This window comes from Kitasatospora sp. DSM 101779 (assembly GCF_025655475.1).
Classification (GTDB): domain Bacteria; phylum Actinomycetota; class Actinomycetes; order Streptomycetales; family Streptomycetaceae; genus Kitasatospora.
Genome location: NZ_JAHTIK010000001.1, coordinates 203,389 through 250,533, shown reverse-complemented (window position 1 = coordinate 250,533; position 47,145 = coordinate 203,389). Strand labels below are relative to the sequence as shown.

Genomic DNA, 47,145 nt, shown 5'->3' with positions numbered 1-47,145 from the left:
GCCCGCCCCGCCCGCGCCACCCGCGCCGACCGCGGCGCCCGGCTCGGCACGCCGCCGACCTGCGGCGCCTGGCGCTCCATGCCGCTGCCGCACGGACCGTCGCCCGGCTCGGCGGCCTGCGCCGGCTCCACCGCCGCTACGAACGCAGAAGCGGACCACTTCGCGGCCTTCGCCACCATCACCGCGGCACTCATCTGCTACCGCAGGATGGCCAGACGAGATGACTTCCATCTCAGGAAGCCAGGACCTGGCGGGCGGCCCGGACCTGGGTCTCCAGGCCGGCCTTGGCCTCGGCCATCGCCTTCCCCTCGGCGGCGATCGCCTCCTGCTGGTAGGCGTAGTCCACCGCGTACCAGATGCCCACCACGTTGTGCTCGTGCCGGCAGGCCGCGTCCGCCTTGGCCACCTGGATCTCGTGCGGGGTGGGCATGGGCGTCCTGTTCCACTCCGGGTCGCCCATCGCCGCCACCGGGTCCGGGTAGTCGAAGCCGCTCCCCTTCATGCACTGCGACCACCGGGCGAATGCGGCCCGGGTGCGCGTGTCCTGCTGGGACTCGCTCAGTGTGCGGAACTTGAGGGTGACGGCCGTCTGCGGGTCGCCGATCTGCCCGTCCACAGCACCGGTGAGCCGCTGGTTGGCCTCGCCGAAGCAGCCGTGGTCGGGCACCTTCCGGCCGTTGACGAGCTGGCCTCCCGGGCCGAATCGCTGCTTCGGGTCCGAGGAGCCGGTCTCCGCGACCGTCTCCTCCCGTGACTTCGGCGCCGGGGCCGACCCGGGCTGCATCTTCTCCGCCGGGACGCCGCCCTCCGGGTGGTAGCCCCAGGTCGCCATCGTCGCGGCGTTCTGCGGGCCGTAGCGGCCGTCGATCCGCGTGGTGGGAGCGTCGCTGCCACGCAGTTCCCTGGGTGACGCGGGGAAGGTGAAGGTGAACCCGAGCCGGGTCATGCAGGCGGTGACCAGCTTGGCCTGCGCCTGTTCGACCTGGGTCTGCTGCTCGTCATTGAGCAGGTAGCCGTCGAGGGGCAGCGGCTTGTCGTTGGCCGAGTCGAGCGACGGCACGGCGGAGACCGAGGGAACGGGGTCCGTGCGCGACGGGGAGGCGGTGCCGGGCTTCGGCTCCGCAACCGCGCTCGCGCAACCGGCCAGCAGGAGCGGCAGGGTGATCAGCAGGGCGGTACGGCGCGGGCGTCGTGACACGGGTGGGATCTCTCTCGCGAGGAGGCCTCGGTGGATCGGCGGCCGCGGTGGTCCTCAGCCGGTGGGGACGGCCGTGGACCACCGCGGGAGCCACCGGGCCCGGACACGGACTCGGGCGGGCTCGGACGGGCTCAGTGGAAGGCGCCCGAGGCGTTGTTGTTCTTCAGCGCGCTGTTGAGGTCCACGGTCTTCCAGGCCGGGATGGTCTGGCAGGCGTACCTGCAGTCGTACCAGCTGTTGTAGTAGACGACGAAGTTGCCGCCGTACCAGCTGTCCACGGCCGCAGCGTGGTTCTTGACCGTGTTGCCGACCCCGTTGCTGCCGTTGAGGCCGGGCTGGAACCAGTAGGCCCCGTAGTCGTGGATGTCACCGCTCTGCTGGAAGTAGGCGCCGTAGCCGTAGGCGCTGGAGTTGTAGTAGAGGCAGACGGCGTGGGTCTCGCCACTGCAGTCGTAGTTGATCGCCGAGGCGGTGTCTGCCGTGGCCAGGCCGGTCGTGGCAACGGCGGCGGCCACGCCGGCAGCGGCGAGGAGCTTCCTGATGCGCATCTCGTTCCTCCTTACGACGCCGGCACCTCCGGCGTGCGGTCCGAGCGGTCCCGTCGGAGATCTCGGGGCGGCTGCGGCCACATCATTGGGACGGCCCGTATCGTCCCGGTAGCGTCGTCGTAGCGCGGGACGCATCGTGGGCGCCGGGACGGTACCGCCGGGGACCGGGGACTCAGCCGACCGGCGGCTTCACCGCGTGGTTGCGGGCGGCCCCGGACCGCGTGGGGCCGGCGGATCCAGGACGTTCGGCAGCCCCCGCCGCCACGCGTCGGCGTCCTGTCACCGGTACGGCCACCGTCCGCCCGCGTCGGACCGCGACCGGATCGCCGCCGGGCGGGGTCCGGGACGTCGGGGCCGGCTGCTGCCGGACCTGGTAGGGCGAGCGCATCTCGGGAGGCGACAAGGTCGTCCGGACGATCCGGCCGCGCCGAGGGGGAGTGGTGCAGGCGTGACCGCGGCGGTACGGGCCGCGCTCGGTCGGCCGGAGCCGTGGTGGTGGCGCAACGGTCCGCGTTCGCGGTGGTCCCCGTGCTGTCGTAGACCGGGGGTATGGAGGAGGAGGAGAAGAAGACGTCGTGGCCTCCCGGGCGAGAGCGTGCCGGCGAGCGGGATCTGCGACTGCGACTGCGACTGCGGGACCGGGCATCGCTGGAGCACCGATGTGAAGGGGCACCGGTTCCCGCCGCTGCCTGCGGGCTGTCCGGGCGGGTCGTGGTCGCATAGGGCGGAGGCGCACCCCGACGCCTGACGGGCGCGCGGTGTGCCGGATGAAGGCGGGCCGGATGCGGAACAGGACGGGTTCGTTGTTCTGGGGTGAGGGCTGTGGGTGAGGGCCCGGTGCTCTGGGCGCTGGTGGTGCGGGAGACGGGCGACGGCACCGCGGTGGCGGAGGTCGTTGTCGAGGTCGACGCCGGCCACTGGGGAGGGCTGGCGACGGATGCGTGGGAGAGCGGGTTCGTGGCCGCGGGCGGGTTGCCGGTCTCGACCGGGACGGTGCAGGTCCGCTCCGGCCGGTTCGAGAGGCTGGTGCTGGTCGGCGGCCGCGAGGTGTGGGAGCCGTCGCCCGTGATGGAGACGCCGCAGGCGTGGTTGTCGGCCGCGGCGGACAACGGCGGTGTGGTGGTGACCGTGGTGGCGCCCGGCACGTGGCCGCCCGATCTCGCCGACGTGCCGTCCGGCCGCCGGGCGCAGACCTTCGCGGATTGGCTGGACGAGGTGCGGGCGAGCGGGGCGGTGCTGCAGGGCGTGGCGGACCTCGATCTGGGATGAACCCCGTGGGAAGTCGGGGGAGGAGGAGGGACTGCCCGACTCGGATGAGGTCGGGGTTGTCGCCGATGCCGTCCTGGTCGACCTCGTCGAGAGCGGGCCAGCCGCCGGCCATCTGCTGCGTCTGGGCGATGCCGTCGAGGGTGTCGCCGTCCTGGACCACGACGGTGGCGGCCTCCGCAGGCGCGGGGTCGGGTGGCCGCGTTCGGCTCGGCGAGGGCCAGCTGCAGGGTGGCGGGCGGCCGCGCCGACCGCGGCGCGGGGACGGAATAGTGGCCGGCGCGGGCGCCGCAGGCGGGTCAGGGGGCGAGGCCGCGGGGGCCGTGAGGTGGTCGGCGACGGCGATCTGCTGGTCGCGGGCGGCGAGGTCTACCGGTCCACACCGTGCGACCCGGCCCCGGAGGGCCGGTCGGCTCGTCGGGCTGCCAGAGGTCTCGGGGCGGTCGCGCCCGGCGAGATCGCCGGTTCAGACGGCGTTGGAGTGCCAGGCATCGCGGGCAGCGCTGGAGGCGGACGCGGCCTGGTGGGCGGTGCGGGAGGCCATCTCCACAGGGTGGGTTTCCCAGGCCGTGACCACCCGGCGTCCGGCCATGGCGAGGGCCGTGGCGACCAGGGCCGCTCCCGCGACGCTCAGGAGGGCTCCGGCGCCGGCCATGGCGGCGCCCACGGTGAGGCGGTGGACGTTCGGCTTGAACTGCTTGGCATTCAACGGGTTGTTCGGCATGTCTCCACGATGCGCGGCGTCGCATTCCGTCGCACCCGCGGCCGTCCGGTGTGCACCGCGGGGCCGGCGCCGGCGAGCGTGGGCCCGCGCGCCCGCGACGGTGTCCGCAGAGGGCCTTTGACCGCGCCGTGCTGGGTCCGCTCGGGTACCTCCTCCGCGTGCTCGGCTCCGAAGGCACGGCGGCGAACGCCGCGATGTCGCCGCCGTGCTCCTCGCCCGGGCTCCCACCGTCTTCGCCGCCCAGGTGCCCCCACCCGGCCGGTCGCCGCCCCGGCCTTCGTCGAAGTCCGGCCCGCGCCCTCAACAGCAGTCCCGCCCGGCCCTCTGGGACGCCTCCGCCGTCCTGACCGTCCTCGCCGACCCGGCCGGCACCGAACTCACCGGCCGGGTACTCGCCCACCTGCCGCGCGCTGCTGTTCGGCCGGGCCGACCTCTGCCGCCGCCCGATCCCCGCCGCGGGCGGCCGTGCGCGCGGGCGGCGTGCGGCCCACCGAGGCGCCAGACGGTCGCGCGGCCCGTGCGCCGTGCCGGGTTCGCCGCCGGCCGGGCAGCGCAACCGCGGGGTGACCGCCGTCCGGCCGAAGTTGACGGTCAAGGGCGTGCCATGCTCGTTGTATGAAGGACGGGGAGGGACCCGCGATGCCGGGCCCGGATGGCGGTGGCTGCGGCCCGGTAGGGGACGACGCCGTCTTCTCCTCGCGCCGGTACCGGCTCCACGGACGGCCGGCGGCCGACGCAGGTCCGGGCGCGGCACTGCCGGCACCGGAGATCCAGGAGATGCTGGACGCACTGCCCGGCTCGGTGATCTTCCTCCTGCCGGTACTCGACACGACGGGCGAGGTCGCGGACTTCCGGATCACGGCCGCCTCGCCGGAGGCGGTCGACATCGGGACACGCCGAGGAAGGGACCTGGTCGGGCTGAGCGTCCTGGAGACCTATCCGACCGTGGCCGGCACTGCGCTGTGGCACGGCTACCTGCAAGCCCTGACCACCGGCGTCCGCTACGAGGGAGAACCGTTCGAGTACGAGGAGGTCCTCGCCGGCATCCCGCGCGTGTCCCGCTTCGCCGTCCGGGCGGCCCCCTGCCGGTCGGGGCTGATCGTCTCCTGGGTCCGCCTGGACAGCGGCGAACGCGAACAGCGCAGGCTGACCACCATGCAGCGCCTGGGGAACATGGGGTGGGCGGACTGGGACCTGGTCCGCGACGTGATCACATGGTCCGACGAGGCATACGCCATCTTCGGCCGGGACCGGTCGCTCGGCCCGATGACACTGGAGGAGCTGCCCGCCCACGTCGTCGCCGAGGACCTCCCCGCACTGGGCGAAACCGTGCAGCACCTCCTCGGGGACGGCAAGCCCGTCGATCACACCTTCCGGATCACCACCCCCGCCGGAGAGATCCGCCACGTGCGGATCGTCGCGGAGGCCGAGGCGGACGCACACGGCCACCCGGTGGAGGTACACGGCTTCTTCCAGGACCGGACCGCCGCCAAGAACGCCGAACAGCAACTGCTGGACCAAGAACGCACCGCCCTCGTCCAGCGAGGCCTGCTCGCCGCCGAACGCGACCTCGCGGACCAGCTCAAACACGCCCTGCTCCCGCCGCCACAGCGATCCATGCGTCTGGCGGGCCTCACCGTCGACGTCGCCTACCAGCCCCTGCAGGAAGGTCTCAACCTCGGCGGAGACTGGTACAGCGCCATCGAACTGCCCGACGGCAGCGCCCTGCTCGTCATCGGCGACGTCGCCGGCCATGGACTGGACGCAGTCGCCACCATGGCCCAACTGCGCTTCACCGCCAAAGGCATGGCCATCACCGGCATGCCCCTGGTCACGATCCTCGACCGGCTCAACACCCTCCTGCGACACACCCCCGAACGGGACTTCAGCACCGCCACCATGGTCATGGCCCGCTACGAGCCCACCGACCAACGACTCACCTGGGTGCAGGCCGGCCACCTCCCACCCCTCCTGATCCGCCAGGGCCGGGCCCACTACCTCCCCACCCCCCACGGCGTCCTGCTGGGCGCCACGACCACCCCGACCTACCAGTCGGCCACGCTGCGCCTGCGGCCCGGCGACCACCTGCTGCTGTACACGGACGGCCTGATCGAGGAGCCGGGCCAGATCATCGACGAGGGCCTGGACCGCCTCGCCCGCACCGCAGCCCGCTGCGTCGCGAACGCCCACGCCCTCGACAGCATTCTGGGCGCACTCGTCACGCCCGAAGGCCGCAGGGACGACATCTGCGTCCTGCACATCAGCCGGTGACCCGCTCTTGCCGCTCCGCCCGGCCCTGGTGGGGCGAGCGAGGCGCCCGCCGGAAGATCAGTGGGTCCCGTCATTCCTCCGCCCGGGCCTCGCGAGCGCGCCGAGAACGGCAACCCGCTCTCCGCCCGCGACCCGCCTGCCGCGGCACCGGCGTGGCAGCGGCGACCGGGCTCCCCGGCACCACTGCCCGGTCTCGCCCGTGGCGAGCGGACCGTGCTGCGCGCCGACCGGCAGCGTGGGGGCTGTGCAGCGTGCGCACGAGCGCGCCGCCCGTTGCCGTCCATGCTGCCGGGTTCACGGTGGACCATCGGGCGGCCGATCCCGACTCCCCGCGGCGCATGCGCACCGGGCCGGTGGCGGTGCGCCCCGGAGCGTCGACGAGGGCCGACGGGGAACGAGGAGAGCCGCTGCTGCGTCGGCGACACCGGCACGGTGCCGCTGCTTGCCGGCCGGTCACCGGTGGCCTCCGGCCTGCCCACCCGCTGGGCGTCAGGGCAGTGGGCTCGCCTCGGGGGTGAGCAGGGCCAGCAGCCGGGGCCGGTGCAGGGTGGCGACGGGTTCGAGCAGGTCGGGGTGGCGAAGCAGAGGCGCGGCCTCGGTGTCGCGCTGGGCGGGCAGGGTCAGGCGCCGCGGGTCGCCGGCGATCCCGGAGTGGTCGGTGGCCGCCACTGCCTGGTGGGCGCGTGCGGCGAGCGCCGGGTCGGCGAGGAGGCACGCGGCCCAGCTGACGACGGTGTCATCCACCCAGGTGCGCCAGTCGGCCTGTCCGGCGTCTGCACGGTCCGCGGAGTCGGAGGTGCCGGAGAGCTGGTCGAGGTGGTGGCTGCCGCCGGGGCCGAGGAGGTGCAGGAGTTCGACGTCCAGCGCGGCGGGGTAGCGGAGAGCGGCGGCGACGGTGGCGGCCTGCAGGGCCTGGGCCTCGGCGGTCGCGCGGCTGAAGGCGCCCGGGGGCGGCGGGTAGGCGGTGAGCAGCCAGCGGGCGGATGCGGCGGCGACGGGGGTCAGGTCGGTGGGCATGCGGTGGTCCTCGGGGGCGTGCCGGCGACGGGCCCCGGGGCGGCGCTGCCCCGGTGGTGGCAGGCCAGTGTAGGCAGCCGACTGCCACAGGCGGCATGGTGCAGGTCACGGCGGGACCGGACGGGGCCGAGTCCGCCCGTCCGATCCCGCGCCCGCGGCCTCCGTCCCGGAAACTCGCGGCGGGCGTCTGTCGGTCAGGACTTGCCGCGGCCGGTGACGAAGTCGCGCGCCCGGTCGACGAGGCCGGCGCCGGGAGCGAGCAGCTTGCTGGCGGTGGGGCTGCTGGGCGCGGCGGGGTGGGGCCGGGTCGGGGCCATGGCCTTGGCGCGGCGGATCTTGTCGCCGAGGTCGTTCAGCATCTCGGCCGTACAGGCCCGTTCCATCATCGGGAACAGGTTGTTCTCCTCGTCGCGGACGTGGGCGGTGACCTCGTCCATGAGTTCCTGCAGCAGCGGCCGGAACTGCGAGTCGTCGGTGCCCATCCGCTCGAGCTGCTTGAGGATTCGTTCGACCCGGCCGTGGTCGTCGATCTCCTTGTCCGCGAGCCGGTCTCCGCCGGCGAGGTGCTCGCGCACCGCAGGGTAGAGGTACTGCTCCTCGGCGACCGAGTGCCGCACCAGCTCGATCGTGACCTCGTCGACCATGTCCCGTAGCTCCTGGCCGCCGGTGCTCATGGCCTTGATCCGGCCGAACATCTCCTCGACCTCGCGATGGTCAGCCTTCAGCTCCGCGACGACGTTCCCGCCGTGTCCCATGTGTCGGTCCCTCCTGCTTGCGCCACGGGCGGGGCTGTCCCGCCCGGCCCACAGACGTTCCCGCCCCGCCGTCCGCCCCTGGCCGACGGCGGCTGTTCCACCCGGACGGCCCGCCCCGCGGGGCAGCCGGCACTGCCCCGGGGCGCGGCGGACGGTGCCACAGACCGGGCAGCCCCGGCGCCGCCGGCGTCCCAGGACCCGCGGCGGCGCTCGGCGCGACGGAGGACGACCTGCGGCGCGCGAGCCAGCACAGGGCGAACCACAGCAGGACCGCGCCGGTGAGCCGGGTGCGGTCGGGGGTTGGCCGTCGGCGATCACCGGCCGCGGGTGCGACCCCGCGGCGCACGTCGACCGCGTAGCGAAGACTGGAGGTATGGATCCGGCCGAAGCGCTCCGCCGCATCGCCTTCCTCCTGGAGTGGCGCGGTGCGTCCTCCTACCGGGTGCGGGCCTTCCACACGGCGGCCGACGCCGTCCGCGATCTGCCGCCGGGCCGGGTGGACGCGCAGGAGGCCGGACGCCTGCGCGGCGTCGGCCCGGTGACCGCCGAGGTGATCGCCCAGGCGTCGACCGGCGAGACGCCCACCTACCTCGCTCGCCTGGAAGCGGAGATCGGGCCGGCCGCGAACTCGGGCCGGGCACTGCTGGAGGCGAGCGAGGGCGACTGCCACGTGCACTCGGACTGGTCGGACGGCGGCAGCCCGATCGACGAGATGGCGCAGGCCGCCCGCGCACTCGGCCACCAGTGGGCCGTCCTCACCGACCACTCCCCGCGGCTCACGGTCGCCCACGGCCTCAGCCCGGACCGGCTGCGACACCAGATCGATGTCGTGGCCGACGTCAACACCCGGCTCGGCTCCGGCTTCCGGCTGCTCACCGGAATCGAGTGCGACATCCTGGACGACGGCTCACTCGACCAGGAGGACGAGCTCCTCACCCGTCTCGACATCGTGGTGGCCTCGGTGCACTCCAAGCTCCGATCGGACGCCGGCCCGATGACCACCCGCATGGTCGCGGCGGTGCGCAACCCCCTGGTCGACGTGCTCGGTCACTGCACCGGCCGGATCGTCACCGGCCGCGGCCGGCCGCAATCCCGCTTCGACGCGCAGGCCGTGTTCGCCGCGTGCGCCGAGAACGACACGGCGGTGGAGATCAACTGCAGGCCCGAGCGGCGCGACCCGCCGGACGACCTGCTCCTTCAAGCAGCGGAAGCGGGCTGCCTCTTCGCCGTGGACACCGACGCCCACGCCCCCGAGCAACTCCACTGGCAGTCCTCCGGCTACGCCCGAGCGGCACGTGCAGGCCTGGGCCCGGACCGGCTGGTGACGACCTGGACCACCGACCGTCTGCTCGACTGGGCCGCCCGTACCGGCCATTAGCGACCCGCTCCCGCTCACCTGTACGCACCGGCTCACCTTGTTCGCCGCCGGCCCCTCGCGGCCCGACGCCTCCTCCGCGCGAGCGAAGGCACACCACCACGCTGCGCGCCACTCCACGCCCAACACCGGCGCCCGCGCCTCCCGGTGGTCACAGGCATCCGCGTCGACCGCCACAAGGCGCGGCGGGGCACGAGTCCCAGCCGCGGCGGTCTGCTCGCCACCAGAGCGGGCAGCGGGTCTCGTCCCGCCTACCCGGCTCGGACGGTCGCACGCGCCGAGTCCGTGGCGCGGTGGTCCAGTTGGCGGCGGGCGTTGTGGTGATCTCGACCTTCAGGTGCCCGCTCTCGTCGGTGTAGACCGGGTGGCCGGCGAGCTCGGTCCGGCCGGTGGCGGTGACGGCGGTGCCCGTCTGCGGGGCTTGGCTGCCGGGCGGCCGGGGAGGACCGCCAGGTATCGGTGCGCGAGCGCCATCATGACGACTCCTGTCTCCCGCCTCGACATCGAGCGGGTCCGGGACCGCCTCTGACCGTCCCGCGAGGGGGCGGCGTGCGGCCGGGGCCGGCGCCTGCCGGGTGGCATGGGAATGGATCGCGCGGGCCGCTCGCGACCTTGCACGTCGGCCTCGCCCGTGCCCGGTCGCCGGTCGCGCGCGGGCGGCACTGACTCTCGTCCACTGAGCGGAGAGCTCTGGGCGGCCAGGGTTGAGGACGTGCGGGGTGGACAGGCGCCGGGGGAGCCCGACGACCGTGCCGGGCTCGGTGAAGCGAGGTGATGATCATGACTGGGCGTCAGACGAAGTCGCACCCGTCCATGGAGGAGGGGCAAGCCAGCCGGATGGAGGGCGCCCACCACGGGTGGTCGGGCGACATCGATGAGGAACACCAGGAGCCGAACGACAGCGCGCGCCGCTCCTTCGACCCGGACACGTACGCGCCCGGCGCCGGGCCGGGGCAGGAACACGCCGAAGAGGAGGACCAGCCGGTGCCCGGGGACACCGTGGAGAGCGAGGGCCGCCGCGGTGAGCACACCGCCAAGAGCCCGGCCTCGTCGAAGCACCGGCACGACGAGGGTGCGCGGGGTCCGGCCGGCCGGCCGAGCGGCGGCCGCGACGCGGGCGCCCACACCGGCGTCGACCCTCAGCAGCCCGACAGCCCCACCTCCGGGCACTGAGCACCGGACAACCGGTCGCAACACGGCGCTGGCGGGGCGGCGCTCCGTCGGCACGTGATCGCGCCTGTCCGCCATGGGCCGGCGGCCCGTCGGCGGCCGGCCCCGACCGAAAGGCATGAGGAGGAGGTAGGTCGTGAGTTTTTCCGGGATCGTCTACAAGCCCGTCGGCATGGTGGTGGGTGCCCTCGGCGGCGTGCTGGCGAGCGCCGTGTTCAAGCGCGTGTGGAAGGTCGCCGGCCACGAGGGCGACGCTCCGAACGCGACGGACGAGGACCGCACCTGGAGCGAGGTACTCCTCGCGGCGGCGCTGCAAGGTGCCGTGTTCGCGCTGGTGAAGGCGGCGCTCGACCGGACCGGTGCGGTGGCCGTCGGCAAGGCCACGGGGCACTGGCCCACCGGCAACGACGGCTGACCCCACCTGCGCGGCGGCCCGCTGCGGGTACGGGATCAAGTCCCGCAGGGGCCGTCGCCGTCGCCGTCGTCCTTGTCGGGCCAGGTGCGGGTGTCGCGGGGTTCGACGTACGGCTCCTCGGCGCAGGGCCGGCCGGTGCGGATGGCCTGTTCGCGGGCGAGTTCGGCGTCGAGTTCGAGGCCGAGGAGGATCGCGAGGTTGGTCAGCCAGAGCCAGATCAGGAAGACGACGACGCCGGCGAGTGTGCCGTAGGTCTTGTTGTAGGAGCCGAAGTCGGCGACGTAGGCGGCGAAGCCGGCGGACAGGGCGAGCCAGAGCAGGACGGCGAGCAGGCTGCCGGGAGAAGTCCAGGCGAGGCCGCGGCCGCGGACGTTCGGCGCGGCCCAGTACAGCAGCGCGATCATCAGAGCGACGAGCAGTACAAGGACCGGCCACTTCGCGACGGCCCAGACGGTGAGCGCGGTCTCGCCGAGGCCGAGCAGGCTCCCGGCACGCTCGGCGAGCCGGCCGGTGAAGACGACGATCACCGCGCAGGCGACGAGCAGAACCATCGTCAGCAGGGTCAGACCGATCCGCAGCGGGGTCGTCTTCCACATCGGACGGCCCTCGCGGATGTCGTACACGGCGTTTGCGGCGCGGATGAACGCGCCGATGTATCCGGACGCCGACCACAGGGCGCCGGCAAGACCGAGTACGGCGAGGAACCCGCCCGCAGCGCGGCCGGACTGCAGCTGGGTGATCGCACCGTGCAGGATGTCGCGGGCCGAGCCCGGCGCCAGGGCCTGCAGGTTGTCCAGGACGGTATCGGTGACGGACGTGCCGGCCAGGGCCAGCACGGACACCAGCACCAGCAGCGCCGGGAAGATCGCCAGGATGGCGTAGTAGGTGAGGGCCGCGGCCCGGTCCGGGAGTTCATCGGCGAGGAACTCCCGGCCGGTGCGTTTCAGCACCTGCCACCAGCCGCGGGCCGGCACGTCCAGCGGGCTGTCCGGACGTCGCCCGCCATGCGATGTCGAAGGCACGGACCGTCGGACGTGGCTGCCGTGCTGGTCTGTCATGCGTCCGCGCCTTCCCGCCGCACGAGTCCCCAACCGGCCACGGCCGGCTGGCGCTGTGTCAGCCGGCCGTGGCCCGGGCGCGGGCGGGCCCTGGCGGTGCCGCCCGCACGGTGTCGTCGCAGGGGGTCAGTAGTAGTGGTGGCGGGGGCCGACGGCGTGTCCGAGGGAGCCGGCAATCAGCACGACGACGCCGACGACGGCAAGGATGAGGCCGATTGTCCACAGGATCGAGATCCCTGTGGCGAAGCCGATGATGAGCAGGATGACGCCAAGCACGATCATGGAAACCTCCGGTGCAACGGGTGGTGACACGGACCTGAAGCGGTCGGGTGTCGACGGTGTGGCCGCTGCCAGGTGACTGCTTGCGAACCGGCGTATACCGCCCAGCTGCTCGATCAAACTCGCACGTGCCTGCCAGCCGAGGGGCGGCTGTGCGGGCTGCCCCGGAGCGTAGCGGTCGTTCGCGCGGGTAGACGCCCCTACCCTCGCCAGGCGAGTGTGGAGGCAGGCCATGGAACCGGCGGTGGATCGAGTCGCACAGCCCTGGGGCGACCCCACCCCGCACCGGCCCGGGGATCCGTGGCCGGTGCGCTTCGACCGCTTCCCGGCGCCCGGCACCGCCGCGGACGGGGTGGAACGCTGGTCGCAGGGCGCGTCGTTGCCGCACTCCGACGGCGACGCCATGGACATCGCCGTCGCCGACGGGCGGATCGTGGGCGTGCGCGGCCGTGCAGGGGACCGGGTGAACCGAGGCAGGCCCGGCCCCAAGGACCTCTTCGGCCGGCAGGCCAACCACGCCGCCGACCGGCTGACCACCCCGCCGGTACGCCGGGAGCACCGACTGGAGGCCTGCGACCGGGACACGGCATGACCGGCATCGTCGCCCGGGCGCAGAGCCTGCTGCGCGAGCGCGGGCCCGGCGTGGTCGGCTTCTCCACCAGCGGGCAGCGCGACAAGGACGACGGGCCGCTCGTCCACTGACAGGGCCCCGAGGACGCGTTCGAGGCGTGGCAGCGGCGCTCGGCCGGCCGGCCCTGCGACCACACCGGGCTCAGCTTCGCGAAGCTGCGCGGTGCGAGCGGCATCCAGTGGCCCTGCACCGAGGACGCACCCGAAGGCACCGAGCGGCTCTGCACCGACGGCACCGGCTGGGCCGCGGCGGAGGCCTGCGAGACGTACGGCAAGGACCTGGTCACCGGTGCCGCCGTCTCCGAGACCGAGTACCGGGCGTTCAGCGCCGAGCGCAAGCACCTGTGTCGGCCGAGTACAGCTAGCCCGGGGGCCGAAGCGCGTCGCGGAGAAGTTCCAGGGCCGCGAGGAGGGCCGCGTGCTGGATATCGCCCCGATCCCTGGTGCCGGGAGCGGCCTGCACGGCCGTGGTCCCACGAGGGCCGGAGACCGCGACGAACACCGTTCCGACGTCACACCCGTCCTGCGGCGCCGGCCCGGCGACGCCCGTGGTGGCCACCCCGTACGTGGCGCGGGCGAGATGCCGAACACCCTCCGCCATGCGGGCGGCGACCTCGGGATGAACCGCCCCGACCCGCGCCAGCAGGTCGCCTTCCACGCCGAGCAGCTCCTCCTTCAGATCCGTCACATAGGCAACGATCCCGCCACGGAACGCGGCCGACGCACCCGGCGCCTCGCACAGCTGCGCGCACAGCCGCCCGCCGGTCAGCGACTCCGCCGCCGCGACGGTGTGCCCGGCCGCGGTCAGCGCAGCGGTGATCTGGCGGACCAGCACTCCGGCCCGGTCCAGGCCGGAGGTGCATGCCGACGGTTTCAGGGCCATGCCACCAGCCTGAGTCAGCCGAACCCGGACGGCCACAGGTCGACAATCACGTCGAAAGCTGTTGGTCGCGGACTACCCGGGCGCGCGGCGCCGGTTCCTCGGTTCCGCCGGCCCGAATAGCGACGCGCGCAGCACCCTCGACAGGACCGCCGCATGTGCCTTCCGCACACGGGTACCTGCTCAACATGCTGACCCTCGGCATCGAAGAGGAATATCTCCTGCTGGCTGCGGCAACGGGCCTGCCGGTGGCCCGCGCCGCCCAGGTGCGCGAGGCGGCGCGCCTCCAGCCCTGGCTGGAGCGCGGCGAGGTCCAGCGGGAACTGCTCCAGGCACAGGTGGAGGTCGCCACCCCCATCTGCCGTGAGCTGGAGGAAGCCGGTGGACACCTGCTGCGGATGCGCCTGGCCCTCGGCGAGGCTGCCCGGCAGGCGGGGTGCCGACTGGCCGCGTGCGGTGCGGCGCCCTTCACCGACCGCCTCCCGGTACCCATCACGGACACCGCCCGCTACCGCGTCATGCATTCGGACACCCGGCTGCTCACCGACCAGCAGCTGATCACGGGCATGCACGTCCATCTCGGGATCCCCGACCGCGGCGCGGGTGTCGCCGTGATCAACGGGTTGCGTCCATGGCTTCCGCTGCTGATCGCACTCGCGGCGAATTCACCACTGTGGCAGAACACGGACACCGGCTTCGCCAGCTGGCGCACTATCGTCTTCGGCCGCTGGCCCGTCAGCGGGCCGCCGCCCGTCTTCGACGGCGCCGACGACTACGACCGGCGAACCCGGGAGCTGGTCGAGGGCGGGCTGATCCGCGACATCGGTCAGGTCTACTGGCACATCCGCCTGTCCGAGCACTTCCCCACCGTGGAGATCCGCGCCATGGACGTCCAGCTGCGTCCCGACGAAGCGGTGATGCTCGCCGGCATCGTGCGCGCCCTTGCCGTCCGAGCCCTCGGCGACGCGGAAGCCGGGCACGGCATCCCGCCCGTTGAGCAGGAGGTGCTCGCGGCCGCCGTGTGGCACGGTGCCCGGCACGGCTGCACGAGCACGGTGTTCGACCCGCTCTCCGGCCGGCTGTCCAACGCCTGCGACGCGGTGGCCGCCCTGCTGGACCACATCGACCCGGTGATCGAGGAGAGTGCGGACCGGCGCCACATCGTCCCCGTGCTGGAGCGCCTGCTGCGGGACGGCAACGGTGCCGCCCGTCAGCTGCGCCGGCTGCGCGCCGCGGGCCGCAGCGCTCTGGTCTCGATGATCATCGAACAGACCACCGGCGCGTAGCGGCGCTGCCCTCACGGCTCGACGGCGACGCGGACACTGCCCAGTCCGGTATCGGCTGCGTCCGGGACCACCATGCCCGCCCGGACGCCTTCGTGCAGGTACGCCAGCACGTCCCCGTTCAGGCGTTCGCCCGGCAGGGCGGCGGGAATCCCGGGCGGGTAGGGGGTGAGCATCTCCGCCGTGACCCGCCCCACCGCGTCCTTCCAAGGCACCTGTTCGGTCGGTCCGAAGAACGCGTCCCGGGGCATCATGACCTGCTCCAGACGCAGCTCTCGCGGGTCGGGGATGTGGATCGGTGCGGCCGGGCGCAGATCGGCTGCGTGGGCGGCGAGGTCGGTGAGGGCGTTCAGCAGCCGTGTGGTGCTCTGCTGGTCGTCGGCGTGGGTGAGTTGGGCGCTGATGCGCCGGTGGTCGCAGACGTGCAGGTTGATGTGGTGGTGGGCGCGTAGCCAGTCCCCGGCATCGTAGCCGCTGACGTGCAGCGCGCTGACGTCGACGATCACCTGCAGCGGGTCGAGGTCGGCTGCTCGACCGGGGCCGCAGAAGTCCTCGCGGCCGTGGACGTGCATGCCGTCGACGCCGTCAATGGCGCCGCGGGTGCGGTGGGCGAGGTCGAGCGCGTGGTCGTAGAGCTGCTTGCCGTGCTGGACCATCTGCCGGCGCCAGCCGTCGAGGGCGGCGTAGATCAGCACGGAGGGGCTGGTGGTGCCCAGCAGGTCCTCGCGCTGTTTGAGGACCTTCGGGTCGACAAGGTCGCCCTGCAGGTGGAACACCGAGCTCTGCTCGAGTCCGGAGCCCATCTTGTGGACGGAGGTGACACACACGTCCGCGCCGGCGTCCATCGCCCACGTCGGCAGTTTGTCGTGGAAGGGCAGATGAGCCCCCCACGCCTCGTCCACGATCAGCGGCTTGCCCCACCGGTGGCACACCTCCGCGATGGCCGGAAGGTCCGCACCCGTCCCGTACGGCGTCGGGCTGGTCACCAACGCTCCCTTGGCATCCGGATTGTCCTGGAACGCCTTCGCGAACGTCTCCGCGGTCGGCGGGTGGGCCAGATGCAGGTCCGCGTCCCAGGCCGGCTCGGCCCAGATCGGCCGGATACCGGAGAGGATCAGCCCGGACACGACGGCTTTGTGGGCGTCCCGGCCCACGACCAGCTGCTCGTGCGGGCCGGCGACAGCCAGCATCGCCGACTTCACCGACAGGGAACTCCCGCAGGTGGAGAAGAACGTGTGCTGTGCGCCGACCGCGTCCGCCATCAGCTCCTGTGCCTCCTGCAGGATTCCCCGGGAGGAGGTGCGGTCGTCCAGGCCCGAGGTGGCCAGGACGTCGGAGGCGAACACCGCCGCACCCAGCACCTCGAGGACCCGGGGGTCGGTGCCGCGGCCCTGCTTGTGCCCCGGCGGAGTGAACGGCAGCTGACCGTCCCGGTGGTAGGCGGCGAGTGCTTCCAGTACCGGCGCCTTCTCGTGGTCCATGGGTCGCGCGTTCCCTCCCACCGCGGAGAAACGCCCCGGTCGCCGCATCACCCCGTAGGGCACACCGAGGAACCGTCTGCCGCGGATGGTCAGCCGAGACAGTCAGCAGGCGGAGGCCCTGCAGGTGGTGCGGTTCGCCGGGGCGCTCCGAGCGGCGGCCGGATGCGGGCGGTCGCGGGCGGGGCTAGCCTGCGGGCGTGACGGACTGGGCGACCATCTCCTCGCTGGCCACCGCCGGCGGCACGCTCGTCCTGGCGGTGGCGACCTTCGCCTCCGTCCGCTCCGCCAACCGCTCCGCCCGCACGGCCGAGCGCACGCTGCTGGCCGGGCAGCAGCCGCTGCTGGTGACCTCGCGGGAGCAGGACCCGGAGCTGACCGCCCGCTTCGTGGAGGGCCGGATCGTCACCGTCCCCGGCGGCGGGGCGGTGGTCGAGGTCCACCAGGACATCGTGCAACTGGCCATCTCGCTGCGGAACGTCGGCACCGGCCTGGCCGTGCTTCAGAGCTGGCACGTGACCCCCGAGGTGCGGACCGAGCGGGCCCACCCGCCGCTGGCGGAGTTCACCGCCCACGTCCGGGACATCTTCCTGGCGCCCGGCGACCACGGCTGCTGGCAGGGCGCGTTCCGCGACCCGTCAGCCGCGGAGTTCCGGGCGATGACCGCCGCGATCGACGCCGGGAAGCTGCTCACGGTCGACGTGCTGTACAGCGACTACGAGGGAGGCCAGCGGGTGATCAGCCAGTTCGCGCTGCGGCACGACCCGGCCGAGCAGGCCTGGAAGCCGTCGGTGATCCGCCACTTCCCGCTGGACCGCCCGGAGCCCCGCTAGTGTCCTGCGCCGGGAATTCGATCAAGACATGCGGCGCGGCGTTGGAGGATCTCGTCGGCGTCCTTCGTCCAGACGAACGGCTTCGGGTCGTCGTTCCACCGGGCGATCCGGGCGCGGACGTCCCGTTCCAGGGCCTGGAGGTTCTTGTGGACTCCGCGGCGTTATCCGCTTGTCCGTCAGCAGGCCGAACCACACAGGAAGGTTCCCGGTCGATGGCCGAACGTTCCGACTGTGGCATTCCGCCCCGCCTACGCCGTATACGCGCCGGAGGCGGGCGGCTCCCCGCTGTGCCGGGCCGCCTCCCTCGACCGTGCCGTGGACAGGGGGCAACCCCGCGGCCTCCGTGACCTCCAGCAGTCGACGCGCTCCGGCGCTCGGTGCGACCAGGACCACCGGCACTGTCCGGTCGGCAGCCGCGGTCCGGGCCCGCAGCAGCGCGTTCAACCCACCCGAGGCGAGCAGCTCCACCCCGCTCAGATCCACCGGAAGGACCTCCGGGAGCCCACCGAGGGCCTCGTCCAGTACCTGCTGCGCCTCGGTGGCGGTGCCCTGGTGCCGGTCGCCGGCGAACACACAGAGCCCCGTCCCCCGATGCGCCTCGTGCTGGTCCTCAGCTCGTTCGTCACGGCGGCGCCCTTCCTCACGATCGGGCCGCCGCGCAGGGCCTCTGCGGTCCTCATCCACCGGCGCACTGCAGCGCGGGCCCTTCGGCCGCCATGCCGTCGGCCGGGGCCGGCTCCTCCACCCTGTGCGCGCGCTGACGATGCGAGCGGTCCCGGTCGGCCCTGGTCGCGGCGCGCCACCACCAGGCGGGTGCCGATGTGCTGTCCGTCCTGTGCCGCATGGATCCTGTTCTCCGCGAAGGCGCCATCCCGCCCGGCCTGCCGAGGGCCGCGAGGCGGGACCGGTTCTCGCCGACGGCATGCGGGGTGCGGCCGCACGGCCCGCCGCCCCCGTCCTGAGGTGCGCCTGCCCCTGGTCCGGCCTCCGGCCTGGGACGCTCCAGCCAGCCGGCCGTCTTCGGGGCCGCGCCGCAGCGCCCCCTGACGGCCCGCCGACAGCCCGGGCCCGGCCGGTGCTCACCGGTGTTTCCCCGCGGTGCGGCCTGCGCCGGCGGCGGGGATTCGCAGGGCGAGGAGGGCGATGTCGTCGGTGGCGTCGGGTGCGAGGCCGGCGAGGAGTTCGTCGCAGAGGGTGCCGGGGGTTTTGCGGGCGAGGGCGGCGGCGTGCTGGCGCAGCCTTGCAAGGCCCCGGTCCAGGTTCTCGCCGCGGCGTTCGATGAGGCCGTCGGTGTAGAGCAGGAGGGTGGACAGGGGTGGGAGGGGGTCGGTGGCGCTGGGGCGGGGCAGGGCGGTGTCGACGCCGAGGAGGACGCCGGCCCCGCCTTGGAGGAAGTGGGCGTCGCCGTCGCGGGTGACGAGCAGTGGCGGCGGGTGGCCGGCGCTCGCGTGGTCGAGCTGCCACGGCCCGCCCACCGGCCCTTGGACGACGGCGTAGACGCAGGAGGCGGTGGTGGCGGGGTAGAGGGCGTGCTGGGCGAGGTCGAGGCGGTGCAGGATCGCACCGGGTGGTTCCTGGCGGTCGCAGGCGATGCCGCGGAGCATGTTCCGCAGCTGACTCATGGTGACCGCGGCTTTGAGGTCGTGGCCGGTGACGTCGCCGATGATCAGCGCGGTCTGTCCGGTGGGCAGGACGAACGCGTCGTACCAGTCGCCGCCGACCTCGGCGGTGCCGTGCGCGGGCGCGTAGCGGGCGGCGAGGGTGAGGTGGTCCGGCTGGGGGAGGGCCGGGAGCAGGGAGCGCTGGAGGCGTTCGGCGATGTGCTCGGTCTCCCGGTGGAGGCGGGCATTGTCGATGGCGAGGGCGATCCGGTGGGCGATGTCCTCGACCAGCGGGAGGTCGGACTCCGCGAGCGGGGGCCGGTTGGCGGCGCGGGCGACGGTCACCGCACCCAGGACTTCCCGGCGCACCCGCAGGGGCGCGACGATCGCACACACGGCCTGCTGCTCCGTCAAGACATGGTCCTCGGCGGCGTCCCAGGGATCGCGTCGGAGCACGGGCCGCAGGTCTGCCTCGGTGAGGAGGAGCGGGCCCGCGCCGCGCAGCACCCGCGCGAGCGGCCCCGACGCACTCTCCGGCGGCTCGGACAGCTCGCCGCCGGCCGCCCGCGGGGTGCCGCGGCGGGAAGCGGCGGTCCGTTCCCGGCTCCCGTCGTCGGCGAGCAGGTCGACGGCGCACCAGTCGCCCAGGCGCTGCGCGAGGATCCGGCAGGCCCGCTCCAGTCCCGCCCGGGCATCGAGGGTCCCGGCCAGCGCCGAGCTGATGTGCGCCAGCGCGGTCAACCGGTCCAGCGCCTGCTGCAACGCCTCGTCCACGTCGTATTCGTCCATGAATGCACCCTGCCCCAGACCGGCGGCGAGGACCGGACCCTGCCGCGGCGACGCGGCGGCGCATTGTTCGGGGCCGACTGCCCACGGCGCCGCGGGCCGGGAGGATTCGCGCATGTGGAGCCCGGTGGCGGGGCCGGGTCGAGCAGCCCCGGCCGCCCGGGCGGTGCCGGGGCGCGTCCCTGCCGCGCCCCGCACATACCCGACTGCGCCCCGCCACGGCCCCGCCACGGCCTCGCCGCGCGCCCGTCGCGGGAACCCGTGTACGCGCTGCGCCTCGCGCCCGGGACAGGGTCCGCCGTCACAGGTGCGGGCCGTCGACTGTTCGGCCCGTCCCGCCGGTACCACTGATCCGGCAGGAAGCCACGCGCGAGCTCGTCGGCACCGCGACCACACCGTTGCCCCGTACGGGCTCATCGGACACGGGGTGGACACACGACGGCACCCTGTACGTGGGGGGCGTCGCTGTTGGGCGGTGCCGGATCGGGTACACGCACGCGGCACGGAAGGCCTACGCCTCGTGGCGGTACCCGCGCCCCGCGAAGACCCCCAACCGACAGCGAGGCGGGGACCGGCAGGCCACGAGAAGACGCCCCCACCGGCGCGACGGCGCCGAGGGGCCCAGCGAGAGGAGGCACCATGACTGTGGTGCCGCAGAGCAGTGCGGGCGTGCGCGCAGCAGGAGGCGCGAGCACCGGCACGCTGTACGACGTCGTGGAGCTGATCCTGGACCGGGGTCTGGTCATCGACGTGTTCGTGCGGGTCTCCCTGCTCGGGATCGAGATCCTCAAGATCGACGTGCGGATCGTCGTGGCCAGCGTCGACACGTACCTGCGGTTCGCGGAGGCCTGCAACCGCCTCGACCTGGAGTCCGGCCGCAACGCCCCGGCCAAGCTCACCGACATGATCAGCGACAGCACGGGCAAGGCCGTGGAAGGCGTGGCCCGGAAGAAGAGCAAGGGTGCCATCGCCAGTGCCGTGGAGTCGATCACGGATACCCTGCGTGAGCGCGACGACGACCGTGCAACCGAAGCCGCACCCCACCATCGGCGTCCGGCGCGGCCGCGCACCGGGCACCGGACCGAATGAATCCGCAGCGCACATTGCATGACCCACAACGGCGATGGCGAAGGTGCACCGGGGCAACTGCTGTTTGGCGGGGCCGGTTCGGGTATACGCGCGCGGCACGGGAGTCTGTGCCGCCCGGCGGCCGCGGTGGACACCGACTCCCACGGCTCGGAAGGCCCGCGGGGAACAACGACGTCCCGGCCCCAGACACGCATCCGGTCCGTGGGCCGGGCGGCGATCCGGCCTCCCGGGGATGCGGAACGAACGTGGGCGGGCGCGAGAAAGGAGAAGCGCCATGACTGTGGTACCGCAGAGCGGCGGAGGCCGGCCTGCGACGGGAGGCGCGAGTACCGGCACGCTGTACGACGTCGTGGAACTGATCCTGGACCGGGGTCTGGTCATCGACGTGTTCGTGCGGGTCTCCCTGGTCGGGATCGAGATCCTGAAGATCGACGCTCGGGTCGTGGTCGCCAGCGTGGACACCTACCTGCGGTTCGCGGAGGCCTGCAACCGCCTCGACTTGGAGTCGGGGCGCAAGGCGCCGACCCGGCTTCTGGATCTTCCCGGCGAGCTGACGGAGGACGGAAGCCACGGGAAGAGCAAGGGCGCGCTCACCGGGGCGGTCGAGGCGGTGACGGACACGATCCGCCAGTACACACAGGACCGCGACGAGGAACCCGCCGCCAAGCCGCGCGCGGCGCGCCGAACCAGGTCCCGGGAGGACTGAGACATGGCCCTCTACGTCTACGCAGTCACATCGCAGACCCATCCCGCGCGGCTGGACGGCATGACAGGGGTGGGCGATCCGCCCGAGGAACTGTCCACCGTCAGCACCGCGAACCTGACCGCCATCGTCAGCGCCGCGCCCGACGGCCTGCGGGCCCGGCGCCGCGACGTCCTCGCCCACCAGGAGGTCCTGCAGCACCTGATGGCGGACGGCACTGTCCTGCCGCTCCGTTTCGGCGCCACCGCCTCCGACGAACCACAGGTGCGCGGCGCTCTGGAGGACCGCGCCGACTTCTACCACCAGCGGCTCGAGGCCCTGGCGGGCTGCACGGAGTACCTCCTCAAGGGCCAGTACGAAGAAGAGGCGCTGCTCCGGCAGATCCTGCAGGAGAGCGCCGAGGCCCGGCAGCTGAACGAGGAGAGCCGACGCACCGGCGATACCAACGTCAAGATGCGCCTGGGCGAACTCGTCGCCCGGGAGGTCCAGGCCCGAGAGAAAGCGGCCGCCGCCGACGCCGTCGAGGCGCTGCGTCCGTTCGCGCGGGAAGTCCACGTGAACGAGGCCCGCGGCGAGGACTTCGTCAGCGCCTCCTTCTTGGTGGAGGACGATCGTAGCGACGAGTTCACCGCGGCCCAGCAGGAACTCGCCGAGGACTGGGGCGAGGACGTCCGGCTCCGACTGCACGGACCTCTGCCGCCCTACACCTTCGTTCAGGAAACCGCGCCAGGAGATGGCACGGGCTGACCGTCTCCAGGCCCTTCTCTCCGCGGACCGTCCTCCCGTGGCCGGCGCGACGACACGGCTGCGGTGACCGTGATTCCCCCATCAGTCTCGGGTCGCACACCAAGCGGGCTCCAGGCCTCCAGCGCCGACGGACTTTCGGACCCAGACGTCGTCGGTGCGGGCAGGTGTCGGCTGGTCGAGGGGAACTCACGTATAGGCGTCCTCGACGGCGACCTGTCGCACGGTGCGAAGAGCCGATCGGAGAAGGGCCGGATCGGTCGAGGCCAGAGCGAGGCGGATCGCCTGCGGCGTGTGGGTCGAGGTGGTGAACGGCTCCGCTGTGGTCACGGCGATGTGTCGGCGCGCGAGGGTGGCGGTCAGGCGATCGGCGCGTGCGTCGTCGGGCAGGGTGAGCCATGTGAAGTAGGACGCGGGGTGGCCGATGAGGGGCAGGCCTGCCAGCTCTTGTCTGGCGAGTGACTGACGGGCCTTGGCGTCTTCTCGTTTCTGCGCTTCCAACTGGTCCACCGTGCCGTCGTCGAGCCAGCGGCAGGCGATCGCGGTGGTGAGCGCCGGGGTGTTCCAGGTAGTCACCCGAATCGCGCGTTCGAGCGACGGCACCGCAGATGGCGGGGCGACGACGAAACCGACCCGGAGGCCGGTGGCGACGCTCTTGGACAGTCCCGAGACGTAAACGGTGAGGTCCGGCGCGGTCGCCGCCAGAGGCGGCGGAGGGTCCTCGGCCAAGAAGGCGTAGGCGGCATCCTCGATGAGGAGCGAACCGTGCTGTCGGGCGATCTTGATCAGGCGGGTTCGGTCCGTTGTCGGCATGACCCAGCCCAGAGGGTTGTGCAAGGTGGGCATGGTGTAGATCGCGCGCACGGGGCGGGTGGCGCACAGCTTCTCGAGAGCATCGAGATTCGGCCCGGTGGCGGTGGCGGGTACGGGCTCCAGGTGGAGGTGAAGGGCGTGCGCGAGCGCCTTGAAACCCGGGTAGGTGAGCGCGTCGACCGCGACGACGTCGCCGGCCTTGAGCGCGGCCATGGCAGTGACGGCCAGGCCCTGCTGCGCACCGTTGACGATCAGGACCCGATCGGCGTCGGTGGTGATTCCTCGACGCCTCAGATGCCGTGCGATCGAGGCTCTGTCCTGGGGCCGCCCGCGATGTGGTTGGTAGCGCAGCAGCGAGTCGAGATCGCCGGAGGTGGCCACCTCCCGTAGTGCCTGCCGCAGGAGATCGGCCTGGCCGGGCAGCGACGGATAGTTGAAGGTGAGGTCGACCGCGCCAGTGGCGACGACCTGCTGATCGATGCCGTGACCGGGGGGAACCGCGATGTCGCGCACGAACGTACCGCGGCCCTGCTCCCGGCTCACCAGACCCATGGCTGCCAGCTCGGCGTACACCCGAGTCGCGGTCACCACGGCGATGCCCTCGTGGGCGGCGAGTGCGCGGTGTGTCGGCAGCCGCGCGCCTGCGGGGAGCCGCCCCGACCGGATGTCGGATGCGAACGCGTCGACCAGCGTCTTGTACCGCGAGGCTGCCATGCACCGAATTGTATCCATGACAATTTTTTGGCTGTCATCCTCGCGGGACCTTACCGTCGAGACCCACCCCGCCTCCACGGAAGGGCAGTCGCCGTGCACATCGCCATCCTCACCTTCGAGGGCTACAACGAACTCGACTCCCTGATCGCGCTCGGAGTGCTCAACCGCATCAAGACCCACGACTGGCGCGTCACCATCGCCACCCCCGCCCCCAGGGTGACGTCGATGAACGGAGTGGTCATCGAACAGATGTCCACGCTCGAGGAGGCGTGCGCCGCCGACGCCGTGATCGTCGGGAGCGGCATCGCCACCCGTGAGGTCGTCGAAGACCCGGCGATCATGAACATCCTGCGCGGCCTGGACCCCTCGCGCCAACTCGTCGCGGCGCAGTGCTCCGGCGCGCTCGTGCTCGCCAAGCTCGGCCTGCTCGACGACATCCCCGCCTGCACCGACCTGACCACCAAGCCCTGGGTCGTCGCCGCCGGCGTCGAGGTGCTCAACCAGCCCTTCTACGCCAAGGACAACATCGCCACCGCCGGCGGCTGCCTGGCCTCGCACTACCTCGCCGCCTGGATCATCGCCCGCCTCGAGGGCAACGATGCCGCCGAAGGCGCGCTGCACTACGTCGCCCCGGTCGGCGAAAAGGAGGAATACATCGAGCGGGCCTGGAGCAACATCACGCCCTACCTGCCTGCTCCCGCACCGGTCCGACCCGTCGTCGCGGTGTGAGACCTGCCGTGCGCACGGGTACGTGGACCTGCGCCTCACGGCGTGGCCGACCGCCGGCGGCTTCCCACTGCGCCTGGCCACGCGGTGGGCCCTTATGGACGTGGACGACCGACGGTCTGCTGGACACACACCTGCGTGCCGCCCCGCCGGATGCGATCGAGCGCCTACCCGGTCGCTGCTGCGCGCCGGTGCCGGGACCGTCCGGCCCGCACCCGGCGACCATCGTCCGCACTTCGTCGCGTGGATGCGGCGCTGGGTGCGGCCCCCGGGCCGTGTCGGGAATGCCCGAGCTGGACCGGGGCAGGAGCGCTGTGGCGGGCATGGCCGCCGGCCGCGGATGAGCCTGCAGCCGTGTGGCACGGGACGCTGTGTACGGCCCCGTCCGACCTCGCGACGTGACGGAAGGCCGGCAATGCCGTCGGCATCGGCCGGCATGGGCCGGGGGAGGGAGACGGAGGATGACGGCGTCTGATCGTCGGGGCGGCAGGAGGGTGCGGCATCCGCGGCAGGAGCGGCGCGGGGAGGCAAGGCTTCCGGCCGTGATCGCCACCCTCGTGGCGATCCTGCTCTACCTCGTCCTGCCCGAGCGACTGCTGGTCGCGCCGCGTTTCGTCCTGCCGGCGCTGGAAGTACTGCTGCTCGTTCCGCTGATCGCCGTCAACCCCCGGCGACTGACCCGGCAGACCCGGGTTTCACGCTTCCTCTCGCTCACGCTCGTCGCCCTCATCGGCGCCAGCAACCTCACCGCCCTCGGGCTGCTGATCCATGCCCTCGTCTCCACCGAGGTGAAGGACGGCGGCCAACTCCTCGTTGCCGCCCTGCAGGTGTGGGCCACGGACATCATCGTCTTCGGCCTGGCGTTCTGGGAGTTGGACCGTGGCGGTCCCGTCGTGCGGACGCAGGCGCCGCGCGGTGAGCTGCCGCTCGCGGACTTCCGGTTCTCCCAGGACGAGAACGACGACGCCGTCGAGGAGGTCGCGGACGGTGCGAGCCGGTCCTGTGACTGGGTGCCGGTACTGGCGGACTACCTGTACGTGTCCGTCACCAACTCGACCGCGTTCAGCCCCACGGACACCATGCCGCTGTCCACGCGGGCCAAGGTGCTGATGAGCATCGAGAGCATCGCGGCCCTGCTCACCTCCCTCCTGGTCATCGCCCGTGCCGTGAGCGTCCTGCACTGAGGCCGTCGAGCCCCGGTCCCACGCACCGTGCACGACCGGCCCCACCACGAGCGCAGCAGCAGAGCTTCGCCCGGTCCAGCACGGTGCGGTGCGACCGCCCCTTCTCCTCCGGAGGCGGCGAAGGCGCACATGCGGTCGGCGCGGGTGGCGGGACGGGGCGGAGCGCTCGGGCGGTGGGAGGACCGGGGTGTCCAGGGTGAGGAGGGACCACCGTGCGGGTTCCGGAGTCCGCTGTGCGGCAGGGCGAGGACCACAGGGGCTGGGCGGTGCTGGTCCTGACCGGTGAGGTGGACCTTTCCCTGGCCCCGGCCTTCCGCGAGCGTGTGGACGCGCTGGTGGGCGAGGGCCGGGCGCGGATCGTGCTGGACCTGGAACCGGTCACGTTCATGGACTCGGCCGGGCTGGGGGTGCTGGTGTACGGGATGAGGCGGACCGGGGCGTCGGGCGGCCGGCTGCGGCTCGCGGGCCCCGGCGAGCAGGTGCGCCGGCTGCGGGAGCTGACCGGGCTGGACATGGTGGTCGAGGTGCCCGGACGGGGAGACGGGCGGCGTGGCCGCCCAGCGTCCGATCCTGACCGACGAGGTAACGGTGGACGTTGTCGAGCTGTTCGGCGATCAGCCGGACAGTCTGTTCGGCGCGGGCGAGGGGACCGTGGTCGATCGCGGGCAGCGGGACCCCGCGCAGCCGTTGCCCGAGGACGGCGGCCTGGCAGTTCCCTGCATCCGTCAGTCGGCTCTCGTCGGGGGAGGCCTCGCCGTAGCGGGTGAGGTGGAGGTAGCGGGCCGCCGTACCGGCCATGGGTGACAGCACCCTTCAGCGGAGTTGATCTTTCGGATGCACGGACGGACGCCGACCCGTATGGGCCGGTTCCACGAACGGCGGGAACGGGCTTCACGCCGTCGGCGAGCAGCTGGCCGGGCCCGATCGGCTGCAGACCTCACACTGGGACGCCCCGGCTGCGCAACGGGTGGCTTCAGACGGCGCCAGGTGGAGAGCCGTTCACCGGGTCGGGGGTGTCCTGGGCACCGAGGACGGTGTCGGTCTCGGTGACACGCAGCAGGCGGCGCAGCTGGTCGGGGATGTTCGTCAGCCGCAGGGCGGTGCCCTGGCGCAGTGCGAGGCGCCGGGCCCTGAGGATGGTGGTGAGGCCGGCCGAGGTGCAGAAGGTGAGGTCCTGGCAGTCGACGAGCAGCACCTGCGGTGTGGGCAGGTTGCTGAGGGCGTGCTCGAAAGCGCGCAGGAGGTCGCGGCCGGTGTCCTGGTCGGCCTCGCCGCGAAGCCGCAGCAGGTCGGTGCCGGGCGTCAGGCCTGCGATATGGGTGGTGTGCAGGCGCGGGATCATGGACAGTCCTTCGGCTGGGGCCGCCGGAGCCCTGGTGGTGTTGGCCGTGCCCCCGGCGTGTACCCGCTCAGGGCCGTTTCAACGAACGGCTGCACCATGAACGGGCCAGTGGCGAACCGCCGGAGACAGGGCGCTGCGGCCGGCCTCCGGCCGGTCTTGGCTGAGCTGAGCCGTCCGGCAGGGTGCCTGTCCGGGCATGGGGACCCGTCAGTCGCTCGGGTTCGCTTGCCTGTTGGCGCCTTGCTGCCATCGTCGGCCTGCGGACAAGCACCGGAACGGGCGGCGGGAGGCCACCCGGGGCGTGTGGCGCCCACGGGCCTCACGGTGGGCGCGAGAGGCGGGCCCTTGCCGTCGCCGCGCAGGTCGCGGGGCAGGGGGTGGCTGGTGTCGCGTGGGGCGGGGCAGGGTCGGGTGCCGCGGGCCGTCGACGTCCCCAGGGCGGTCGGTGGGCGGTGGTCGCGGCACTGGCCTGACACGGGCACCGCCGGCGGTTGGAGCCGGGCGTGCGGGCGACGGATTCGGGTAGCCGCTGGTACGGCTGGGGTCGAGTACGAGTAGAGGAGAGCTGAGATCATGACCGCCGTTTCCACGGCGACCGCACCGCTGCCGCCGGCGCCACCGCTTCCGGAGCGACCGCCTCGACGACCGACACCGCTCCTGCCCGACCTGCCCCCTCCGTCGGGATGCGAGGCCCCGCCGATCAGGATCGCCGTCAAGGGTGCGGGTGTGTCCTGATCACCCTCGCTGGTCCTCTAGTTCGAACACGGCGGTGAGCGGCCCCGACCCGGGCCTACGCCGACGGAGCCTTGACGAGCCGGCCAGGACGTGGGGTGTGCACACGGGATTCGGCGCCGGCTACGGTGGGCCGTCCGTGGGTGGTGTCGGTGGTCGGTCGGGCCGGTGCCTGTGGAGGAGCCGCGCGAGCCGGCCCGGTTCGGCCACCTGGATTTCCGAGGGGTCGGTGGTGCGTCGTCCGCCGCGGCGACTGGTGGTGCTGGCGGGGGCACGGGAGGCTGTGGCACTGCGCCAGCCGTCGGAGCCGGTGTCGGTGAGTCCCAGGACGCGGGCCAGGTCGCTGTCGGTGACGTCCTGCCAGCCGTTGCGGACGTGGGTGTTGTAGGGGCCGAGGGGTTTGCTGCGGCCGTCCGGCGTTGTGGTGCGTCGCCAGCCGAAGGCGACTGGGCCGTCGCGGCCAGGGGCGGCGAAGCCACCGGGTGGGCGGGCGACGTGGAGGACCAGGAACAGCTGCTGCCGCCCGGCGGGGCCTGAGCGGCGGTACAGCCGTCCGGCATCGAAGAATCCCTCGTCCATGCCCGTCCCGTCGCCTCCGGCGTGTCCTCGTTCCCAGTGTCCGGCCCCGGCCACGAGCAAAGGGCCTGCCGCGCCCGCATGCATGTCGGGGGAGCCCGGCGGCGGGCCTGGTCCCCGGGTGCAGTAGTGCCGCATGCCCGGGGCGGCGGAAAGGTGTCAGTATCCGGACGAGGGGACGGGGACATGAGCCGGTCGGTGCGGAAGCGAGCCGGTCGGTACGGGAACGGGAGATGATCGGTGACGGCCTTCGCAGGGGACTGGTACAACGAGTTCGGCTCCCACCTGCGGCTATTGGCCGACGGGGACGGCAACCTGACCGGGACGTTCGAACCCGGGGCAGGGCCGGGCGGCCGGCGCGAGCTGGTGGGTCGCTACGACGCGGGTCCGGCCGGTTCGGGTGCGGCGCTGGGCTGGACGGTCGCCTGGCGCGACGGCCGGGGCCGGGCGGCATCGGTGACCGGCTGGAGCGGACAGTACCTACCCGAGGAAGAGCGCATCCTGGCGAGCTGGCTGTTCACCACGGCGAGCGACGCCGACCAGGCGTGGAAGGCCACGGTCGTCGGCCAGGAGTCCTTCTCCCGCCAGCCACCCGGCTGAAGGCTCGGTCCCGTGGAGGTGGACGCCTTGACAGCGGGGTGGGATCTGCCGGGGGCGTCCCGGGGTCAGAGCAGGCCGGCGGTCCGCTGCGGATGCCGCCGCCGGGCCAGCGGCGCGGTGGTGACGGCGAGGAGCCGGCGGACGGGGGGAAGGGCCAGCAGACCGCCGAGATAGGACCAAGGACCACCGCAGCGCATGAGCAGGTGGGCGCAGGCGTCGATGCCGCTGTACTGCCTGCCCGTTGGGGTGAGCCAGAGGGGACCGCGTCGGATGGTCTCGGGGGAGACGGCTCCCGGGTGTCCCAGCCGGGCGTTCAAAGCGGGAAGGTCGACGAACTCGTAGGCCAGGGCTTCCCAGGGCCTGGCAGACCTGGACATGCCAGGGTACTGCTTGGCCCGAGCGACCCAGTCGGCGCACAGCGGGCAGTCGCCGTCGAACAGCAGCAGCGGCTCCCGAAGGGCAGGCTGGATCATCTGCACGCTCGGCACTGCTGGGCCTCCTTCGACGGCCCGGTGGGGCGGCCTGCCCAAGCCGGCAGGGGCACACGCGCGCCGCCGTCGCGCTCCGCGGACCGGCCAGGTCTGCACCATCCGGGTAACGCCATTGTCCTCCGCCGGGCGCTGGTTGACGGGCGTGTTCGTGTTGATCCGCGGTGCGGGTTGCGGGCACGGCCTGGGTCGAGGGGGCTGAACCAGTCGAGCGGTGCGATCGTCCTGGTCCGCGAGTACGTGGACATGGGCCCGGGGGTGAAGATGGACCGGCTGGACGTGCAGAAGGCCAGGCTCGCGCAGGCCGTCGGCGGCTGGTTCCGGAAAGTGGGCCCCGGCCGGTACGAGATCGTCACCGAGACGCCCAGGCGCACCGAATAGCCGTTGGCCCGCCCCGAACCGGCCCTTCCCAGCCTTCCGCACCCCGCCGGCAGACTGTCCCGTCCCCCTCCACCCCCCGCCAGGCGCGGTCCGGGAACAGGTGGATGCGGGGCCGGGTGTGGGGTGGGGATGGGCGGGCGCGCATCTGGTCCCGGCCGGCCCTGCGCCGGCCGGGACCGCGGCGGCGCCCAGCCGGCCATGCGGGCGGTCTTGACGCCGGCCAGGCCACGCGGTGCCATGGAGCGGGCCGAGGAGGGGGAGCAGAGTGCTCGATGAGGACAACGATGCCGAGGACCGCGCCGATGACAGAGACGGCGACCGAACTGATCGCCCGCCGCGCCCGTACCGCCCCGGCCCCGAGGACACCTTCTGGCTGGTCCTGCTCGCGCTGATCGTGGTGGTCTGCGGCCTGATCGGCTTCCTGTCCCACGGGGACCCCGGTCCTGGAGGCCAGAACATCACGGGATGGCACTGAGAAACGTTTCGCGGCGCCACCTCGGAGCACCACCTGCGCCGAATGTTCTCCGCGCTCGCGGGCGTGCCGCTGTCGCAGTGCGGGTGGTTCGGCCGGCCTTTCGCGCCGCTGAAGCGAAGGCCGGGAGAGGTCCTGGCCGCTCGAGCCGTCACGGGATCTGTCGGACAGCTCCTACGGGACGAGCACGACCTTGCCGAGGTTGCGGCGGGACTCGACGATCTCGTGGGCGCGGGCGGCCTCCGCGAGCGGTATCTCGGCGTGGACGCTGGTGCGGAGCACGCCCTCGCGGTGGAGCTCCCACAGCTCGCCGAGCCAACGGGCGTACAGCTCGGGCTGGTTCCGGGCGATGGCCGCCATCTGGAAGCCGATCACCGAGGCGCTGCGTACGAGCAGTTCAAAGGCGTCGACCGTGCCGCCGCCGGAGCTGAAGGCGACCAGCCGCCCGCCGGGGGCGAGGGCGCGTACGGCCGGCCCGAGGAGGTCGCCACCGACGCCGTCGAGGACCACGTCGACCGGCTCGCCCCAGGTGTCGTCCGCATAGAGAACGACCTCGTCGGCGCCCATCGCCCGAACGAAGTCCGCCTTGCCCGCGCTGCTGACGGCCGCGACCACGCGGGAGGCCCCGCCGGCCTTGGCGTACTGCAGCGCGAGGGTGCCGACCGCGCTGGCCGCCGCCGTCACCAGCACGGAGTCGCCCGGAGCGGGGCGGCCCGCCTCGTAGGCCCCGCGCGCCACCAGGCCGCTGCGGACCAGTGCGATCGCGTCGGCGGCGCCGGCCCGGTCGGGGACGTGCGAGGCGAATGCCTGGTGCACCAGGGCCAGTTCGGCGTACGAGTGGGAGAAGCAGATGCCGGTGACGCGGTCACCCGGCGCAAACCCGGTGACACCTTCGCCGACGGCGGCGACCGTGCCCGCCACCTCGCCGCCGAGGACGCCGGGCCCATTGCCCTCGCGAACCTTCCGGACAGTGGGGAGCGAGATTCCGATCGCCTCTGTCCGGACGAGCAGCTCCCCGGTGCCCGGTTCGGGAGCGGGGGTCTCCTCGACGAAGAGGACCTCGGGACCACCGTTGACCTCGTAGCGGACGCGACGCATGGACACACCTCCGGAGTGCGGAACAGAATTCATTGGGATCCCCAATGAATTGGCGGCAGCCTACGGGGAGATTCGTGGGGATGTCCAACGATTACCCGCTAGCCTTGCGCCATGACGCCCCCTGAGCCCTTCCGAGCCCTGGAGCACATCCAGTCCCTGCCGAGCTGGCTGGTCGGCCGGGTGGCGGCCCGCGGCCGCAGCCTGGTCGCCGAGGCGATCGCCGGGGAAGGACTGAAGCTGCCGCACCACGCCGTACTCGCGGCCGTGTTCGAGTACGGTCCGGTCGCCCAGGCCGATCTGGTGCGCCGACTGTCCATCGACGCCAAGGACCTGGTCGGCTTCCTCAACCACCTGGAGGGCGCCGGGTTGCTGGTCCGCGAACCCGATCCGCGTGACCGGCGCAAGAACGCCGTGACGGTGACGACGAAGGGGACCCGAACCCTGCGACGCTGCGCCGAGCTGGGCGAACGCGCCAACGAGGAGCTGCTGTCCCCTCTCGATGCGGCCGAACGCCAGGCGCTGATCGCCCTGCTGACGAAGCTTCACCAGGTGCCGAGCCCGGACGCGGACCACGCCCAGCCGGACGCGGCCCGGCAGGAAGACTGAGATCGGGACCTGCGTGCCCTGCGCGGCAGCGTCGACGCCGGCCTGCCGATCCCCGTACCCCGCCGCGACCCGACCGCCCGGCCCCATGCCCGCGGACCTCCGCTCCCGCCTACCCGCGGACAACCCCGCGGGCCGCGAAACCGCTCCACGGCATGGCAGAACAGTGCCTGATCCACGCAGTGCGATCCGGCCCGGTGGGCCGGCCGGCCGGACCGCGACCGCTCCCTGCCGCGGCCCCTCGCACCGCGCGACACCCGGTCCGAGCTCCCTCCGGCACCCGCTGCGCCGGACGAGGTGCGGGCGGAGCGGTGCTCCCCGCATGGCGGCCCCGCGACCTGGAGTCGGCCACAGGCGTCAGGGGAGATGGAGGGTCTGTCCGGCGAGGATGAGGTCGGGATTGTCGCCGATGGCGCCGTGGTCGGCCCGGGACAGGGCGGCCGGCCGCCCGCCACCTGCTGGCCTGGCCGCGACGTGTGAAGCCGCGGGCTCATGCCTGCCGGGGCGGGGGGCGCTGAATTCCTGATGTCGGCCTTGTGAGGCCGAGCAGTGTCGTTCGACTCTGGGGGTCGGATGCCGTTCGCGGGTCATGTCCCCTCATCCCGGGCTGCCGTGGCTGCTCGCCTCGAGTGTTGCGCGAAGGGCGGCCAGGGTCGAGGCGATGCGGGCCAGGTCGTCAGGGGGGACCGCCGCGGTCAGTGCGACGAGCTCGCTTTCGACAATGGGGCGGGAAGCGGACAACTGCTCCTCACCCGCGGAGGTGAGGCGGAGGACGGACGAGCGGCGGTCCTGGGGGTGTGGGACCCGCAGGCACCAGCCCGCGGCCACCAGCCGGTCGACCGCCTTGCTGACGGCCCCCACGGTGATCGCCAGTTCGCCGACGATGTCGAGCACACGGCACCCCGGCACGCGGTCGATGATCTCCAGGAGCTCGAACTGCCCCAGCCCCAGTCCTTGTTCGGCGCGCAACCGGACGCTCACGGCGTTGTAGAGCCGGGTCTCGACGCGGACCAGATCGGCGAAGATCGGAGTGATGTGGCTCACATTGGGCCTTCCAGTAGATTCCCAGGAATCATCTTCCTCGGAATCCGGTTGGGGTCTGGCAGATGGATTCCAAGGAATCCATCCTCGCACCCGACCCATGGAGGCCCCACATGTCCCGACAGCAGCGCGACGCCCTGGACGCCATACTCCGTTCCGCCCCACGCAGCGAGACGCGTCCCACTCCCGAGGAGCAGCGCAGCGGCTTCGCCGCGGCCCTCACCCGCCCCGCGCCGGCGGACGTGGCCACCCGCAGGTCCGTCCTGGGCGGGCGACCGACCCTGGAGCTGGAACCGGCCGGAGCCTCCGGCCGCGGCCGACTGCTCTACCTGCACGGCGGCGGCTACGTCATCGGCTCGCCGGACACCCACGCGGGGCTGGTCGGTGAACTGGCCCGCCGCGCCGGGCTGTGCGCGACGTCGGTGGACTACCGGCTGGCGCCCGAGCACCCTTTTCCCGCGGCCGTCGACGACGGGCTCGCGGCCTACCGCGAGCTGCTGGCGGCGGGCACCGACCCACGGGACCTCGTCCTGGCCGGTGACTCCGCCGGTGGCGGATTGAGCATCGCCACGCTGCTCGCCGCCAGGGAGGCCGGACTGCCGCAACCGGCCGCCGTGGTCGTCTTCTCTCCTTGGGCCGACCTCACCCTCGCTGGAGGAAGCATCCGTTCCAAGGAGAGCGCCGACCCCATTTTCACCGAGGCCGACCTGCGCGCCTACGCCGATCTCTACGTGGGCGCAGGCGACAGGGCGCATCCCCTGGCCAGCCCGGTGTTCGCCGACCTCACCGGACTGCCCCCACTCCTCGTGCAGGTCGGTGCGAACGAGGTGCTCCTCGACGACGCGGTCCGGCTGGCCGGCCGTGCGGGTGCCGACGGCGTCGAGGTCACGCTCGAAGTCGGCCCCGGCCTCCCGCACGTCTTCCAGCACCACTACGGCCGCCTCGACGAGGCGGACGCCGCACTCGACCGCGCTGCCCGCTTCCTCGCCGCCCAGCTGAACGCCGGCCGCCCGGGCGCCGACCATCTCGAACCGGTCCGCTGACACCGACCCGGCGGGCTCCACGTGATGTCGGCGACGGCCACGGGAACACCCTCGCCGACATCACGGGTTCAGAGGACTGGACGGCAGCCCGAACCTTTGCTCGCGGACCCGGACCCGGACCCGGACCCGGAGCCGGCAGTGCGGCGGGCAGCGGTTCCCCCTGGCGGGCGGCGTCGCCCGGCTGCTGGAGCGGTGGCGGGTGGAGACGGACCCGTCGGTACGGTTGTCCGTGCTGCCGGCCCTCGGTGAGGCCGCAGCCGACCCACGGACCGACCAGGATGCCGCCACAGCGGCACGAGCGGTCCTTGCGGACGTGCTGTGTGGGGACGATGCGGTGATGTGGGTCGCCGCTGTCTATGCTTCGGCCGGTCCCGAACCCGATTCCGCTGTGCGTCATCTGGATCGATTGGTCGAGGTGTTCTCCGATGCTGCGGTGCGGCCACGATTCGAGGACGTGTGGTTCGTTCCGGACGTCGAGGGACCCTGCAGTCGCGAGATCGTGCTCTGGCGGGTCGCCCGCCTGTTCGAGCATGCCCCGGCGTCGCAGCTCTCCCTTCTCACGCGGGTGATCGAGGCAGGGAGGCGGACCGGGGACGCCCTGCTGTGCAGGGAGGCGATGGATCCCGCGTGGCGACTCCTCGTTGACCGGCCTTCTGTGGGCGGCGTGTTGCTGTCGCTGGCGGGCGAACTGCTCGATGATCCGGACGGGGCGGTCCGCCTTCGGGCTGTGAACATGCTCGCAGCGCCCCAGGCTGGGACGGAGCTGCGACACCTGACCCGAGCAGGCCAGGAGCCGTGGGCCCTGCCGGTTGGCTGTTCGGCCTCGAGCCGGCGGACCATCACGCCGATCATCGCCCAGCGGATCACCGTCTCCGAGTGTGCGGGGAGTCTCCGCCGACCAAGGTGCGCTGCCCGACAGCACCTGAGTCCCATCACGACGCCTACGAGCGTCCTCGCGGGCCGACCGACCGTCGCCGCGGCCGGACTGTCGTGAACATGGCTAATTTGTGGGTGTTGGATGGATGCCCGGCGGGGGTTGGGTGGGTGCTGGCCGGGCGGGGGAGCGTGGCATCGGCACTCCCGGCCGGCACGCCCTGGCAGCCCATCCGACAGGAGTCGCCTTGAGGATCGACGTGCATGTACCCGGTCGTCTCGCACGGGCCGCGGTGGCGGTGCTCACCGTCGCGGCGTTCGCCTTCACCGCCGCTGGCACCGCCGCGGCGCACCCGGCCGCCCAAGTGGGTGGCACCGTCCAGGACGCCCTGCGGGGATCCACCTCACTCTCCCCGGAGCAGCTGCAAGCCCTGCTTTCGGCTGGTGGTGGCGACAAGGCCGTCCGGAGCCTCGGCTTCAACGGGGCCTACGACCACATCGTCAACAACAACAGCGGCCAGTGCCTGGCCGTCCCGGGCGGCAGCACCGCTGCCGGCACCGGGCTGATCCAGTGGCCGTGCGGCAGCTGGAACGACCACTACTGGTCCGCCTACTACCAGTTCAAGGACTCCATCGGCGTCTACTGGTACCACGTCCAGAACTACAACAGCCAGCAGTGCCTGGCCGTCCCCGGCGCCAGCACAGTGGCCGGCACCCAGGTCATCCAGTGGCCCTGCGGCACCTGGAGCGACCACTACTGGGCCTTCGTGCTGGACTCCACCAACCGGCTCCACATCGTGAACCACAACAGTGGCCAGTGCCTGGCCGTCCCCGGCGCAAGCACCACCGCCGGCGAGAAGATCATCCAGTGGCCGTGCGGCACCTGGAACGACCACTACTGGCACTGATCGCCCGATGGACGCGGTCAGCCCGTGGATCCCTGGCTGAGGAGCTGCGGTGGGCCTTCGGCATGGAGAGTCGTTCACTTCCGGCTACTGCCGTGACCGAGAGGTTCACCGCTGCGGCTTGTTGACGTTGGGAAGCCCAGGGACTGCGGCCGACGGCAGCCAGGCCGTTTCTTCAGTCGATCAGAAGGGACAACACGTCAGTGAAGGACATGGTCGTGTCGGGTTGCAGGCACGCGGTCTCGCCTCGGAAGGACCGCACCTCCAGCCAGCTCTGTGGCGATGCCGTCGGCAGTACGTCCAGGAGCTTCTGGACGTCGCTCGGCCGATAGATCTTGAACTTCGGTGACGGTCGATATAACGACGGCTGGATGTCGAAGCGCAGGTCAACGGCGGGATATGGCGATCGTCCCCAGTCGCTGTAGGGCAGCGAGGCGTGACCGTGGATGCGGGCGTCAACCAGCACCTCCGGATCCTCGTCCCCGATCTCGCAGTTGAAAATGGGGAAGGCTGTCGCGACCCGCGCTGCCGCTGCCGGATACGCGGCGCAGGCCCGGCCCAGCGCCGGCGAGCAGAACAGCGCGTGGTCGAAGGACCCGACCGGACTCGGCAATGCCACCTTGTGGTGGGACCGGCCGTCGAAGGCGAGGTCACGCCTGGAGCAGAGGAAGTCCAGGAACCCGGCAACCACCGCGTCCTGGTGGCTGCCGGCTCGCACTGCGAAGCGGACCGCGCTGCGACCCTGCTCGCGCAGCACGTAGTACTCGAAGAAGCCCATCGGGTGGTCGGGCGTGCGCGCGCAGCGAAAGACCTGGTCGAAACCGTCGACCGGCAGGAACTCCGGCACCGGCGCGTAGGTGCCGGCGGCCCTGGTGATGACGTCCAGCACCGGTGTCCCGGCCTCGGCTTCTGCGGGATCGCAAGGAGACTCCACCTCGGTGAAGCCCTTGCGAAGACGATCGTTGATCTTGCGTACTGCGTGGCGCCGCGCTTGTTCCTCGTCGTCGAGGATTGTTGTGCTCGCCTTGCCGGGGGTTCGGTCGGAGCCCCAGCGGAGGAAGCAGCGGATGCCTTCCTGACGGATCTCCCAGTATTCGAGCGTTGCCTCTTGCCGCTCGAACCGCCGCCATCTGGTCATCCGGCCTCCCGTGCCGCCTGCGGTGGGTCTGCGTCAGGACCGCACGCGGGTGACCCTATCGCTCGCCTGCGAGTTCGCCTTCACCGATGGTCGGGAGGATGCAGCTGCTGGTAGCGGGTGCACTTCAGGTGGAGCCTGTGCTCAGCGGCGCTGTACGGGAGACGGAGGCGCGAGGGCGAGGCCGGCAGCGCTGCGAGCGGTGGGGGGACCGGGCGCTTCGGGGTCGAAGCCCGGACGTCGCCCGGCTGGGCAGTGGTTGGGCTGTCCTGCGTAGGAGTTGCGCAGGGTGTCGGCTACGACAATCGAGCCGGGCCGGGGCTTGGTTGTCGATCAGCTTCGAGGTGTCGGGGGCCGGCACTGAGTGGGGTCGGCGACCCGGCTTGGTGGGGTGTGCCGGGCCGGGTCGCCGTGGTGTTCTGTCGGTGGGTCAGTTGGCGAGGCCCAAGTCGCCGGCGGCAGGGCGGCGATCTTGTCGACGCCGGTGAGGGCGGTGAGGCGGTGAGGGCGGTCACTGGTGTGCTGCCGGCGGTGGTGGTGCCGTTGCCGAGTCGGTCGGAGCCGTTGGCGCCCCAGGAGCGGACGGTGTTGTCGCTGAGGAGGGCGACAGTGCGCTCGCGGCCGCCGGCCGCCCATTGGATGCCGGTAGTGCCGGGACGGGTGTGGGCAACTCGGGGCCGCATCGCACCGGATGGCGCTGCGGCCGGCCGGACCGTGCCCGCCGAGGTATTCGCCGTCCCGTGTCCGGCGTGCCCCGTTGAGGCCGGGACCCATCGTGCATGTCCGTCCTGAGGTTCACGGAATTGTCCGTCACTTGGTCCAGTGCCTTACGTAGTCCACCTGGAGGTCGGCGGGTACACGGATGGATGACCAGGTCGCGACGGCATTGTCGAGGACGGGATACTGGCCGTTCACCCCCGTCCAGGGCATCGAGCCGACCTTCCGCCCGTCGTAGTACACATCGACGCGCTGTCCGGCAACCCACTCCGCGCCGAACGTGTGCCATCCGGTGGTCGGCGCCACGCATCCCGCCGGCGCCTGATCGTTCGGTTGAGGATGCACGGACCAGCAGCTGCCGGATGTGTTCAGGCCCTCCCATATGTCGATCTCACCCACCGCCGGCCAGGCGACCAGCCAAAAGGCGGGGAAGTTCGCGACGCGCCCATTAAGGGCCGCGGGAACGTTGATTCGCGCCTCGAAAGCTCCTGACGTGAACGTCGCCTTGGCGGAGACGCTGCCTGACACGTACGGACGCGTTTCAGCCCCGTCGGCGCAGGTGTCGGTGCGGTGTTCCAAGACCAGGTGCAGCGATCCGTTCGACACCCGGGCCTGATTGAAGTCGTAGCAATTGATCGCCCCGCCCGGCGCATGACCGGCGACGTTCCACTTGGTCAGGTCGACCTGTGTTCCAGAGAATTCGTCGGACCAGTCGAGTGACCAAACCCCCGGAATTCCCCTCGGGGTGGGGTCAACTTTCTGGCTTGCTTCCAGCGGTAGCGTCAGTGAAACCATCGCGATTGTCGCGATCGAATATGTCACAATCTTCATCGCGCTGCCATGCCAATCGATCGTCTCGGGCGGTCGCTGTGTTGCTGAAACCTTCCTGCGCAGTACCTCGGTGGCGCAAAGCGGTGGTGGAATTGGATCCGGGGTGATTGATGCCATGGACTGCGGAATTCAGGTCTCCGCACGGCCGTTCAATGCACCGAACCGGCAACGGTGTGAGCTCCCGCCGGGGACGGGCGGGGCTCGGGCGAGTGAGGTATCCGTGCGCGGGGGTACCGATCTCCGCCGTGAGCGGGCCGAAGAATCTTCCACGGCGGCGTCGTCGCGGACCTGGTCCGCCCTCATGGACAGTCGCATCCCCAACGTCGCCATCTCCTTTCGGAATTCGTTCGATGCGCACTCGCTGGCGTGGTCGGAGTGCATGGCGCGGCCTCGCGGGTGGGCCGACTCCAGCACGGTGGCGGGGTACAGCCATCCCTCCATGCGGGCAGGTACGGGATCGCTCGCATCAACGGGCGACGCCCTGATGCCGTGCCGGTGCTCGGCGTTCTCCACCGTCGCGGCAGCCGAACCGGATGCCGCGACGGCGTGGCACGGCACGGCTCTGCGGAGTCCGTGAGCGCCGCGGGAGACGGTGTGGATCTCGTTGATCTCGGCCAACAGATCCTCCTCCTGTCCCTCGCGGGCCCCAGCGGCAGGGCCGGCGGCCGGCCGGACGTAGTAGGTCGCGCGGGGCGAGCTGAGCACCCGGCACAGTGGGGCGACCGGCTATGCGCCGGGGTTGACGGCGAAAGCTGTCTCCATGCCCGACGGTTCGGGTCGACAGCAGGGGCGGCAGTGCTGGGAGCGCTACCGCGTGGCCGGAACCTGGAAACTGCCCGGCAGTTCCCACTTCAGACCCTCATCCGGTCGCCCGACGCTGTCAACTCGTCTGCGGCGGTGGGATGAAGACCGGTGCCGACAGTTGCGTGCCGCGCTCCCGATACCGGTCGAAACGCGCCGCATTCCTCTGCGTTGCGCCGCGCTTCTCGGGACAGCCGCTCTCGAAGCTCCTCGTATTGTGCAGACTTGCATCGTTCGGGGATCTTGCGCGAGCGCTCTCCACGTACGGACGCGGACGTGTGGCGTTGGCGGACCAGGGCGGGCGGAGGAGACACCAAGCCGGTCGTCACCCCAGGTCGAGACGACTCTTCAACGGTGGTTGGACTCCTGAGTCTGCGGCGAATCGTGCTCACGAACAGGTCGGGCGGTTCCCGCCCCGGTGACCCTCGGCCACCGACGGACCGCCGGAGAATGAAGGTGATGAACCAACAGGCCGCGCCGGTGCTCGGAGTTCTCCACCGTCGCGGCAACCGGACCGGATGCCGCGACGGTGTGGCACGGCCGAACTGCTCGTCGCCCTCGGCCGGGTGGGCCTCGCCGCTGCCCTCGTCGACGCCCGTGCGCTGGATGCCGCGGGTGACTCCTGGCCCCCGCGTTCCCCTTCGACCCGTCCCTGACCTCACGTCACTCGTCGGGGCCGTGGCGACTGCAGCTATCGGTGCACCCGGGTTCCGAGTGCAGGGCCTCGGTGATCTCATGGAGGAGCTGCGCCTGGTGACGAGAGGTGAAACGGTGTGGGCCGGGGGAGGCCCCACCCAAATAAAAGACCGCGAAGAGGCGGAGCGCAGCGCGGTCCGCCTCCTCGTCCGCCCGGGTGGGCGGGTGACGGGCGAGGTCCTTGCGTGTGGTCGACCTGGGCTAGAACGGCGCGACCGCGAGTGCCTCGGCCAGAGTCACGGGCGGGCGGCCGATCAGGCGGCGCAAGTCGCCGGAATCGGTGTACATCTCGCCGCGGCCCAGGCCGAGGTCGGCGTCGGCGAGTACCTCCGCCAACTCGGCGGGCAGGCCTGCGGCGGCCAGTACCTGGGCGAACTCGGTCACCGGGAGGTCGGCGTAGGCAACCTGCTTCCCGGCCGCAGCGGAGATCGCGGCGGCGAGCTCGGTCAGCGTGAAGGATTCGTCGCCTCCGAGCTCGTACACGGCGCCGGTGTGGCCCTCGCCGGTGAGGACGACCGCGGCGGCCTCGGCGTAGTCGGCGCGGGACGCGGCGCTGATCCGCCCCTCGCCCGCGGCGCCGACGACGGCGCCGTTGTGCAGGATCTGCGGCAACTGGCCGGTGTAGTTCTCCAGGTACCAGCCGTTGCGCAGCACCACGCTGGGGATTTCGCGGTCCCGCAGGTACTGCTCGGTCTCGCCGTGCGTGGCGCCGATGACGGTGGTGGCGGTGTCCGCGTGCGTCGTGCTCGTGTACGCCACCATCGACACGCCCGCGGCGGCCGCGGCGTCTAGTGCGCGGCGGTGGTTGGCGACCCGCTCGTGCACGGGGACCGAGGCCGAGATCAGCAGCAGCCTGTCCGCTCCCGCGAAGGCCCCGGTCAGGCTGCCGGTGTCCGCGAAGTCGGCGCGGCGTACCGTGACGCCCCGGTCGGCCAGGTCCTGGATTCCGGCGGTGTCCCGGCCGGTCGCGATGATGTCCGCGGCCGGGACACCGCGCCGCAGCAGCGCTTCGACGGTGAGCCTGCCCAGCTGGCCGGTGGCTCCGGTGACGACGATCGACATGATGGTCCTTCCCTTCCGCACGTGCCTCGTGCGCCTGCCGCGGTTCGTTCGCGGCGGGACGGAACTCAGCTTGAGCTGCTCACTCTCTCTTGGGAAGTAGCCACTTCTTGGTAGGGTACTTACCTGAGCGAAAGCATTGGGGTGAGCTGTATGGCCGCTGTCGAGAACGTGACCGGGCCCATACCGTCCTTCGATCCGTACGAGCGGGGCTGCCCGTCACGGGACCTGCTCGACCAGATCGGAAGCAAGTGGGCGGTCCTCGTGCTGGGCGAGCTCGGCCGGAACGGGGCCTCCCGGTTCAGCAAGCTCCGGCAGGCGCTGGCGGGTGTGAGCGAGAAGATGCTCACCCAGACGCTGCGCACCCTTGAGCGCGACGGGCTGGTCAGCCGGACGGTTTACCCGGAGGTGCCGCCGCACGTGGAGTACGAGTTGACCGCGCTCGGCAGGACGCTGCGGGAACCGCTGAAGGCGCTCACGGAGTGGTCGGTGCGGCACATCGAGGACGTCATCACCGCCCGCGAGGAGTACGACGGCCGCACCGGGCGCAGCCGGTAGGCAGCGGCGGCCGGCCATTGATCACCTTTGCGGGCCGGCGGCCACGAGCACCGGGTCGGCCACGGCCACCACCCGGCTGGGCGGTGCCGGCGAAGGACCGGCTGCGGGATGACCACGCGGATGTCGCGTTCCCGCAGGTGGAGCGGATCGTACGAGCTGAGCAGGCGCGGTCCGCGATCACCCTGTCGGGCCGGGTGCGTGGTCGTCCCGGGCCGGGGCGGGGAACGCGGATCGCGGACATGACGGTCGTGAACGCCGGTGCGTCGCAGGCCTGTCCGGCGGTCAGGACGAGAGCCCGCGGGCGTGCCCGGGCGCCGCTCGGCAGGTGGACCTCGGTGCTCAGGCCTCCGCGCGAGCGACCGGTGGTGTGGCCGTCCGGCTCGCCGCGGCTCCTATCACCTTCTGCGGGCGCCGGCGGTGTGCTGGTGGGCCCGGCACACGGTCGAGTCCACCGACGCGGTCCAGCCGATGTCGTCGGCTGCATCCGGTGCAGCCGGGACGGCGACGAAGATCCGCTGCCGGTGCCGTCGCCCACGCGCCGCAACAGCCGCTTGGGGGCGGTCTGGAACGGGTCCGGCCCCTCCGGCAGGTCCCGCAGGGGCGAGCGCGTGCGGTACTTCCACGCAATCTCTCCGAGCGTGCGCCGACGGTCGGCCCTCCGCCGCCCACGGACCGGATCGGCCGGCATCATCGGCTCGATCCGGTCCCCCGTCGCCTCACTGATCACCAACCGGACAGACGCATCCGATCAACAGCTCAGCGCATCAAAGAGACACGCCATGGACGCGGGACGGTGGGTGTTCGTCAGGGTGTTTCAGGAAGCGGGCGGTTGTCCGCCGGTCTGCCGTGCGCTGTGTCGGCGGGCTCGCTGTGTGCGAGTGCGGCGAGCAGGCGCAGTTTCTCGTCGCTGTCGCTGCCTCTGTCGGGGTAGTAGATGACGAGGATGACGTCGTCGATGGCGAGCTTGTCGCGGTGGAGACGGAGTTCGCCGACGACGGGGTGGTTCACCGTGGTCGTGCCTCCGTCCAGAGGACGGACGTCGTGGCGGGCCCAGAGGGTGCGGAACCGCTGACTGGACAGGGCGAGTTCGCCGACGAGCTCGACGAACCGGGGGTTGTCGGTGTCGTCCCCGACGGTGGTGCGCAGGGCGGCCACGAAGTCGGCTGTGGCGCTCGCCCAGTCCTGCTGGAAGGCCTGTTCCTCGGGGTCCAGGAGGAGGGAACGCAGCCGGTTCTCGCCGGGCCGCAGGCGGGGGGAGAGGGCGATCGCCATGGGGTTGGAGGCCAGGACGTCGAACGCGCGCCCTTCAACGAACGCGGGAAGCTGAAGGTGTCCGAGCAACTCGTGCACCCGTGCCGGTACGTGCTCGGGCCGCCGGCGGCGCGGCGCTCTCGGGCGTGCCGACGAGAGGCCGAGCAGATACGTCCGCTCGACCTCGTCGAGTCGCAGCACACGCGCGAGGGCGTCGAGGACCTGCGGCGAGGGGTTCTTGTCGCGGCCCCGTTCCAGACGCAAGTAGTAGTCGGGACTGATGCCGGCAAGCAGGGCCACTTCCTCGCGGCGCAGGCCCGGCACGCGCCGGTTCCCGCCGGGCGGGAGTCCCGCCTGCGCCGGAGAGACCAGCTCACGCCGGGCACGTAGGTAGCTGCCGAGCCGGTTGCCGGATTCCTCGTCCTTCATACCGACACCGTAGTGCGGTGCGCGTGTCTCAGAGGGGGCCCTGGCAGGACCAGGGAAGACGGGGGCCGTTCCACACCCGCCGGAAGCCGTCAAGACTGCGATGGCGCTGTTTCGAACGAGGCAGAGAGCATCACTGTCTGCGCCGCCGGCCAGAACGCCGGCGGCGCCCCGGACCGAAGGGAAGATCTCATGGATCTCTCCAACCGCACTGTTCTCATCGTCGGCGGTACCTCTGGAATCGGGCGGGAGCTGGCCCGACGGTTCGCTGCGGCGGGCAGCACCGTGGCCGTCGGCGGCCGCAGCCCGGAGGCACTCTCGGAACTCGCCGAGGAAGGCTTCGGCACGATCGGCATCGACGTCACCGACAGTGCCTCGGTCGCATCCTTCCGTGACGCCGCGCTTGCCCGATACCCGGAGCTGGACACCGTGGTCACGATGTCAGGCGTCATGCTCCTGGAGGACCTGCGCGACCCGGCGCACTTCCAGACGGCAGCAACGACGATCGACACCAACCTGCTCGGCACCATCCGGGTCATCGACGCCTTCACTCCGCACCTGGTCCAGCGGGGCGCCGGCACCTTCATCACCGTCACCTCCGGCATCGCCTTCCTGCCGTTCCCGCCCATGCCCAGCTACGCCGCCTCGAAGGCCGCGGTGCACGCCTACTCCGAGGCACTGCGCGCGCAGCTCGACGGCACCGGCGTCGACGTCGTCGAGCTCGTCCCCCCGGCCGTCGCCACGGCAGGGCAGGAAAAGGTGAATCCGCACGCCCTGCCGCTGGACGACTTCGCCACCGAAGTGATGAACCTGCTGGGGACCGAGCCCACTCCGCGCGAGATCCTCGTCAAGGGCGTCCTGATGCACCGGTGGGCCGAGCGCGACGGCACCTACGACGAACTGGTCGCTCAGCGCTCGCGGGCCCTCGCGATGCTCCCGAGCCGGCAGGGCCGGCGATGACCAACGGGATCGCACTGGCCAACGCCCGAGCACCGGGTGGCCGTTTCCGGCGACCGCTCGTCCGCTGAAGCCCCCGCGGGAGACCGCTCCGGCTGCACCTCACGCGGGGCCCGTCGGTGAACCGGCGCGAGTCCGATGCTCTGCACCAGCCCGTGGCCGACTGCCCGAACGAGGCCCTGGTCGTCACACCGCCGCGTCGGCCGTGCAGGCCCGTACGCCTGCTCGCGTCGCATCGGCTCGGTGCTGCGAGGGACTCCGATTCTGGTAGGCCAGCGGACACGATCGCGGCCGGGGTGACACCGCCACCGCGCTCTCGCCGCCGACAACGCCGCAGCGACGGCCCGGAGCTCCTGGAACCCGCTCCGGGCCCGGCCTGACCGGGTGGCCCGGCCGGTGCGCCGACGTCACGATGAGAGGGGGGACGGCACGAAATCCCTCCCGCGGCGCCGCCCGCTTCGGGCACCGGGGGGGCGCCGGCCCGGCGTGCAGGACGCGTGCGGAGAGGACACCCGATGGATCCGACGGACGTCGCGTGGGACCTGCTCGTCTCGGGGCCGGCCGATGCCCGGCAGACCGTACTGCTGCTCCCCGGTGGTCTGAACCCCGCCCGGTCGTACGCCGAGGTGATGGCGGAGCCGGTGCTCGCCGGGACCCGGCTGGTCGCCGCGACCCTGCCGGGACACTGCGGGACGGAACCACTGGAGGACTTCGCGATCGGTACCGCTGCCCGGCACGCTGCCCGGCTGGCCGACGAGCAGTCCAGCGACGTTGTGGTGGGGTTCAGCATGGGCGCCACGGTCGCGCTCGAGATGGTCGCGACCGGTGCGTTCACCGGTCCGACCGTGTTGCTGGGCATCAGCCTGTCGCCCGCGGACGAACCCGCGTTCTTCCGGGCCGTCTGCCGGCTGGGCGATGTCCTCGGCCCACTGCCCGCTGCCGCCCTGCTGAAGCTCATGGGTCCGGCCTCGAAAGGCATGCGGGTGTCGCCCGAGCGCCGGGCCGAGATGCTCGGCGACCTGCGAAGCAACGATCCGCGTGTGGTGCGCCGGATTCTCCGCGGCTACCTCGACCACCTCGGCGCCCACGCCCGTCCGGCCGCGCGCCTGTGTGCGGCCGGCGTTCCGGTCTGGGTCGTCCACGCGGAGAAGGGCGACGGCGGGCTCACCACCGAGGAGCGGCGCACGTTGGAAGCCTGCCCGCACGCGAAGCTGGTCACGATCCCCGGCACCAGCTACTTCCTCCCCGGCGAGGAGCCGCGGCGGATCGCGGATGTCGTGGTGGAGGCGCTGGCGGTCGCGGGACCGGGCCAACACTGACTCGGCGTCTGCTCCACCTCCCGCATCCGCGCCCCGCCGAGCGCTCGCCCGCGTCGGCTGTCGCCCGGCGGGTCTGCTTCGTCAGCGCCGCGGCCCGTCGCGGCACCGGCCCGTGCGGCGGCGCGGTGCCTCGGCCCTGGTTCCTGCGTACCGGACCGCCATGGGGCCGGGCGTGTGCGGTGCGGCCGCCTGACGGCGGCGTGGCCTCGGGCACCGGTGTCGGTGCCGGGGAGGGCGCCCGGTTCCGGCGCCGGATCGGGGTGGTCCTGCCCGCGGCCTTGTCGGGCAGCCCTTACCTGGTCACGACGGTGTGCACCGGGTAGATCTTCGGGTGCGCGTTCGCGACGCCGAGTTCCTGCAGGATCGGGACGATGATCTCCCCGAACCGGCGGAAGGCTTCCTCGGACTCCCAGACGTCGACGACGAGCCAGCCGTCGGGTGTGGGGGCGGCGGTGTGCGAGATGAGGCCGGGTACGGGCCAGTCGTCGGAGCTCGTGACGGGGCCGCGGCCGCCGGTCACCTTGTCCGCGCTCTGCTCGTACTGGTCCTGGGTCATGCCCGGGATCTCGAAGACTGCGGCGATCGCCATGGTGGGGTCCGTTTCAGCTGGATGCGGTCTGATCCAGTCGAGCACCGTGGCGGTCGGCGCACGCGTCAAGGTGAGCCGAACGGGCGTGGTGGTGTGGCCCTCGCCCTCCGGGCCGGGACGGATGGTACGGGCGGTGGCCTGTGCCACGTTCCGGCCGACGCCTGGCATACCGCCGTCCTGACCCGTGGTGGCGAGGCGCGGGCGGTGACGGCGGGCCAGGGCCGGGACGAGGCCGCGGGTGCGCGGCTGTCCCGTCGGCCTGCAGCGCCCGTGCGCGCCCGGGTGGGCGTCCGGCCCGGATTGCCCGGGGCACCGCCGAAGCCGTCCTTGGCGTCCCGCTGCCCCAGCGCAACACACGCGCCCAGGCCTGGCCCGGCTCGCCGCCGAGGGCCGGCCTGCCACCTACCGCGCCGCACGCCTGGACGCCAGCACCGCGACCGTCGCCCCCGCCCGCAACGGCTCCTGTCGCCGGCGTCTCTACCTCCGTCGATCTGCGCATCTACTGCTTGTGGCTGCTCTTTCGGGCACGAACCCCACCGTCTGGGGCGCCAAGGCGTCGGATGCGCCCGGTCCGGTTGCTGCGGTCTTGGGACCCCCGCCCGGCGGGCTGGCTGGTGCCTGGCTTCCGTCGGGATCGGACCGGGCGTTGGCCGCACCGCCGTGACTCAAGCCCGGCGACACCTTTGGACACTGTCGCCCCTCGCAGACACCCGCTGCCTGGGCTAACGGCCCACATGCCTCCGTGCCCCGGCATCTGGGTCTCCGCTCCTATCGCTGCCGACGCTGCCGCTCGTCCCACCACCCCAACGAGTCGCAGAGTGGGAAGCACCACGTTGTTCCTCGCCAAGCCCTTGTCGGACAGGATTATTGGCCCATCGGACAGGACTGGTGTCCGGGGCTGCCTCCTCCTCCTCCTCCTCCTGCCATCAGGTGAGGTCGTGTCGGGCTTCCTGGGTGTCGGGGTGGTCAGGGTCCAATACCTGAGGGCGTTCGACGAGTAATTCCTCGAATGCGGCCGCAGCGCTTGCCGGAGCCCCCGCGTGGCCTCGCCATCGGGCGAGCTCGTGTCGGGTGGCTAGCGTGTGTGGGTGGTCGCGGCCCAGCACCCGCAG

The 47,145-nt window shown here is 72.2% G+C and carries 46 protein-coding genes and 4 pseudogenes; 24 read left to right on the top strand and 26 right to left on the bottom strand.

What is annotated here, in order from left to right; genetic code table 11:
• From KSNIM_RS01115 to KSNIM_RS01105, 3 genes and pseudogenes are all read right to left on the bottom strand, one after another.
• A pseudogene (locus KSNIM_RS01115) lies at positions 1-194 on the bottom strand (hypothetical protein); the annotation flags it as partial.
• 38 nt (positions 195-232) lie between these two features.
• A complete protein-coding gene (locus KSNIM_RS01110) occupies positions 233-1,198 on the bottom strand; it encodes a hypothetical protein (RefSeq protein ID WP_263101296.1) in 966 nt (321 codons plus the stop codon).
• A gap of 131 nt (positions 1,199-1,329) precedes the next feature.
• Positions 1,330-1,746 (bottom strand): hypothetical protein, encoded by a 417-nt coding sequence (locus KSNIM_RS01105; protein WP_263101295.1) that lies wholly within the window; start codon positions 1,744-1,746, stop codon positions 1,330-1,332.
• A gap of 822 nt (positions 1,747-2,568) precedes the next feature.
• Between KSNIM_RS01105 and KSNIM_RS01100 the strand changes: the two genes are divergently transcribed.
• The gene (locus tag KSNIM_RS01100) at positions 2,569-3,015 is read left to right on the top strand and encodes a hypothetical protein (RefSeq protein ID WP_263101294.1); all 447 of its coding nucleotides are present in this window, start codon (positions 2,569-2,571) and stop codon (positions 3,013-3,015) included.
• Between the two features lie 463 nt (positions 3,016-3,478).
• Here KSNIM_RS01100 and KSNIM_RS01095 read toward each other — a convergent pair whose 3' ends face one another.
• The gene (locus KSNIM_RS01095) at positions 3,479-3,736 is read right to left on the bottom strand and encodes a hypothetical protein (RefSeq protein ID WP_263101293.1); all 258 of its coding nucleotides are present in this window, start codon (positions 3,734-3,736) and stop codon (positions 3,479-3,481) included.
• A 615-nt stretch (positions 3,737-4,351) separates the two neighbouring features.
• On the opposite strand from KSNIM_RS01095, the gene KSNIM_RS01090 reads away from it, so the two are divergent.
• Positions 4,352-6,007, top strand: coding sequence for a PP2C family protein-serine/threonine phosphatase (locus tag KSNIM_RS01090; RefSeq protein WP_263101292.1), 1,656 nt, complete (start codon positions 4,352-4,354; stop codon positions 6,005-6,007).
• A gap of 489 nt (positions 6,008-6,496) precedes the next feature.
• On the opposite strand, the gene KSNIM_RS01085 is transcribed toward KSNIM_RS01090, so the two are convergent.
• A complete protein-coding gene (locus KSNIM_RS01085) occupies positions 6,497-7,024 on the bottom strand; it encodes a hypothetical protein (protein ID WP_263101291.1) in 528 nt (175 codons plus the stop codon).
• A 194-nt stretch (positions 7,025-7,218) separates the two neighbouring features.
• The gene (locus KSNIM_RS01080) at positions 7,219-7,779 is read right to left on the bottom strand and encodes a hemerythrin domain-containing protein (protein WP_263101290.1); all 561 of its coding nucleotides are present in this window, start codon (positions 7,777-7,779) and stop codon (positions 7,219-7,221) included.
• Between the two features lie 373 nt (positions 7,780-8,152).
• On the opposite strand from KSNIM_RS01080, the gene KSNIM_RS01075 reads away from it, so the two are divergent.
• Positions 8,153-9,157 (top strand): PHP domain-containing protein, encoded by a 1,005-nt coding sequence (locus tag KSNIM_RS01075; protein ID WP_263101289.1) that lies wholly within the window; start codon positions 8,153-8,155, stop codon positions 9,155-9,157.
• A gap of 148 nt (positions 9,158-9,305) precedes the next feature.
• On the opposite strand, the gene KSNIM_RS39320 is transcribed toward KSNIM_RS01075, so the two are convergent.
• Positions 9,306-9,611 carry a DUF6296 family protein gene (locus tag KSNIM_RS39320; RefSeq protein WP_411543837.1) on the bottom strand — a complete coding sequence of 102 codons (306 nt, stop codon included), beginning with the start codon at positions 9,609-9,611 and terminating at the stop codon, positions 9,306-9,308.
• Between the two features lie 323 nt (positions 9,612-9,934).
• Here KSNIM_RS39320 and KSNIM_RS01070 point away from each other — a divergent pair, with 323 nt between their 5' ends.
• The gene (locus KSNIM_RS01070; protein WP_263101288.1) at positions 9,935-10,327 is read left to right on the top strand and encodes a hypothetical protein; all 393 of its coding nucleotides are present in this window, start codon (positions 9,935-9,937) and stop codon (positions 10,325-10,327) included.
• A gap of 133 nt (positions 10,328-10,460) precedes the next feature.
• A complete protein-coding gene (locus KSNIM_RS01065) occupies positions 10,461-10,739 on the top strand; it encodes a DUF4235 domain-containing protein (RefSeq protein WP_263101287.1) in 279 nt (92 codons plus the stop codon).
• 35 nt (positions 10,740-10,774) lie between these two features.
• Here KSNIM_RS01065 and KSNIM_RS01060 read toward each other — a convergent pair whose 3' ends face one another.
• Positions 10,775-11,797: a YihY/virulence factor BrkB family protein gene (locus KSNIM_RS01060; protein ID WP_263101286.1), complete on the bottom strand. Its 1,023-nt coding sequence runs from the start codon at positions 11,795-11,797 to the stop codon at positions 10,775-10,777.
• A 126-nt stretch (positions 11,798-11,923) separates the two neighbouring features.
• Positions 11,924-12,079: a DUF6131 family protein gene (locus tag KSNIM_RS01055; protein WP_263101285.1), complete on the bottom strand. Its 156-nt coding sequence runs from the start codon at positions 12,077-12,079 to the stop codon at positions 11,924-11,926.
• Positions 12,080-12,308: 229 nt separating this feature from the next.
• Here KSNIM_RS01055 and KSNIM_RS01050 point away from each other — a divergent pair.
• A pseudogene (locus tag KSNIM_RS01050) lies at positions 12,309-12,745 on the top strand (nitrate reductase); the annotation flags it as partial.
• A gap of 322 nt (positions 12,746-13,067) precedes the next feature.
• On the opposite strand, the gene KSNIM_RS01045 reads toward KSNIM_RS01050, so the two are convergent.
• On the bottom strand, positions 13,068-13,589 hold the full coding sequence (locus tag KSNIM_RS01045; RefSeq protein WP_263101284.1) for a CinA family protein: 522 nt from the start codon (positions 13,587-13,589) through the stop codon (positions 13,068-13,070).
• A gap of 155 nt (positions 13,590-13,744) precedes the next feature.
• Here KSNIM_RS01045 and KSNIM_RS01040 point away from each other — a divergent pair, with 155 nt between their 5' ends.
• On the top strand, positions 13,745-14,872 hold the full coding sequence (locus KSNIM_RS01040) for a glutamate--cysteine ligase (RefSeq protein WP_317633975.1): 1,128 nt from the start codon (positions 13,745-13,747) through the stop codon (positions 14,870-14,872).
• Between the two features lie 11 nt (positions 14,873-14,883).
• Here KSNIM_RS01040 and KSNIM_RS01035 read toward each other — a convergent pair whose 3' ends face one another.
• Positions 14,884-16,350 carry an aminotransferase class I/II-fold pyridoxal phosphate-dependent enzyme gene (locus KSNIM_RS01035; protein ID WP_263101283.1) on the bottom strand — a complete coding sequence of 489 codons (1,467 nt, stop codon included), beginning with the start codon at positions 16,348-16,350 and terminating at the stop codon, positions 14,884-14,886.
• 197 nt (positions 16,351-16,547) lie between these two features.
• On the opposite strand from KSNIM_RS01035, the gene KSNIM_RS01030 reads away from it, so the two are divergent.
• Entirely contained in the window at positions 16,548-17,180 is a 633-nt protein-coding gene (locus KSNIM_RS01030) for a hypothetical protein (protein WP_263101282.1), read from the top strand.
• 21 nt (positions 17,181-17,201) lie between these two features.
• Here the strand turns inward: KSNIM_RS01030 and KSNIM_RS39315 are convergent, their stop codons facing one another.
• A complete protein-coding gene (locus KSNIM_RS39315; protein WP_411543634.1) occupies positions 17,202-18,104 on the bottom strand; it encodes an STAS domain-containing protein in 903 nt (300 codons plus the stop codon).
• A gap of 155 nt (positions 18,105-18,259) precedes the next feature.
• Positions 18,260-19,570 (bottom strand): PP2C family protein-serine/threonine phosphatase, encoded by a 1,311-nt coding sequence (locus KSNIM_RS01020; RefSeq protein ID WP_263101281.1) that lies wholly within the window; start codon positions 19,568-19,570, stop codon positions 18,260-18,262.
• A 636-nt stretch (positions 19,571-20,206) separates the two neighbouring features.
• On the opposite strand from KSNIM_RS01020, the gene gvpJ reads away from it, so the two are divergent.
• From gvpJ to KSNIM_RS01005, 3 genes are all read left to right on the top strand, one after another.
• Complete coding sequence (gene gvpJ / locus KSNIM_RS01015) at positions 20,207-20,656, top strand: gas vesicle protein GvpJ (RefSeq protein WP_263101280.1); 450 nt, start codon at positions 20,207-20,209, stop codon at positions 20,654-20,656.
• A 274-nt stretch (positions 20,657-20,930) separates the two neighbouring features.
• On the top strand, positions 20,931-21,362 hold the full coding sequence (locus KSNIM_RS01010) for a gas vesicle structural protein GvpA (protein ID WP_263101279.1): 432 nt from the start codon (positions 20,931-20,933) through the stop codon (positions 21,360-21,362).
• 3 nt (positions 21,363-21,365) lie between these two features.
• Positions 21,366-22,106, top strand: coding sequence for a GvpL/GvpF family gas vesicle protein (locus KSNIM_RS01005; RefSeq protein ID WP_263101278.1), 741 nt, complete (start codon positions 21,366-21,368; stop codon positions 22,104-22,106).
• Positions 22,107-22,292: 186 nt separating this feature from the next.
• On the opposite strand, the gene KSNIM_RS01000 is transcribed toward KSNIM_RS01005, so the two are convergent.
• On the bottom strand, positions 22,293-23,630 hold the full coding sequence (locus KSNIM_RS01000; RefSeq protein WP_263101277.1) for a PLP-dependent aminotransferase family protein: 1,338 nt from the start codon (positions 23,628-23,630) through the stop codon (positions 22,293-22,295).
• A gap of 93 nt (positions 23,631-23,723) precedes the next feature.
• On the opposite strand from KSNIM_RS01000, the gene KSNIM_RS00995 reads away from it, so the two are divergent.
• The 3 genes and pseudogenes from KSNIM_RS00995 to KSNIM_RS39310 form a co-directional block, all read left to right on the top strand.
• Positions 23,724-24,359, top strand: coding sequence for a DJ-1/PfpI family protein (locus KSNIM_RS00995; protein ID WP_263101276.1), 636 nt, complete (start codon positions 23,724-23,726; stop codon positions 24,357-24,359).
• A 539-nt stretch (positions 24,360-24,898) separates the two neighbouring features.
• On the top strand, positions 24,899-25,540 hold the full coding sequence (locus KSNIM_RS00990; RefSeq protein WP_263101275.1) for a hypothetical protein: 642 nt from the start codon (positions 24,899-24,901) through the stop codon (positions 25,538-25,540).
• A 212-nt stretch (positions 25,541-25,752) separates the two neighbouring features.
• A pseudogene (locus KSNIM_RS39310) lies at positions 25,753-26,007 on the top strand (STAS domain-containing protein); the annotation flags it as partial.
• Here KSNIM_RS39310 and KSNIM_RS39305 read toward each other — a convergent pair.
• From KSNIM_RS39305 to KSNIM_RS00975, 3 genes are all read right to left on the bottom strand, one after another.
• Complete coding sequence (locus tag KSNIM_RS39305) at positions 25,925-26,338, bottom strand: histidine phosphatase family protein (RefSeq protein WP_411543836.1); 414 nt, start codon at positions 26,336-26,338, stop codon at positions 25,925-25,927. The pseudogene KSNIM_RS39310 and the gene KSNIM_RS39305 sit on opposite strands and share 83 nt — an antisense overlap.
• 175 nt (positions 26,339-26,513) lie before the next feature.
• Positions 26,514-26,882 carry an STAS domain-containing protein gene (locus tag KSNIM_RS00980; RefSeq protein WP_263101274.1) on the bottom strand — a complete coding sequence of 123 codons (369 nt, stop codon included), beginning with the start codon at positions 26,880-26,882 and terminating at the stop codon, positions 26,514-26,516.
• An 855-nt stretch (positions 26,883-27,737) separates the two neighbouring features.
• Positions 27,738-28,193 carry a hypothetical protein gene (locus KSNIM_RS00975; protein ID WP_263101273.1) on the bottom strand — a complete coding sequence of 152 codons (456 nt, stop codon included), beginning with the start codon at positions 28,191-28,193 and terminating at the stop codon, positions 27,738-27,740.
• A 237-nt stretch (positions 28,194-28,430) separates the two neighbouring features.
• On the opposite strand from KSNIM_RS00975, the gene KSNIM_RS00970 reads away from it, so the two are divergent.
• On the top strand, positions 28,431-28,790 hold the full coding sequence (locus KSNIM_RS00970) for an avidin/streptavidin family protein (protein ID WP_263101272.1): 360 nt from the start codon (positions 28,431-28,433) through the stop codon (positions 28,788-28,790).
• 65 nt (positions 28,791-28,855) lie between these two features.
• Here the strand turns inward: KSNIM_RS00970 and KSNIM_RS00965 are convergent, their stop codons facing one another.
• On the bottom strand, positions 28,856-29,278 hold the full coding sequence (locus tag KSNIM_RS00965; protein ID WP_263101271.1) for a thiol-disulfide oxidoreductase DCC family protein: 423 nt from the start codon (positions 29,276-29,278) through the stop codon (positions 28,856-28,858).
• 171 nt (positions 29,279-29,449) lie between these two features.
• On the opposite strand from KSNIM_RS00965, the gene KSNIM_RS00960 reads away from it, so the two are divergent.
• Complete coding sequence (locus KSNIM_RS00960) at positions 29,450-29,659, top strand: hypothetical protein (RefSeq protein ID WP_263101270.1); 210 nt, start codon at positions 29,450-29,452, stop codon at positions 29,657-29,659.
• Between the two features lie 265 nt (positions 29,660-29,924).
• Positions 29,925-30,134, top strand: coding sequence for a hypothetical protein (locus KSNIM_RS00955; protein ID WP_263101269.1), 210 nt, complete (start codon positions 29,925-29,927; stop codon positions 30,132-30,134).
• Between the two features lie 171 nt (positions 30,135-30,305).
• Here KSNIM_RS00955 and KSNIM_RS00950 read toward each other — a convergent pair whose 3' ends face one another.
• Positions 30,306-31,229, bottom strand: coding sequence for a zinc-binding alcohol dehydrogenase family protein (locus KSNIM_RS00950; RefSeq protein ID WP_263101268.1), 924 nt, complete (start codon positions 31,227-31,229; stop codon positions 30,306-30,308).
• A 111-nt stretch (positions 31,230-31,340) separates the two neighbouring features.
• Here KSNIM_RS00950 and KSNIM_RS00945 point away from each other — a divergent pair, with 111 nt between their 5' ends.
• The gene (locus KSNIM_RS00945) at positions 31,341-31,835 is read left to right on the top strand and encodes a MarR family winged helix-turn-helix transcriptional regulator (RefSeq protein WP_263101267.1); all 495 of its coding nucleotides are present in this window, start codon (positions 31,341-31,343) and stop codon (positions 31,833-31,835) included.
• A gap of 594 nt (positions 31,836-32,429) precedes the next feature.
• Here the strand turns inward: KSNIM_RS00945 and KSNIM_RS00940 are convergent.
• The gene (locus KSNIM_RS00940; RefSeq protein WP_263101266.1) at positions 32,430-32,876 is read right to left on the bottom strand and encodes a MarR family winged helix-turn-helix transcriptional regulator; all 447 of its coding nucleotides are present in this window, start codon (positions 32,874-32,876) and stop codon (positions 32,430-32,432) included.
• Positions 32,877-32,986: 110 nt separating this feature from the next.
• Between KSNIM_RS00940 and KSNIM_RS00935 the strand changes: the two genes are divergently transcribed.
• The 3 genes from KSNIM_RS00935 to KSNIM_RS00925 all read left to right on the top strand — a co-directional run bounded on the left by KSNIM_RS00935 (position 32,987) and on the right by KSNIM_RS00925 (position 35,697).
• Positions 32,987-33,916 carry an alpha/beta hydrolase gene (locus KSNIM_RS00935; protein WP_263101265.1) on the top strand — a complete coding sequence of 310 codons (930 nt, stop codon included), beginning with the start codon at positions 32,987-32,989 and terminating at the stop codon, positions 33,914-33,916.
• A gap of 199 nt (positions 33,917-34,115) precedes the next feature.
• Positions 34,116-34,910 carry a hypothetical protein gene (locus tag KSNIM_RS00930; protein WP_263101264.1) on the top strand — a complete coding sequence of 265 codons (795 nt, stop codon included), beginning with the start codon at positions 34,116-34,118 and terminating at the stop codon, positions 34,908-34,910.
• A gap of 127 nt (positions 34,911-35,037) precedes the next feature.
• On the top strand, positions 35,038-35,697 hold the full coding sequence (locus KSNIM_RS00925; protein ID WP_263101263.1) for an RICIN domain-containing protein: 660 nt from the start codon (positions 35,038-35,040) through the stop codon (positions 35,695-35,697).
• Positions 35,698-35,869: 172 nt separating this feature from the next.
• Here the strand turns inward: KSNIM_RS00925 and KSNIM_RS00920 are convergent, their stop codons facing one another.
• From KSNIM_RS00920 to KSNIM_RS00910, 3 genes are all read right to left on the bottom strand, one after another.
• Positions 35,870-36,832: a WGR domain-containing protein gene (locus KSNIM_RS00920; RefSeq protein WP_263101262.1), complete on the bottom strand. Its 963-nt coding sequence runs from the start codon at positions 36,830-36,832 to the stop codon at positions 35,870-35,872.
• 807 nt (positions 36,833-37,639) lie between these two features.
• A complete protein-coding gene (locus KSNIM_RS00915) occupies positions 37,640-38,494 on the bottom strand; it encodes a glycoside hydrolase family 16 protein (protein WP_263101261.1) in 855 nt (284 codons plus the stop codon).
• 1,581 nt (positions 38,495-40,075) lie between these two features.
• Entirely contained in the window at positions 40,076-40,936 is an 861-nt protein-coding gene (locus tag KSNIM_RS00910) for an SDR family oxidoreductase (protein WP_263101260.1), read from the bottom strand.
• 150 nt (positions 40,937-41,086) lie between these two features.
• Between KSNIM_RS00910 and KSNIM_RS00905 the strand changes: the two genes are divergently transcribed.
• A complete protein-coding gene (locus tag KSNIM_RS00905) occupies positions 41,087-41,491 on the top strand; it encodes a winged helix-turn-helix transcriptional regulator (protein ID WP_263101259.1) in 405 nt (134 codons plus the stop codon).
• Between the two features lie 71 nt (positions 41,492-41,562).
• On the opposite strand, the pseudogene KSNIM_RS00900 reads toward KSNIM_RS00905, so the two are convergent.
• Both KSNIM_RS00900 and KSNIM_RS00895 read right to left on the bottom strand, forming a co-directional pair.
• Positions 41,563-42,182, bottom strand: a pseudogene (locus tag KSNIM_RS00900) (transposase); the annotation flags it as partial.
• A 113-nt stretch (positions 42,183-42,295) separates the two neighbouring features.
• Complete coding sequence (locus tag KSNIM_RS00895; protein ID WP_263101258.1) at positions 42,296-43,171, bottom strand: helix-turn-helix transcriptional regulator; 876 nt, start codon at positions 43,169-43,171, stop codon at positions 42,296-42,298.
• A gap of 189 nt (positions 43,172-43,360) precedes the next feature.
• Here KSNIM_RS00895 and KSNIM_RS00890 point away from each other — a divergent pair, with 189 nt between their 5' ends.
• On the top strand, positions 43,361-44,128 hold the full coding sequence (locus KSNIM_RS00890; protein ID WP_263101257.1) for an SDR family oxidoreductase: 768 nt from the start codon (positions 43,361-43,363) through the stop codon (positions 44,126-44,128).
• Between the two features lie 512 nt (positions 44,129-44,640).
• A complete protein-coding gene (locus KSNIM_RS00885) occupies positions 44,641-45,444 on the top strand; it encodes an alpha/beta fold hydrolase (protein WP_263101256.1) in 804 nt (267 codons plus the stop codon).
• Positions 45,445-45,736: 292 nt separating this feature from the next.
• Here the strand turns inward: KSNIM_RS00885 and KSNIM_RS00880 are convergent, their stop codons facing one another.
• On the bottom strand, positions 45,737-46,033 hold the full coding sequence (locus KSNIM_RS00880) for a hypothetical protein (RefSeq protein WP_263101255.1): 297 nt from the start codon (positions 46,031-46,033) through the stop codon (positions 45,737-45,739).
• Between the last annotated feature and the right edge of the window lie 1,112 nt (positions 46,034-47,145).

Excerpts from the sequence above, each read along its gene's own strand:
- KSNIM_RS00935 (WP_263101265.1), top strand. The coding sequence starts at position 32,987 with ATGTCCCGACAGCAGCGCGACGCCCTGGACGCCATACTCCGTTCCGCC.
- KSNIM_RS01020 (WP_263101281.1), bottom strand. The coding sequence starts at position 19,570 with ATGGACGAATACGACGTGGACGAGGCGTTGCAGCAGGCGCTGGACCGG.
- KSNIM_RS01005 (WP_263101278.1), top strand. The coding sequence starts at position 21,366 with ATGGCCCTCTACGTCTACGCAGTCACATCGCAGACCCATCCCGCGCGG.
- KSNIM_RS39305 (WP_411543836.1), bottom strand. The coding sequence starts at position 26,338 with ATGGCCGGTACGGCGGCCCGCTACCTCCACCTCACCCGCTACGGCGAG.
- KSNIM_RS00980 (WP_263101274.1), bottom strand. The coding sequence starts at position 26,882 with ATGATCCCGCGCCTGCACACCACCCATATCGCAGGCCTGACGCCCGGC.
- KSNIM_RS39315 (WP_411543634.1), bottom strand. The coding sequence starts at position 18,104 with ATGCCGTCGGCGAGAACCGGTCCCGCCTCGCGGCCCTCGGCAGGCCGG.
- KSNIM_RS01080 (WP_263101290.1), bottom strand. The coding sequence starts at position 7,779 with ATGGGACACGGCGGGAACGTCGTCGCGGAGCTGAAGGCTGACCATCGC.
- KSNIM_RS00975 (WP_263101273.1), bottom strand. The coding sequence starts at position 28,193 with ATGGACGAGGGATTCTTCGATGCCGGACGGCTGTACCGCCGCTCAGGC.
- KSNIM_RS00890 (WP_263101257.1), top strand. The coding sequence starts at position 43,361 with ATGGATCTCTCCAACCGCACTGTTCTCATCGTCGGCGGTACCTCTGGA.
- KSNIM_RS01105 (WP_263101295.1), bottom strand. The coding sequence starts at position 1,746 with ATGCGCATCAGGAAGCTCCTCGCCGCTGCCGGCGTGGCCGCCGCCGTT.
- KSNIM_RS01035 (WP_263101283.1), bottom strand. The coding sequence starts at position 16,350 with ATGGACCACGAGAAGGCGCCGGTACTGGAAGCACTCGCCGCCTACCAC.
- KSNIM_RS00915 (WP_263101261.1), bottom strand. The coding sequence starts at position 38,494 with ATGGCATCAATCACCCCGGATCCAATTCCACCACCGCTTTGCGCCACC.
- KSNIM_RS00905 (WP_263101259.1), top strand. The coding sequence starts at position 41,087 with ATGGCCGCTGTCGAGAACGTGACCGGGCCCATACCGTCCTTCGATCCG.
- KSNIM_RS01045 (WP_263101284.1), bottom strand. The coding sequence starts at position 13,589 with ATGGCCCTGAAACCGTCGGCATGCACCTCCGGCCTGGACCGGGCCGGA.
- KSNIM_RS00895 (WP_263101258.1), bottom strand. The coding sequence starts at position 43,171 with ATGAAGGACGAGGAATCCGGCAACCGGCTCGGCAGCTACCTACGTGCC.
- KSNIM_RS01000 (WP_263101277.1), bottom strand. The coding sequence starts at position 23,630 with ATGGCAGCCTCGCGGTACAAGACGCTGGTCGACGCGTTCGCATCCGAC.
- KSNIM_RS00910 (WP_263101260.1), bottom strand. The coding sequence starts at position 40,936 with ATGTCGATCGTCGTCACCGGAGCCACCGGCCAGCTGGGCAGGCTCACC.
- KSNIM_RS00885 (WP_263101256.1), top strand. The coding sequence starts at position 44,641 with ATGGATCCGACGGACGTCGCGTGGGACCTGCTCGTCTCGGGGCCGGCC.
- KSNIM_RS00920 (WP_263101262.1), bottom strand. The coding sequence starts at position 36,832 with ATGACCAGATGGCGGCGGTTCGAGCGGCAAGAGGCAACGCTCGAATAC.
- KSNIM_RS01085 (WP_263101291.1), bottom strand. The coding sequence starts at position 7,024 with ATGCCCACCGACCTGACCCCCGTCGCCGCCGCATCCGCCCGCTGGCTG.
- KSNIM_RS01070 (WP_263101288.1), top strand. The coding sequence starts at position 9,935 with ATGACTGGGCGTCAGACGAAGTCGCACCCGTCCATGGAGGAGGGGCAA.
- KSNIM_RS00950 (WP_263101268.1), bottom strand. The coding sequence starts at position 31,229 with ATGCGTCGCGTCCGCTACGAGGTCAACGGTGGTCCCGAGGTCCTCTTC.
- KSNIM_RS01060 (WP_263101286.1), bottom strand. The coding sequence starts at position 11,797 with ATGACAGACCAGCACGGCAGCCACGTCCGACGGTCCGTGCCTTCGACA.
- KSNIM_RS01010 (WP_263101279.1), top strand. The coding sequence starts at position 20,931 with ATGACTGTGGTACCGCAGAGCGGCGGAGGCCGGCCTGCGACGGGAGGC.
- KSNIM_RS01090 (WP_263101292.1), top strand. The coding sequence starts at position 4,352 with ATGAAGGACGGGGAGGGACCCGCGATGCCGGGCCCGGATGGCGGTGGC.
- KSNIM_RS01075 (WP_263101289.1), top strand. The coding sequence starts at position 8,153 with ATGGATCCGGCCGAAGCGCTCCGCCGCATCGCCTTCCTCCTGGAGTGG.
- KSNIM_RS00880 (WP_263101255.1), bottom strand. The coding sequence starts at position 46,033 with ATGGCGATCGCCGCAGTCTTCGAGATCCCGGGCATGACCCAGGACCAG.
- gvpJ (WP_263101280.1), top strand. The coding sequence starts at position 20,207 with ATGACTGTGGTGCCGCAGAGCAGTGCGGGCGTGCGCGCAGCAGGAGGC.
- KSNIM_RS00945 (WP_263101267.1), top strand. The coding sequence starts at position 31,341 with ATGACGCCCCCTGAGCCCTTCCGAGCCCTGGAGCACATCCAGTCCCTG.
- KSNIM_RS01095 (WP_263101293.1), bottom strand. The coding sequence starts at position 3,736 with ATGCCGAACAACCCGTTGAATGCCAAGCAGTTCAAGCCGAACGTCCAC.
- KSNIM_RS01055 (WP_263101285.1), bottom strand. The coding sequence starts at position 12,079 with ATGATCGTGCTTGGCGTCATCCTGCTCATCATCGGCTTCGCCACAGGG.